The sequence below is a fragment of the Pseudomonas sp. 5.2 genome (assembly GCF_059025405.1).
In genome coordinates, this window is record NZ_JBYBHH010000021.1 from 57,672 (window position 1) to 104,889 (window position 47,218).

At 62.9% G+C, this 47,218-nt stretch carries 44 protein-coding genes and 2 pseudogenes (1 of these 46 running past the window's edge); 22 read left to right on the plus strand and 24 right to left on the minus strand.

The annotated features are described in order from the left end of the window. On the plus strand, positions 1-476 hold the 3' end of the coding sequence (locus AC5PZ0_RS25375) for an NAD-dependent succinate-semialdehyde dehydrogenase (protein ID WP_493855984.1). The gene continues 1,000 nt to the left of window position 1, outside the view; 476 of the gene's 1,476 nt are visible here — the last part of the coding sequence; the start codon falls outside the window, past its left edge; its stop codon occupies positions 474-476. 86 nt (positions 477-562) lie between these two features. After that, positions 563-1,915: an aminotransferase class III-fold pyridoxal phosphate-dependent enzyme gene (locus AC5PZ0_RS25380; RefSeq protein WP_265969090.1), complete on the plus strand. Its 1,353-nt coding sequence runs from the start codon at positions 563-565 to the stop codon at positions 1,913-1,915. Between the two features lie 213 nt (positions 1,916-2,128). Here the strand turns inward: AC5PZ0_RS25380 and AC5PZ0_RS25385 are convergent, their stop codons facing one another. Next, on the minus strand, positions 2,129-3,202 hold the full coding sequence (locus AC5PZ0_RS25385; protein ID WP_493855985.1) for an IS630 family transposase: 1,074 nt from the start codon (positions 3,200-3,202) through the stop codon (positions 2,129-2,131). An 80-nt stretch (positions 3,203-3,282) separates the two neighbouring features. Between AC5PZ0_RS25385 and AC5PZ0_RS25390 the strand changes: the two are divergent. Then, positions 3,283-3,469: pseudogene (locus tag AC5PZ0_RS25390) on the plus strand (LysR family transcriptional regulator); the annotation flags it as partial. A 24-nt stretch (positions 3,470-3,493) separates the two neighbouring features. Here the strand turns inward: AC5PZ0_RS25390 and pncB are convergent. Both pncB and AC5PZ0_RS25400 read right to left on the minus strand, forming a co-directional pair. Beyond that, entirely contained in the window at positions 3,494-4,693 is a 1,200-nt protein-coding gene (gene pncB / locus AC5PZ0_RS25395) for a nicotinate phosphoribosyltransferase (RefSeq protein WP_493855986.1), read from the minus strand. Beyond that, positions 4,690-5,340, minus strand: coding sequence for an isochorismatase family protein (locus AC5PZ0_RS25400; protein WP_085274331.1), 651 nt, complete (start codon positions 5,338-5,340; stop codon positions 4,690-4,692). Before AC5PZ0_RS25400 ends, pncB begins: the two co-directional genes overlap by 4 nt. Before the next feature lie 138 nt (positions 5,341-5,478). Between AC5PZ0_RS25400 and AC5PZ0_RS25405 the strand changes: the two genes are divergently transcribed. Next, a complete protein-coding gene (locus AC5PZ0_RS25405; protein ID WP_493855987.1) occupies positions 5,479-6,189 on the plus strand; it encodes an NUDIX hydrolase in 711 nt (236 codons plus the stop codon). 26 nt (positions 6,190-6,215) lie between these two features. Here the strand turns inward: AC5PZ0_RS25405 and AC5PZ0_RS25410 are convergent, their stop codons facing one another. Both AC5PZ0_RS25410 and AC5PZ0_RS25415 read right to left on the minus strand, forming a co-directional pair. Further along, positions 6,216-7,145 carry a DMT family transporter gene (locus AC5PZ0_RS25410; RefSeq protein WP_493855988.1) on the minus strand — a complete coding sequence of 310 codons (930 nt, stop codon included), beginning with the start codon at positions 7,143-7,145 and terminating at the stop codon, positions 6,216-6,218. Positions 7,146-7,439: 294 nt separating this feature from the next. After that, complete coding sequence (locus AC5PZ0_RS25415; RefSeq protein ID WP_027595361.1) at positions 7,440-8,033, minus strand: helix-turn-helix domain-containing protein; 594 nt, start codon at positions 8,031-8,033, stop codon at positions 7,440-7,442. A gap of 272 nt (positions 8,034-8,305) precedes the next feature. Here AC5PZ0_RS25415 and glnT point away from each other — a divergent pair, with 272 nt between their 5' ends. The 5 genes from glnT to AC5PZ0_RS25440 all read left to right on the plus strand — a co-directional run bounded on the left by glnT (position 8,306) and on the right by AC5PZ0_RS25440 (position 14,018). Then, positions 8,306-9,640, plus strand: coding sequence for a type III glutamate--ammonia ligase (glnT, locus tag AC5PZ0_RS25420; protein ID WP_027595362.1), 1,335 nt, complete (start codon positions 8,306-8,308; stop codon positions 9,638-9,640). Between the two features lie 65 nt (positions 9,641-9,705). Continuing rightward, positions 9,706-10,611: a class II glutamine amidotransferase gene (locus AC5PZ0_RS25425; protein WP_493855989.1), complete on the plus strand. Its 906-nt coding sequence runs from the start codon at positions 9,706-9,708 to the stop codon at positions 10,609-10,611. 27 nt (positions 10,612-10,638) lie between these two features. After that, positions 10,639-11,313 carry a GltB/FmdC/FwdC-like GXGXG domain-containing protein gene (locus AC5PZ0_RS25430; RefSeq protein WP_027595364.1) on the plus strand — a complete coding sequence of 225 codons (675 nt, stop codon included), beginning with the start codon at positions 10,639-10,641 and terminating at the stop codon, positions 11,311-11,313. 15 nt (positions 11,314-11,328) lie between these two features. Continuing rightward, complete coding sequence (locus tag AC5PZ0_RS25435; protein WP_027595365.1) at positions 11,329-12,654, plus strand: FMN-binding glutamate synthase family protein; 1,326 nt, start codon at positions 11,329-11,331, stop codon at positions 12,652-12,654. A 62-nt stretch (positions 12,655-12,716) separates the two neighbouring features. Further along, entirely contained in the window at positions 12,717-14,018 is a 1,302-nt protein-coding gene (locus tag AC5PZ0_RS25440) for an ammonium transporter (protein ID WP_099429053.1), read from the plus strand. Positions 14,019-14,139: 121 nt separating this feature from the next. Here the strand turns inward: AC5PZ0_RS25440 and AC5PZ0_RS25445 are convergent, their stop codons facing one another. Together AC5PZ0_RS25445 and AC5PZ0_RS25450 are read right to left on the minus strand one after the other, a co-directional pair. Continuing rightward, positions 14,140-15,552, minus strand: coding sequence for a purine-cytosine permease family protein (locus AC5PZ0_RS25445; RefSeq protein WP_027595367.1), 1,413 nt, complete (start codon positions 15,550-15,552; stop codon positions 14,140-14,142). Positions 15,553-15,963: 411 nt separating this feature from the next. Next, complete coding sequence (locus AC5PZ0_RS25450; protein WP_099429055.1) at positions 15,964-16,416, minus strand: Lrp/AsnC family transcriptional regulator; 453 nt, start codon at positions 16,414-16,416, stop codon at positions 15,964-15,966. Positions 16,417-16,527: 111 nt separating this feature from the next. Here AC5PZ0_RS25450 and AC5PZ0_RS25455 point away from each other — a divergent pair, with 111 nt between their 5' ends. From AC5PZ0_RS25455 to AC5PZ0_RS25465, 3 genes are all read left to right on the plus strand, one after another. Next, a complete protein-coding gene (locus AC5PZ0_RS25455) occupies positions 16,528-17,142 on the plus strand; it encodes a LysE family translocator (protein WP_265969096.1) in 615 nt (204 codons plus the stop codon). A 66-nt stretch (positions 17,143-17,208) separates the two neighbouring features. Beyond that, positions 17,209-17,841, plus strand: a complete 633-nt coding sequence (locus AC5PZ0_RS25460; protein ID WP_027595370.1) for a LysE family translocator — start codon at positions 17,209-17,211, stop codon at positions 17,839-17,841. Between the two features lie 87 nt (positions 17,842-17,928). Beyond that, entirely contained in the window at positions 17,929-20,064 is a 2,136-nt protein-coding gene (locus tag AC5PZ0_RS25465; protein ID WP_493855990.1) for a response regulator, read from the plus strand. Positions 20,065-20,067: 3 nt separating this feature from the next. Here AC5PZ0_RS25465 and AC5PZ0_RS25470 read toward each other — a convergent pair whose 3' ends face one another. The 10 genes from AC5PZ0_RS25470 to AC5PZ0_RS25515 all read right to left on the minus strand — a co-directional run bounded on the left by AC5PZ0_RS25470 (position 20,068) and on the right by AC5PZ0_RS25515 (position 29,375). Further along, positions 20,068-21,864, minus strand: a complete 1,797-nt coding sequence (locus tag AC5PZ0_RS25470; protein WP_493855991.1) for an ATP-binding protein — start codon at positions 21,862-21,864, stop codon at positions 20,068-20,070. 206 nt (positions 21,865-22,070) lie between these two features. Further along, positions 22,071-22,634, minus strand: coding sequence for an NUDIX hydrolase (locus AC5PZ0_RS25475; protein WP_027595373.1), 564 nt, complete (start codon positions 22,632-22,634; stop codon positions 22,071-22,073). Positions 22,635-22,636: 2 nt separating this feature from the next. After that, entirely contained in the window at positions 22,637-23,401 is a 765-nt protein-coding gene (locus AC5PZ0_RS25480) for a GntR family transcriptional regulator (protein ID WP_033697319.1), read from the minus strand. An 89-nt stretch (positions 23,402-23,490) separates the two neighbouring features. Next, positions 23,491-23,880, minus strand: a complete 390-nt coding sequence (locus AC5PZ0_RS25485; protein ID WP_016499260.1) for a carboxymuconolactone decarboxylase family protein — start codon at positions 23,878-23,880, stop codon at positions 23,491-23,493. 103 nt (positions 23,881-23,983) lie between these two features. Beyond that, the gene (locus AC5PZ0_RS25490) at positions 23,984-24,469 is read right to left on the minus strand and encodes a flavin reductase family protein (RefSeq protein ID WP_027595375.1); all 486 of its coding nucleotides are present in this window, start codon (positions 24,467-24,469) and stop codon (positions 23,984-23,986) included. 13 nt (positions 24,470-24,482) lie between these two features. After that, complete coding sequence (locus AC5PZ0_RS25495; protein ID WP_027595376.1) at positions 24,483-25,964, minus strand: aldehyde dehydrogenase; 1,482 nt, start codon at positions 25,962-25,964, stop codon at positions 24,483-24,485. Next, a complete protein-coding gene (locus AC5PZ0_RS25500) occupies positions 25,961-26,794 on the minus strand; it encodes an alpha/beta fold hydrolase (RefSeq protein ID WP_493855992.1) in 834 nt (277 codons plus the stop codon). Before AC5PZ0_RS25500 ends, AC5PZ0_RS25495 begins: the two co-directional genes overlap by 4 nt. 68 nt (positions 26,795-26,862) lie before the next feature. Then, a complete protein-coding gene (locus AC5PZ0_RS25505; protein WP_003256068.1) occupies positions 26,863-27,459 on the minus strand; it encodes an amino acid synthesis family protein in 597 nt (198 codons plus the stop codon). A 323-nt stretch (positions 27,460-27,782) separates the two neighbouring features. Beyond that, positions 27,783-28,823, minus strand: a complete 1,041-nt coding sequence (locus AC5PZ0_RS25510; RefSeq protein WP_027595378.1) for an LLM class flavin-dependent oxidoreductase — start codon at positions 28,821-28,823, stop codon at positions 27,783-27,785. A 66-nt stretch (positions 28,824-28,889) separates the two neighbouring features. After that, positions 28,890-29,375 carry a flavin reductase family protein gene (locus AC5PZ0_RS25515; RefSeq protein ID WP_493855993.1) on the minus strand — a complete coding sequence of 162 codons (486 nt, stop codon included), beginning with the start codon at positions 29,373-29,375 and terminating at the stop codon, positions 28,890-28,892. Between the two features lie 317 nt (positions 29,376-29,692). On the opposite strand from AC5PZ0_RS25515, the gene AC5PZ0_RS25520 reads away from it, so the two are divergent. Further along, positions 29,693-31,096 carry a purine-cytosine permease family protein gene (locus tag AC5PZ0_RS25520; RefSeq protein WP_099453786.1) on the plus strand — a complete coding sequence of 468 codons (1,404 nt, stop codon included), beginning with the start codon at positions 29,693-29,695 and terminating at the stop codon, positions 31,094-31,096. Between the two features lie 142 nt (positions 31,097-31,238). Here AC5PZ0_RS25520 and AC5PZ0_RS25525 read toward each other — a convergent pair whose 3' ends face one another. The 3 genes and pseudogenes from AC5PZ0_RS25525 to AC5PZ0_RS25535 form a co-directional block, all read right to left on the minus strand. After that, positions 31,239-32,102 carry a methyl-accepting chemotaxis protein gene (locus tag AC5PZ0_RS25525; RefSeq protein WP_371098201.1) on the minus strand — a complete coding sequence of 288 codons (864 nt, stop codon included), beginning with the start codon at positions 32,100-32,102 and terminating at the stop codon, positions 31,239-31,241. Then, positions 32,094-32,864: pseudogene (locus AC5PZ0_RS25530) on the minus strand (MCP four helix bundle domain-containing protein); the annotation flags it as partial. The pseudogene AC5PZ0_RS25530 and the gene AC5PZ0_RS25525, both read right to left, overlap by 9 nt. A 230-nt stretch (positions 32,865-33,094) precedes the next feature. Then, complete coding sequence (locus AC5PZ0_RS25535) at positions 33,095-34,297, minus strand: NAD(P)/FAD-dependent oxidoreductase (RefSeq protein WP_493855994.1); 1,203 nt, start codon at positions 34,295-34,297, stop codon at positions 33,095-33,097. 585 nt (positions 34,298-34,882) lie between these two features. On the opposite strand from AC5PZ0_RS25535, the gene AC5PZ0_RS25540 reads away from it, so the two are divergent. Together AC5PZ0_RS25540 and AC5PZ0_RS25545 are read left to right on the plus strand one after the other, a co-directional pair. Next, positions 34,883-36,262: a trimethylamine monooxygenase gene (locus AC5PZ0_RS25540; RefSeq protein ID WP_493855995.1), complete on the plus strand. Its 1,380-nt coding sequence runs from the start codon at positions 34,883-34,885 to the stop codon at positions 36,260-36,262. 93 nt (positions 36,263-36,355) lie between these two features. Further along, positions 36,356-36,895, plus strand: a complete 540-nt coding sequence (locus tag AC5PZ0_RS25545) for an RrF2 family transcriptional regulator (RefSeq protein ID WP_027595384.1) — start codon at positions 36,356-36,358, stop codon at positions 36,893-36,895. Positions 36,896-37,078: 183 nt separating this feature from the next. On the opposite strand, the gene AC5PZ0_RS25550 is transcribed toward AC5PZ0_RS25545, so the two are convergent. Further along, the gene (locus tag AC5PZ0_RS25550) at positions 37,079-37,987 is read right to left on the minus strand and encodes an AraC family transcriptional regulator (protein WP_238216739.1); all 909 of its coding nucleotides are present in this window, start codon (positions 37,985-37,987) and stop codon (positions 37,079-37,081) included. A 102-nt stretch (positions 37,988-38,089) separates the two neighbouring features. Between AC5PZ0_RS25550 and AC5PZ0_RS25555 the strand changes: the two genes are divergently transcribed. Genes AC5PZ0_RS25555 through AC5PZ0_RS25575 form a run of 5 tightly spaced genes read left to right on the plus strand, consistent with a single transcriptional unit; the run spans position 38,090 to position 42,527 of the window. Continuing rightward, the gene (locus tag AC5PZ0_RS25555) at positions 38,090-38,650 is read left to right on the plus strand and encodes a carboxymuconolactone decarboxylase family protein (protein ID WP_493855996.1); all 561 of its coding nucleotides are present in this window, start codon (positions 38,090-38,092) and stop codon (positions 38,648-38,650) included. A gap of 47 nt (positions 38,651-38,697) precedes the next feature. Further along, the gene (locus AC5PZ0_RS25560; RefSeq protein WP_493855997.1) at positions 38,698-39,762 is read left to right on the plus strand and encodes an acyl-CoA dehydrogenase family protein; all 1,065 of its coding nucleotides are present in this window, start codon (positions 38,698-38,700) and stop codon (positions 39,760-39,762) included. Then, on the plus strand, positions 39,759-40,580 hold the full coding sequence (locus AC5PZ0_RS25565) for an ABC transporter ATP-binding protein (protein ID WP_027595388.1): 822 nt from the start codon (positions 39,759-39,761) through the stop codon (positions 40,578-40,580). The genes AC5PZ0_RS25560 and AC5PZ0_RS25565 overlap by 4 nt, the downstream gene beginning before the upstream one ends. Beyond that, on the plus strand, positions 40,567-41,772 hold the full coding sequence (locus AC5PZ0_RS25570; RefSeq protein WP_493855998.1) for an ABC transporter substrate-binding protein: 1,206 nt from the start codon (positions 40,567-40,569) through the stop codon (positions 41,770-41,772). Before AC5PZ0_RS25565 ends, AC5PZ0_RS25570 begins: the two co-directional genes overlap by 14 nt. Next, complete coding sequence (locus tag AC5PZ0_RS25575; protein WP_493855999.1) at positions 41,772-42,527, plus strand: ABC transporter permease; 756 nt, start codon at positions 41,772-41,774, stop codon at positions 42,525-42,527. Before AC5PZ0_RS25570 ends, AC5PZ0_RS25575 begins: the two co-directional genes overlap by 1 nt. A gap of 33 nt (positions 42,528-42,560) precedes the next feature. Here the strand turns inward: AC5PZ0_RS25575 and AC5PZ0_RS25580 are convergent, their stop codons facing one another. Next, positions 42,561-43,247 carry a GNAT family N-acetyltransferase gene (locus AC5PZ0_RS25580; protein ID WP_027595391.1) on the minus strand — a complete coding sequence of 229 codons (687 nt, stop codon included), beginning with the start codon at positions 43,245-43,247 and terminating at the stop codon, positions 42,561-42,563. Between the two features lie 80 nt (positions 43,248-43,327). Then, a complete protein-coding gene (argC, locus tag AC5PZ0_RS25585) occupies positions 43,328-44,269 on the minus strand; it encodes an N-acetyl-gamma-glutamyl-phosphate reductase (RefSeq protein ID WP_265969109.1) in 942 nt (313 codons plus the stop codon). 103 nt (positions 44,270-44,372) lie between these two features. On the opposite strand from argC, the gene AC5PZ0_RS25590 reads away from it, so the two are divergent. Then, positions 44,373-45,251, plus strand: coding sequence for a LysR family transcriptional regulator (locus AC5PZ0_RS25590; protein ID WP_099429069.1), 879 nt, complete (start codon positions 44,373-44,375; stop codon positions 45,249-45,251). A gap of 167 nt (positions 45,252-45,418) precedes the next feature. Here AC5PZ0_RS25590 and AC5PZ0_RS25595 read toward each other — a convergent pair whose 3' ends face one another. Beyond that, positions 45,419-46,069 carry a TIGR04211 family SH3 domain-containing protein gene (locus AC5PZ0_RS25595; RefSeq protein ID WP_085274352.1) on the minus strand — a complete coding sequence of 217 codons (651 nt, stop codon included), beginning with the start codon at positions 46,067-46,069 and terminating at the stop codon, positions 45,419-45,421. Positions 46,070-46,312: 243 nt separating this feature from the next. Between AC5PZ0_RS25595 and AC5PZ0_RS25600 the strand changes: the two genes are divergently transcribed. Continuing rightward, the gene (locus AC5PZ0_RS25600; RefSeq protein WP_493856000.1) at positions 46,313-46,792 is read left to right on the plus strand and encodes a VOC family protein; all 480 of its coding nucleotides are present in this window, start codon (positions 46,313-46,315) and stop codon (positions 46,790-46,792) included. Positions 46,793-47,218: the final 426 nt, after the last annotated feature.

Here is a 47,218-nt window from a genome sequence, read left to right on the forward strand (position 1 = left end):
TGATCAACGCGAAAGCGATCGCCAAGATTGAAGAGCATGTCAACGATGCAGTAGCTCGGGGTGCTCGCGTCATGGCGGGAGGCAAGCGCCTTTTCACCGAGCAGCGTGCTGAGTCTACCTACTACGCTCCAACCGTTCTGGCCGACGTAGATCCGTCATCCAAATGCTTCCATGAGGAAACTTTCGGCCCGGTAGCCCCGATCACCCGGTTTGAAACCGAGGAAGAGGTCATCAAGATGGCCAACGACTCGCCTTTCGGCCTGGCATCCTATTTCTACACCAACGATATGCGCCGTGTGCATCGTGTAACCGACGCACTTGAGTGCGGCATCGTCGGTGTGAACGAAGGCGCTCTGGCTGCCGAAGCCGCTCCGTTTGGTGGCGTGAAGGATTCGGGATACGGTCGAGAAGGCTCCGTTCACGGCCTCGAAGAGTACATGCACATCAAATACGTCTGCCAAGGCGGACTGGATTAATTTCCAAGTCCAAGACGTGGGTTGGCTCTGGCCGATGTTGTTTTGGACTGAGCCAACTGTTCATGCATGTATTGCTGAGAGGTCGTATGAAAAAGCTTCAGGAAAAAGATCAACACTGGGTTCACCCGGTCACCGCCCTGATGGATCACCAGGCGAAGGGCGTATGCGCTTGGGAAAGCGCCGAGGGTATCCATTTAGTGGATGTGAACGGTCACCGTGTACAAGACGCATTTTCGGGGCTCTGGTGCGTAAACGCTGGTTACGGCCAACAATCGATTGTTGAAGCGGCGAAGAAGCAGCTCGAAGTCCTGCCGTACGCAACCGGATACTTTGGCTTCGGGAGCGAGCCTGCAATCGAACTGGCGTATCGCTTGGCCAAGCTGGCTCCACCAGGCCTGAATCACGTCATCTTTGGCCAAGGTGGATCGGACGCTGTCGATACCGCTATTCGTACTGTTCGCTATTACTTCAATGCCATCGGACAACCCGAGAAGAAACACTTCATCGCGGTGCAACGTGGCTATCATGGCTCGTCGGCTGTAGGGAGCGGCCTGACCGCACTTCCAGTTTTCCATCGATATTTCGATGTGCCTACGTCAACTCAGCATCACATCGAAGCACCTTACCCTTACCGCCACAGCGCCGGGCCAGACGAGACTGCTGTCTTGGCAGCCACCGTTGCCGCACTCAAAAGCAAGGTTCAAGAAATCGGGCAGGGTAACGTAGCGGCATTCATCTGTGAGCCCATCATCGGCTCCGGTGGAGTTATTGTGCCTCCGGCTGGCTATTTGAAAGCGATGCGGGCTACTTGCGATGAGCTTGGAATCCTGCTGATCGTTGACGAAGTTATCACTGGGTTTGGCCGCACCGGCCCGATGTTCGGCTGTGAGCATGAAGGCGTCAGTCCGGACGTTATGACCATGGCTAAGGGCCTGACATCCGGTTACGCGCCAATGGGCGCGACTATTATTTCTGAACGAATGTACGCGGCGATTGCGGAGGCTGGATCTGACGGCACACCCTTTGGTCATGGTCAAACCTATGCCGGCCATCCTGTCAGCGCGGCCATCGCCAATGCTACGCTCGACCTTTACGAGAATGGGCTCCTGAAAAATGGCACTGAAGTAGGTGAGTACTTCCAGAGCAAACTGCGGTCGTTGGAAAAACTGGATGTGGTAGGCCAGGTACGTGGACGCGGGATGCTGGCGGGTGTCGAACTGGTAGCAGACAAACACACCAGAGCGAAGCCTGATGCCAAGTTGAAGGTGGGCCAAAAGATCCTTGCCCATGCGTTCAGCGAGGGCCTTGTATTCCGAGCTTTCAACGACGACATCCTCGGGTTCGCTCCTTCGCTGAACTATACCCACGCTGATGTCGACAAGTTGATTGAGATTCTGACCTTCTCTATCGAGAAGGTGACGGGCACAAGGTGGGGCTGAACGTCAGCTGGTAGGGCAGTGTAGATATCGTTGTGGGAGCGGGCTTGCCCCGCGATCTGCCGCAACGCGGCAGCAAAGCCTGAATTCGCGGCGACTTTGACGCTAGTCGATATCGGGTATAGGAGCGCTTCGCACTCCATCGCGGGGCAAGCCCGCTCCCACAAGACTTTTCGTATAGAGCCTAGTGTGGTGTTTCAGAAATACCACTGAAAATCATCTACCCAGCGCTCGTGCCGCGCGAGCGACTGAGGCAAGGATGTCCTCGGCCTTCTTGTGCCACCGAAATGGCTTCGGATTCTGGTTGTAGGTTTCCAGGTAGTGCTCAATCGACGCCTCCAGATCCTTAACGCTGACATGTGCCTGCCGCTTGATCCACTTCTCGCTCAGCGTTGAGAAAAACCTCTCAACCAAATTCAGCCAGGATGCCGAGGTGGGCGTGAAGTGGATGTTGTAGCGTGGCCTCGCCGCAAGCCACGCCCTGACCTTGTCAGTCTTGTGAGTCGCATAGTTATCCATGATCAGATGAATCGGCATATCGGCAGGTACTGACACATCGATCTCCCTCAGAAAAGCGAGGAACTCAGTACTGCGATGTTGGCGTTTGAGTCGGCCGATCACCTCACCGGTTGCCACATCCAGGGCAGCAAACAGCGAGGTCGTTCCGTGCCGTTTGTAGTCATGTGTGCGAGTTGCAGGGTTACCTGGGGAAAGCGGTAAGCCCGGCTGTGTGCGGTTCAACGCTTGGATCTGACTCTTCTCATCAACGCAAAGCACCAGGGCTCGTTCGGGCGGGTTCAAGTAGAGCCCGACGATGTCGTGCACCTTGTCGACAAACAATGGATCAGTGGAGAGCTTGAAAGTCTTTTCCAAGTGCGGCTTGATCCCGAACGCGTGCCAAATACGCATTACGCTCGCAGGAGATAGGCCCGTCTCACGGCTCATCCGTCGCGTGCTCCAGTGACTGGAATCGTCGGGCTTACCTTGCAGCACTTGGTTTACTACTTGTTGAACTTGCTCATCGGAAATGGTGCGTGGTCGGCCAGAGCGCGGTTCATCGTTCAACCCCAACAGCCCCAACTTAGAGAAACGCTGTCGCCATCGTGACACCACATCCTTACTGGTACCCAAGCGCTGAGCGATGTCATTTCCTGACTCGCCTGCGGCACAGGCGAGGATTATCTCCGCGCGCAATCGAGCGTCCTGAGCGCCTTTACGGAGCTTGATGCGGCGTAGCAGCTCTGACTTTTCAGTTTCGGAAAGGATAATGACGGTTGCTGGTCGACCCATGTCGATGCCCTTGGCTAATGAGCTTCTACAGAGCCTAACTCAGATTTTCAGCGGTACTTCTGAAACACCACACTAGCAGTCATCCGTTGGCCGTTGACCAGGTGCAGACCTTGGAAACCCTGGTGCCTACCCGTTGGTGCTGCGCGAGAGTGGGTCGGGGGTGAGGCAGATTGTCGAGCGGGCCTTGTGATACCCCATGCCGCCACGCCGTCGCGGGCGGCGGCGCGGTTCATGGAGTTGTGTGTGGGCGAGCCCAAAGACGATTAGCAAAGCTGGCCTCTCGCGGCGGCATCAACCCACCTTGAACACGTGCTTGAGATACGCCACGAAGTTCTCGTCCCGGCATTGGGTCTTGCCCGGGCTGTCGGAAATCTTCGCCACCGGCGCCCCATTGCACGCCGTCATCTTGATCACGATGTTCATCGGCTCCACCCCTGGGATATCGCAGGTGAGGTTGGTGCCGATGCCAAAGCTCACGTTAATCCGCTCATGCAGTGCGCGGTACAGGCCAAGCGCGTTGGCGAAATCCAGCCCATCCGAGAAGATCAGCGTTTTGCTTCGCGGGTCGATCCCCAGTTTTTCATAGTGGGCAATGGCCTTTTCTGCCCATGCCAGCGGGTCGCCCGAGTCGTGGCGCAGGCCATCGAACAGCTTGGCGAAGTACAAGTCGAAATCCCCCATGAACGCGTCCATGGTGATGCAATCGGTCAACGCGATGCCCAGTAGCCCGCGGTATTCCCGTACCCAGCATTCCAGCGCAGCGGCCTGGCTGTCGACCAGGCGCGGGCCCAGTTGCTGGTGGGCCATGAACCATTCGTGGGCCATGGTGCCGATGGGCTTGAGTTCCAATTCGCGGGCCAGGTGCACGTTGCTGGTGCCGACCAGGCGGCCAGGGAAGTCGCGCTTGAGAATGTGCACGACCTGCTCCTGGACCCGGTACGAGAAGCGCCGTCGGGTACCGAAATCGGCCAGTTGAAAGCCTGCCAGCTCATCGGCACTCGCTTCGGCTTTGAGCCAGTCAAGCTTCTGGTACAGCCGCTCGCCCACGTGTTCCATCACCACTTCCCGATAGCGGTAGCGGTTGCGCACTTCGCTGATGATTGCCAGCAGCGGGATCTCGTAGAGGATCACGTGCAGCCACGGCCCGCGCACGCGGATTGCCAGCTGCCCGGCGTCGTCCAGGCCGACCTGCACGTAGCGCAGGTTGAAACGGAACAGGCTCAGAAAGCGAATGAAGTCCGGTTTGATGAACGGGATTTTTTCGAGGTAGGCCAATTGGTCGTGGGTGACGGTGACATCGGCCAGTTGCTCGACCTGGTAGCGGATTTCTGCCAAGTAAGGGGAGAGGTCCTCACCGTTACGGCAGCGGAATTCCCATTCCACCTCGGCGTTGGGGTAGTTGTGCAGCACCGCCTGCATCATGGTGATCTTGTAGAAGTCGGTGTCCAGCAGGTTCTGGATGATGCGCGGGCCGAAAACGCTGTCACTCATGGGCGGTCTTCCTTGATCAGCGAGAGTTGGTAGTCAAGCGCGGCTTCGTCGCCGCAGAGGATGACACCCTCGGCGGCCAATGCGCCGCAGGCAGCGATGGCGCCGGCCTGGGTGAGGGCGCGGCAAGCCGGCAGGTACAGCAACACCTGGAACCCGGCCCGGCGCAGTTGGTGGGCGGTGGTCTTGACGCAGTAGTCCAGGGCCAGGCCGCCGACGATCACGGCGCCCACCTGCTGCACCTTGAGGTATTCGATCACCCCGGTGGAGCGGCGTTCGGCCAGGTCGTGGTAGCAGGCGCCATAGGGGTGCAGGTCGGGTTCGACGCCTTTCCACACGAAGTAGTCGTAATCGATGGGGGCGGGCAGGCCAGGCAGCAGTTCGAAGCCGGGTGTACCTGGCACGCAGTGGCTGACCCAGGTCAGGTCGGCATTGGCCAGCGGCAGCGGTTGCAGCATCTGGGCCGGGTCGGCAACCACCCAGGCTGCATTGGCCGGGTGAGCGTCCTTGCTGCCCAGGCGCAAGTCTGCACGCAGGGCCATGGCGTTGAGGTCGGCGGCGATTTCATCGCCCTCGGGCACGGGTAGTTCCTGCGGGGCGTTGGCGGTGAAGCCGTTTTGCGCGTCGACATCGAAACTGGCGATCTTCATGGTGCTCTCCTCGCTGGCATGGCTATATATTCCACCTGGTGCATTAAGTGTGTCAAGCACTAGCTAATGAAACAAAGCCCCTTGTGCTACTTAACTGCTCTGGTGGATTATTGAGTTACTGAAGCGTGGAGCGTTCCCTTGAGTAGCACTGAAGTCTTGGCCAGCGTCGATATCGTCGCCTTGCGCATGGCCCCTGAAGCCCAGCATCTGCAAGTGTTGTTGCACCGCCGTGAGCGCGAACCGCACGCCGGCCAGTGGGCCTTGCCGGGTGTGATCGTCAACGGCCGTATCCCCGACACCAGCCTGGAAGGCGCGGCCGACCGCGCTTTGCGGGAGAAGGCCCGGGTGGTGCCGTGCTACATGGAACAGGTGGGTACCGAAGGCAATGCGTTCCGTGACCCGCGTGGCTGGTCGCTGAGCACCTACTACCTGGCCTTGCTCGCCCCTGGGCAGACCGTTGAAGGTGAGCAGCTGGCGTTTGTCGATATGGACAGCGTGCTGGGGCGCAAGGTGCTCTTGCCCTTCGACCACAACTTGCTGGTGGAGCGCGCCCGCGAACGGCTGGCGGCGAAGACTGTGTATAGCAGCTTGCCGCTGTACCTGCTGGCCGAGAAGTTCACCGTGCTCGATGCCTTGGGGGCAGTGCAGGCGTGCCTGGGGCAGGCGGTGAACAACACCTCGCTGCGCAAACGCCTGGAGCGCTTGCGCGAGCTGGGGTGGGTGAGGGATACCGGGGAGAAGAACCAGCCTAAGCTGGGTAGGCCGCAGCAGTTGTATCAGTACACGCCGCAGGGGGAGCGGCCGTTCATGTTTGACCGCAGTTTGTTGCCGGAAGGCGGGCTGTCTTAACTGCGGGCAGGCTACTGTCGCTGGAGCTAGTGCGCGCAGCGGCTGGTATCACCGTGCTCCGCCGGCGCCTTGCGCGCCGCTGCCAGCAGCGTCGCCAACACGATCAACGCCGCCCCCGCCGCCATGCGCACACTCGGTTGCTCGCCAAACAACCACCACGCCCCAAGAATCGCATACACCGGCTCCAGCGCGATGATCATGCCGGCGGTACGCGCTTCAAGGCCTTCCAGGCTCTTGACGAACAGGAACTGCGACAGCCCGGTGCAGAACACGCCCAGCAGCGCCAGGTTGAGCCAGTCATGGCCGCCTAGGCTGGTGCTGCCCAAGTGAGTGAAGGCGAACGGTGCCACCAGCGCGGCCACGACCACGTTCTGCCAGAACGCCACTTGCATCGCGTTCATGCTCGATGCGCGGCGGCGGTTGGCGACCGTCAGCAAGGCGAAGGCAAGGCCAGACCCCAAACCCCACAGTAGGCCGACAGTGCCTTTGTCGAGCAGGTCGAAGGTGGGCACGACCAGCACCAGGCCTGCCGTCACCATCAGCAATAACAAACCTTGGGTGGCGCCAATGCGTTGGCCGAACACACCGCGCTCGATCATGGCGATAAAGGCGGGGAAGCTGGCAAAGCCCAGGGTCGCCACGGCCACCCCACCGACCTTGACGGCAATGAAGAAGGTCACCCAGTGGGCAGCCAGCAGCGCGCCGGTCAGGCCGAGGATTGGCAGGTTGCGCAAGGTCAGGGCGTCGAGCAAGCGGGTGCCCTTGAGCCCGGCGACGAAGCCCAGGGCAATGAAGGCAAAGGTGGCGCGGCCGAAGGTGATGATGCTGGCGTCGGCTTCGATCAAGTGGCCCAAGATGCCGGTCAGGCCGAACAGGACGGCGGCGATGTGGGCAACGAGCAGCGCGTTGCGGTGGCCGGTGGAGGCACCGGCTACGGGGAGGGAGGTAGCGATCATGGCAGTCAAATTCTTCACAATGTGCGCGCGCAAGCACTCCCGGCCGACGCGTCGCGGGTCTTCAAAACTGGGAGTTTTATCGTTATGAGCCCGGACGAATTGCCCGGTGCAAAAAGGCGCCACAGCGTTGGAATTGTGAAGCGAGGCTGTTTACTCGCAATTACCGCGTCTGCCAGCCCACGGCGCGGGGCTGGCTGATGTGTGTATTATTTTTGTATACAGGGTTGCGAGGCCGGTCGCGGGCGACGTCTGGTTGTCTGATCGCGACATTGATCGTTGTCGCGCCGCGCCGCCTTACTCTTCGCCGTAGTTCATGATCGACAGCAGGCGGATGGGCACCTGCACGAGCTGCTCCGGCCCGTGCGGGGTTTCGCCATCAAAGGTCAGGCTGTCACCCGCGTGCATGTGATAGAGCTGGTTGCCGTGGCGGTACACCAGTTCACCCTCCAGCAAATGCAGGAACTCCGTGCCTGGGTGGGCGAAGGTCGGGAACTCTTCGCTGGCGTCATCCATGCTCACCATGTAGGCCTCGAAGTGCTTCTTCGGGCCCCTGGCGTGATTGAGCAAATGATAGGTGTGGCCCTTTTCCGTGCCCCGGCGCACCACCTCCAGCCCTTCACCGGCCTTCACCAGCAGTGCATTGCCGTCAGGTTGGTCGTATTGGCTGAACAGCTTGGCCATCGGCATACCCAGCACATCGCACAGGCGGCTGAGGGTGTCGAGGCTGGTGGACACCTGGGCGTTCTCGATTTTGCTCAGCATCCCTTGGCTGATACCGGCGATGCGCGCCACATCGGCGAGTTTGAGGGACTGGGCCTGGCGCTGGCGCTTGATCTGCAAGCCCAGGTACTGCTCCAGGCGAAGGCGCGGTTGGGTTTCGGTCGGCATCTAATGTCCTGCACGGTTTCAGTTCAAGAATAAAGATTTCGCACTGAGAAAGTGCGAAATGCTGCTGCGGTGGCAGTCGTTTTCCTCAGGTGAAAACAAGTTTCCCATATCTACAACGGAATTTCCTGGGTAATGGCGGCTGGCCTCTTCACGCCGAACCGCCGCGAAAAGGCCGGTGGAGGTAAACCTGGCAAGCGCTTTGCATTCCTGTGATGAAAGTAAGTTTCCCATGCGGAATTACAAGCAGCCCCTTACCCAGGAGTGTTCATCCCATGTTGCCAGCAGAAACCCAGCGCACCCTCGATCAGCACGGCATCAAGTATGTGCTGGCGCAGTTTGTCGACATCCATGGCTCGGCAAAGACCAAATCGGTGCCGGTCTCGGGCCTCAAGATGGTGGCCGAGGAGGGCGCCGGTTTTGCCGGGTTCGCCATCTGCGGCATGGGCATGGAGCCACACGGCCCGGACTTCATGGCCCGGGGCGACCTGGCCACGTTGATCCCGGTCCCCTGGCAGCCCGGCTATGGCCGGGTGGTGTGCGTCGGCCATGTCAACGGCCAGCCCTGGCCTTATGACAGCCGCTACGTTCTGCAGCAGCAGGTGCAGCGCCTGGCCGACAAGGGCTGGACGCTGAACACCGGGCTTGAGCCCGAGTTCAGCCTGTTCCGCCGTGACGAAGGCGGCAAGCTGCAATTGGTGGATGCCTCCGACAACCTCGACAAGCCGTGCTACGACTACAAGGGCCTGTCGCGTTCGCGGCTGTTTCTGGAGCGCCTGACCGAAGCCCTGCAACCCGTGGGCTTCGACATCTACCAGATCGACCACGAAGACGCCAACGGCCAGTTCGAGATCAACTACACCTACAGCGACGCCATGGAGTCGGCCGACCGCTTCACGTTCTTCCGCATGGCGGCCGGCGAAATCGCCAACGACCTGGGGATGATCTGCTCGTTCATGCCCAAGCCCGACCCCAAGCGCGCGGGTAATGGCATGCACTTTCACCTGTCGCTGGCCAGCAGCACCAACAAGAATCTGTTCCATGACGCCAGCGACAGCAGCGGCATGGGCCTGTCGAAGCTGGCGTACCACTTCGCCGCGGGCCTGATGGCCCACGGCCCGGCGCTGTGTGCCTTCGCGGCGCCAACCGTCAACTCCTACAAACGCCTGGTGGTTGGCCGCTCGTTGTCCGGCTCGACCTGGGCCCCAGCCTTCGTTGCCTGGGGCGCCAACAACCGCTCGGCGATGGTCCGCATCCCCTACGGGCGCCTTGAGTTCCGCCTGCCGGACGCGGGCTGCAACCCGTACCTGGTCACTGCCGCGATCATCGCGGCTGGCCTGGATGGTATCGACCGCCAGCTCGACCCAGGCGAGATGTGCAACGAGAACCTCTACACCCTGAGCCTCGAAGAAATCGCCGCACGCGGTATCAAGACCCTGCCGCAATCGCTCAAGGAAGCCGCCGACGCGCTCGAGGCCGACCCCCTGTTCCGCGAGGTGCTCGGCGCCGAGATCGTCGACGAGTTCATCAAGCTCAAGCGCATGGAGTGGGTGGAGTACTGCCGACACGTCTCCGACTGGGAAATCCAGCGTTACACCGAGTTTTTCTGACCGCCCCCATCCCTTGGGCGGCCCTCAAAACAGCGGTCGCCCACTGCCTAGTAAGGAGCATCACCATGTGTGGAATCGTAGGTCTGTACCTGAAGAAGCCTGAGCTGGAAGCCCAGCTCGGCAAGCTCTTCGAACCCATGCTGCACGCCATGACCGACCGTGGCCCTGACAGCGCCGGCTTTGCCATTTACGGCGATGAAGTGGCCGACGGCTGGGTAAAGCTGACGTTGCAGGCCCTTGATGGGGGCTATTCGTGGGCCAGCTTGATGGGGCAACTGGAAGGGCGCTTGGGCTGCTCGCTGGACTGGTTTCAGAACGCCAGCGCCGCCGTGCTCAAGGTGCACACCACGGAAGCCGCCGCCCGTGCAGCATTGGCCGAGCTGGCCCCTGAAGTGCGCATCATGAGCGCCGGGCAGAGCATCGAAATCCTCAAGGGCATGGGCCTGCCGGCCGAGATTTCCAGCCGCTTCGGCCTGGCCGGCATGAAGGGCAGCCACATCATCGGCCACACCCGCATGGCCACCGAAAGCGCGGTGACCCTGGAGGGCAGCCACCCGTTCTCCACCGGCGCCGACCTGTGCCTGGTGCACAACGGCTCGCTGTCCAACCACTTCCGCCTGCGCCAGGAACTCAAGCGTGAAGGCATCACCTTCGAGACCGACAACGACACCGAAGTGGCTGCCGGCTACCTGACCTGGCGCCTGCAGCAGGGCGATACCTTGGCCAAGGCTTTGGGCGGGGCTCTGCAAGACCTGGACGGGTTCTTCACCTTTGCCATCGGCACCCGCAACGGCTTCGCGGTGATTCGCGACCCGATCGCCTGCAAGCCAGCGGTGCTGGCCGAAACCGACGACTACGTGGCCATGGCCTCCGAATACCAGGCCCTGGCCAGCCTGCCCGGTATTGAAAACGCCAAGGTCTGGGAGCCGGCGCCGGCCACCCTGTACGTCTGGGAGCGCGAAAGCGCCTGACCTGCCACCGAACCTCTGGAGAACCTTATGAAGACGATCGACCTTTCCAGCACTTCGGTGCGTGTCCTTAACCAGTCCCTGCACGGTGAGGTGCAAGACCGTGAGTGGCGCGTGACGCGCCCCGACGGCAAACACAACCTGGCTGTCGGTATCAACGAAGACGTTTCGGTAGAGATCGACGGCCATGCCGGCTACTACTGCGCCGGCATGAACCAGAAAGCCAACATTACGGTGCACGGCAATGTGGGCGTGGGCGTGGCGGAAAACATGATGTCCGGCTCGGTGCGGGTCAAGGGCAGTGCCTCCCAGGCCGCCGGTGCAACCGCCCACGGCGGGTTGCTGGTGATCGAGGGCGACGCTGGTGCCCGTTGCGGTATTTCCATGAAGGGCGTCGACATCGTGGTCGGCGGCAGCATTGGCCACATGAGCTGCTTCATGGGCCAGGCCGGGCGTTTGGTGGTGTGCGGCGATGCCGGCGATGCGCTGGGCGACTCGCTGTACGAGGTGCGCATCTACGTCAAGGGCACGGTCCAGTCGCTGGGTTCGGACTGTATCGAGAAAGAGATGCGCGCCGAGCACCTGCAAGAGCTTCAAGCGCTGCTGAACGACGCGGGCCTCGACCATAAAGCCGCCGATTTCAAACGGTATGGCTCGGCCCGTCAGCTGTACAACTTCAAAGTCGACAACGCCTCCGCGTACTGATCCAGGAGCAACCCCATGAGCGAGCAATTCCCCCCGGTACTGCGTGAGTCGGCCACCTTCGATCGCCTGACCATCCAGGAAATCCAGCGTGCCGCCGAAACCGGCATCTATGACATCCGCGGCGGTGGCACAAAGCGCCGCGTGCCGCATTTCGATGACCTGCTGCTGCTCGGCGCCAGCGTGTCGCGCTACCCGCTGGAAGGCTACCGCGAGAAATGCGGCACCGACGTGGTGCTGGGCACCCGCTTTGCCAAGAAACCGATCCACCTGAAGATCCCGGTGACCATCGCCGGCATGAGCTTCGGCGCGCTGTCGGCCAATGCCAAGGAAGCGCTGGGCCGTGGTGCGACCATCGCCGGCACCAGCACTACCACCGGTGACGGCGGCATGACCCCGGAAGAGCGGGGCCAGTCGCAGCACCTGGTGTACCAGTACCTGCCGTCGCGCTATGGCATGAACCCGGACGACCTGCGCAAGGCCGACGCCATCGAGATCGTCCTTGGCCAGGGCGCCAAGCCGGGCGGTGGCGGCATGCTGCTGGGCATGAAAGTGACTGAGCGCGTGGCCGGCATGCGCACCTTGCCGATCGGCGTCGACCAGCGCAGTGCCTGCCGCCACCCGGACTGGACCGGCCCAGATGACCTGGCAATCAAGATCGCCGAGCTGCGCGAGATCACCGATTGGGAAAAACCCATCTACGTGAAAATCGGTGCCAGCCGCCCGTACTACGACGTCAAGCTGGCGGTGAAAGCCGGCGCTGACGTGATCGTGCTCGACGGCATGCAAGGCGGTACTGCCGCGACCCAGGAAGTGTTCATCGAGCACGTCGGCATCCCGATCCTGCCGGCCATCCCGCAGGCCGTGCAGGCGTTGCAGGAGATGGGCATGCACCGCAAGGTGCAGTTGATTGTCTCGGGTGGCATCCGCAACGGCGCCGATGTGGCCAAGGCCATGGCCCTGGGCGCTGACGCGGTAGCCATCGGCACCGCCGCGCTGATCGCCCTGGGCGACAACCACCCGCGCCTGGATGCGCAGTTGAAGGCACTTGGCTCGGCCGCCGGTTTCTACGATGACTGGCAGAACGGCCGCGACCCAGCCGGTATCACCACCCAGGATCCGGAACTGGCCAAGCGCCTGAACCCGGAAGAGGCCGGCCGGCGCCTGGCCAACTACCTGCGCGTGCTGGTGCTGGAGGCGCAGACCATGGCCCGTGCCTGCGGCAAGTCGCACCTGCACAACCTTGACCCTGAGGACCTGGTGGCGCTGACCGTCGAGGCGGCTGCCATGGCCCGGGTGCCGCTGGCCGGTACTGCTTGGGTACCAGGCCAGGCTCAGTACTGATCCAACCTTCTGGGGCCGCAAAGCGGCCCCCGATGCATCCCCATTCGCACAGGAGTGACTCCATGAAGCTTGCCCTTGCTGTTGTGCTGTTGGCATTGACGCCGTTGGCCCACGCCGCCGAGCCCACCCTGGACACCGGCAACACCGCCTGGATGATCTGCGCGGCGATGTTCGTGCTGATGATGTGCATCCCGGGCCTCGCGCTGTTCTACGGTGGCATGGTGCGGGCCAAGAACTTTCTCTCGGTGTTCACCCAGCTGTTCGCCGTGGCCGGGCTCATCGGCATCCTCTGGGTGCTGTTCGGCTACAGCCTGGTGGTGGATACCCGCGGTATGGTTGAAGGCCAACTGACCTTCAACAGTTTTATTGGCGGCCTGGACAAGGCGCTGATGCTGAACATCGGCCATGACAGCCTGGTAGGGACCATCCCGGAAGGTGTCTTCGCGGTATTTCAGCTGACCTTCGCGATCATCACGCCTGCGCTGATTGCCGGCGGCTTTGCCGAACGCATGAAATTCAGTGCCTCGTTGTTGTTCATGGGCGCCTGGTTCGTCCTGGTGTACGCACCGATTGCCCATATGGTCTGGGGCGGGCCAGGGGCATTGATGGTCAACTGGGGCGTGCTGGACTTTGCCGGCGGCACCGCAGTGCACATCAACTCCGGTGTGGCGGCGCTGGCTGCAGCGTTGATGCTAGGCAAGCGCAAGGGCTACCCACAGCTGGCCATGCCGCCGCACAACCTCGGCTTCACCCTGGTAGGTGCCGGTTTGCTGTGGGTGGGCTGGTTTGGGTTCAACGTGGGCTCGGGGCTTGCGGCCAACGAAGGGGCAGGGGTGGTGATGCTGGCGACCATGGTGGCTGCCTGCGCAGGGATTGTCGGTTGGCTGATTACCGAAAAGCTCATGCATGGGCGGCCCACTGCACTGGGGGCGGCCTCAGGTGCGTTGGCCGGGTTGGTTGGCATCACGCCGGCGTGCGCCTTTGTCGGGCCGTTGGGGGCGCTGGTGATCGGCTTGCTGACGGGGGCTATCTGCTTCTTCGCGGTGACCCGGCTGAAGCAGGCATTGGGGTATGACGACAGCCTCGACGTGTTCGGCCTGCATGGCGTGGGCGGGATGGTTGGCGCGCTATTGACCGGGGTGTTTGCCGCGCCGTCGTTGGGCGGCTATGTGGAAGGCATTACGCCCCTTGGGCAAGCACTGGTGCAACTGAAAGGCGTGGCCTTTACTTTTGTTTATTGCTTTGTGGTGAGCTGGGCGATTCTGGGCGCCATCAAGCTGACTGTCGGGCTGCGGGCCAGCCGGGAGGAGGAAGAGCAGGGGCTGGACCTGGCGGAGCACAATGAGCGGGCTTATAACCTCTGACTACAAGGTGTCTGTACCGGCCTCTTCGCGGGCAAGCCCGCACACAGCAGTACCACATTGCCCGAATCTGTGGTCCCCTGTGGGAGCGGGCTTGCCCGCGAAGAGGCCAGTACAGGATGAATCAGTGCCCCATGGCCAGCTTGGCACTCACTTGCCGGCGACGATAGGCACTGTCACGGCTAGCCAGCCACCAGTACAACGGCGAGGTAATCGCCAGCCCCACCAGCCACGACAGGTCTGCCCCGTTGATGTGCTCGGAAACCGGCCCGACATACAGCGGCGTGTTCATGAACGGGATCTGCACCACGATGCCCACGGCGTAAGCCACCAGCGCCTGCGGGTTGTAACGCCCGTAGATACCGCCATCGACCTTGAAGATCGACTGGATGTCGTAGTCACCCTTGTGGATGGCATAGAAGTCGATCAGGTTGATCGCCGTCCACGGCACCAGCACCACCAGCAGCACCAGCACCATGTCGACGAAGTGGCCGATGAAGTCCTTCGATGCGCACACGGCCACCACACTGCAAGCCGCCAGCACGATCAGCGACAGCACCGCACGGCTTTTGGCGGTGGGGATCCAGCGGTAGGCGAAGGTCTGGATCAGGGTAATGATCGACAGCACCGCGCCATACAGGTTGAGGGCGTTGTGGCTGATCACGCTGAGCAGGAACAGCACCAGCATGATCGGGCCCAGGGTGCCGGTGGCGAGTTTCACCGCGTCCATGGTGTCCATGCCGGCCGGAATTGCCAGCACCGCGACCGCGCCGAAGATGAACGACAGGCTCGAGCCCAGCACAGAGCCCAGGTAAGTGGTCCAGAAGGTCGAACTGACCTTGACGTCGGCCGGCAGGTAGCGCGAATAGTCCGACACATACGGGGCAAAGGCGATCTGCCACAACGCTGCCAGCGACACCGTGGCCAGCCAGCCGGCCAGGTTGAAACCACCGCGGGTGAGGAAGTCGTCACTTTGCACGTGGGTGAAGATATAGCCGAAGCCGACCACGATACCGATGCCCAGCACCCAGGTGCCGATGCGGTTGAGCACATGGATGAAGCGGTAACCGATGATGCCGATGATGCCCGACCCCAGTGCGCCAATGACGATACCCACCGGTACCGGCACGGCTTCGACCACGCCATGCAGCGATTTGCCCGCGAGGACGATGTTGGAGGCGAAGAACCCGATGTACATGACCCCGGCGATCACCACCACCAGCAGCGCGCCAAGCGTGCCGAACTGGGCGCGGCTCTGGATCATCTGCGGGATCCCCATCTGGGGGCCTTGGGCCGAGTGCAGCGCCATCAGCACTCCGCCGACCAGGTGGCCGACCAGGATGGCGACGATGCCCCACACCAGGTTCAGGTGAAACAGCTGCACGCCCAGCGCGCCGGTGACGATGGGCAGGGGCGCGATATTGCCCCCGAACCACAGTGTGAACAGATCCCTTACCTTTCCATGGCGGTCTTGCGGGGGCACATAGCCGATCGTGTGTTTTTCTATGAGGGGTGCCGAGTTGGCTGCACTGGTCATGACTGACTCCAAGGCAAGGTAGGGCATGGGGTACTGCCCGGGTGCGTGCCGGCGAAGGGCGACGCGTTCTTGTTGGAGGGATGATGGGGGGTGCGGGGATAACGAGAAATTAGTAAATATGTGCCCATAAACCTTAAAAAACCTAAGGCTGACAAAAGGTTAAGGGACGAGTGGTAGCAAGGAGCGGGCCATACGGCTGGAAGGCCTGGGCCTGGGGGGTTGGCGCCCTCCGGGTGAATGGGCCGGGAACCGGGCTGGTGCGGGGTGCGCGTTTTCAGTGCAGATAATAGTCCGCCTGTGCCGGCCCTTTCGCGGGCAAGCCCGCTCCCACAGGAGGACCACGTGCTCAAGATCGGTGGGTTCCTGTGGGAGCGGGCTTGCCCGCGAAGAGGCCAGAGCAGGCCTGCACAGCTACATGGGCAACAGCCGGTCCTGGATCACTTCCTTCATCACCAACGTCGAACTCAACCGCTTCACGTTGGGAATGCTGGTCAGGTGTTCGTCATACAGCTTCTGAAACGCCGGCAGGTCCTTGGCCACCACGTGCAGCAGGTAGTCCGGGTCGCCGAACAGCCGCTGCGCCTCGACGATCTGGGGGATTTCGGCCAACGCTGCCTCGAAGTCAGCCACCGGCTGGCGCGTCACCTCGCGCAGGGTGACGAACACCAGCGCGGCGAAGTTCAGCCCCAGTGCGGTCGGCGCCAGGCGCGCGTGGTAGCCGAGGATGGCGCCCGATTCCTCCAGCGCCTTCAGCCGGCGATGGCAGGGCGACAGGCTCAGGCCCACGCGATCCGCCAACTCGGTCACCGACAAGCGACCATCTTTTTGCAGCTCGGCAAGGATTTTTCGATCAGTTCTGTCCATGGAGAAGAATCTTCCAGCATATGTGCGATGACGGGGAATATACGAAAGAAAATGCCCCGAAGGAATCCGTAATCTTTCTGCATACCAAGCCAAGACATAAGGAAGATTCAAGTGGCAATCAGTGTGCTGACGGCGTTCTGGGCCGTGTCGTTGCTGTTCGTGATTACCCCTGGAGCCGACTGGGCCTACGCCATCTCGGCGGGTATGCGTGGCCGCTGGGTGATGCCTGCGGTGGCGGGCATGTTGTCGGGGCACTTCCTTGCGACGCTGGTGGTGGCAGCCGGCGTGGGCAGCCTGTTGGCGGGGCACCCGTTGGCGTTGATGTTGCTGACCTTGGCGGGTTGTACCTACCTGCTGTGGCTGGGCGGCAACCTGCTGCTCAGCCCGGCGGTGCCGGAAGCCGGGCAGGGCGGTGTTGGCGATAGCGGTTCACGCTGGGCCTTCAAAGGCTTTTGCGTGAGTGGGCTCAACCCCAAGGTGTTTCTGCTGTTCCTGGCCTTGCTGCCGCAATTCACCGACCCGCAGTCAAGCTGGCCGGTGCCGGTGCAGATCCTGCTGCTGGGGCTGGTGCACCTGTGCAGCTCGCTGGTGATCTATTCGCTGGTGGGGTACGGCGCCAAGGCCGTCTTGAGCACTCGGCCAGGGGCGGCGAAGATGGTCGGGCGGGTGTCGGGCGTGGCGATGATCGCCGTGGCCTTGGGGCTGATTGCCGGGCAGTTGGGCTGACGCTACCGGCGCTGACGCCGCTCGGATACACTCGCCGCTACTTTTCGCACAACCAGGATGTGCCCCATGCCCGACACCGCCCAACTGCTGACTTTCGCATTGATCTGCCTGGGCATGGTGCTGACGCCCGGCCCGAACATGATCTACCTGATTTCCCGGTCGATCTGCCAGGGCCGAAATGCGGGGTTGATTTCCCTCGGTGGTGTGGCCTTGGGCTTCGTCATCTATATGCTCTGCGCTGCACTGGGCATCAGCGCGCTGGTCATGGCGGTGCCTTTTGCCTACGACGTGCTGCGCATCGGTGGCGCACTGTACCTGTTGTACCTGGCCTGGCAGGCGCTTCGGCCTGGCGGCAACTCGCCATTCCAGGTCCGCGACCTGCCAGCGGACAGCCCGCGGCGGCTGTTCACCATGGGCTTTGCCACCAGCCTGCTGAACCCCAAGATCGCCGTCATGTACCTGTCGTTGATGCCGCAGTTCATCGAGCCCGGTCACGGCAGCGTGTTGGTGCAGTCGCTGGTGCTCGGGTCTACGCAAATCGCCATCAGCGTTTCGGTCAATGCCTTGATCGCGGTGATGGCCGGCTCCATCGCCGTGTTCTTAGGCGGGCGGCCCCTGTGGCAGCGCGTTCAGCGCTGGTTGATGGGCACTGTGCTGGCCGGGTTGGCCTTGCGCATGCTGGCTGAAGGGCGCCGTTGAAAAACGTCTGAAAGCAAGGGAACGAACGGGTACTTGCAGGCCTCCTATCCATCAGATGGATGGCAATGTGCCCGGGACTTCCCTGACATGAGATCGCTTCAACAACCCCCCACCGACGCGGGCAACCCACCGTTGGGCTTTCTGCTCAACGGCGGTAGCGTCGGCAGCCTGCTCCAGTCGATGGACTGGCGCGGCTCGCCGGTGGGCCCACCCCACACCTGGTCGCCGCACCTGCAGACGGTCATGGGCACGCTGCTGCCGGCGCAAGCGCAGTGCGTGCTGTTCTGGGGGCCGGCCTACGTGGCGCTGTACAACGATGCCTATGCACCGAGCATTGGCACCAAGCACCCCCAGGCATTGGGGCGGCCGGCCCAGGAAAACTGGAGCGAGCTGTGGGACGACCTGGAGCCGTTGCTGCGCGGTGTGCGCGAGAGCGGCCAGACCTTCTCGGCCAAGGATCGCCCTTTCTACATCGAGCGCCACGGCGTGGGTGAAACGGCCTATTTCGATGTGTCCTATTCCGCCGTGCGCGAGGCTGACGGCAGCGTTGGCGGCGTGCTGTGCCTGGTGACCGAGACTACCGAGCGCGTACGCTTCCAGCAGCGCCAGGCCTTTTTGCTGGAGCTGGGCCGTGCTTTACCCGCGCTGGGTGATGCAGAGCGGATCGAAGCGTTCGCGGTAAGTCGGCTGGCACGGCGACTCGGCGCGGCACGGGTCTATTTTGGTGAAGACCAAGGCGACGGCAGCAACTTCCAGGTAGCACATGATTGGTCCGAGGGCTTGCCCTCGTTCGTCGGCCAGCATGCCTACGCGAGCTTCGGTGCTTCGTTGCGCGAGCAACTGGCAGCGGGGCAGGTGGTGCAGCAGCCTCACAGCCTGCATGTGCCGGTCCTGCGCGCTGGCCGGCTGGAGACCACCCTGAGTGTGCATTTCCATATCCCGCACCCGTGCCCTGAAGACGAATGCCAGCTGGTGGAAGAGAGCGCCAAGCAAGCGTGGGCGGCGATTACCCATGCCAGGGCCGAGCGCGCGCTGCACCTGCTCAACGAAAGCCTGGAGGAGCGCGTGGCGTCGGCCCTGGCTCAGCGCGAATCCGCGATGCTGCAGCTGCACGAAGCCCACAAGCTGGAAATGATCGGGCAATTGACCGGCGGCATTGCCCATGACCTCAACAACATGCTCACGCCGATCATTGCCTCGTTCGAATTGATGCGCCGCAACCCACAGTCCGAGCGTGCCCCCAGGCTGATCGACGGCGGCCTGCAGGCTGCCGAGCGGGCGCGCAACCTGGTCGGTCGGCTGCTCAGTTTCGCCCGCCGGCAAACCCTCAAACCCCAAGCCGTATCTCTGGCGGCGCTGGTGGAAGACATGCGTGAGCTGATCGCCCGTTCGCTGGGGCCGACCATTACCGTGCACGTGCAGGTCGACCCGGCGCTACCGGCCGTGGTGGCCGACCCTCATCAACTGGAGCTGGCCTTGCTCAACCTGGTGGTCAATGGCCGTGACGCGATGGCTGACGGCGGCGAGTTGAGTATCGTCGCCGGTATCGATGCAAACGGCCCGCCGAGGCCGGATGGTGTGGCCGCTGCGCGGCTGGCCTGGCTACAGGTGCGCGACAGTGGCTGTGGGATGGACGCTGAACAACTGCGCCGCTGCTTCGAGCCCTTCTACTCGACCAAGGCGGTGGGCAAAGGCACCGGCCTAGGCCTGCCGATGGTGCAGGGCTTGGCCGTGCAGTCGGGCGGCGGTTTTACCCTTCGTTCGTGGCCAGGTGAGGGCACCGAGGCGACTTTGTGGCTGCCGACCAGCGATGTGGCGGCAAGCTGCCGCGACAGCGATACAGCCGAAGCGCCATTGGCTGGCCGGAAGAACCATGTGCTGTTGGTCGATGACGAAGCGATCGTACGCCATGCCACAGCGCTGCAACTGCGCGACCTCGGCTACGAAGTGATCGAGGCCGACAGTGCGGCGGCGGCCTTGCAGCTGGTAGAGCGGGGGCTAGTGCCGGATGTGCTGGTGACCGACCATGTGATGGCCGAGATGACCGGCGTGCGCTTCGCCCAGCAGATGCGCCAGCGCCAGGCCGAACTGCCGGTGTTGATCATTACCGGCTATGCCAACCTGACACCGCGCGAACTCAAAGGCTTCGAAGTGCTGCGCAAGCCGTACCGGCGTGCCGAGCTGGCACAGAGTGTGGCGCGGTTACTGGCCGCGCAACGGTAGCCGCTATTCAGAAGCCTCAGGGCCGGCAGAGGGCGCTTGTTGCGGCAGGTACAGGGTAAACGTCGTGCCCTGGCCTTCGACGCTGATTACCTCCACGTCGCCTTCGGACTGCTTGGCAAAGCCGAACACCTGGGAAAGGCCAAGCCCGGTGCCTTCACCGGGCGCTTTGGTGGTGAAGAAGGGGTCGAAGATGCGATCGAGCAGCTCGGTGGCGATGCCGACACCGCTGTCCACTACCGAGATGGCTGCAAAGGGCCCGGCTTGCGCGGCCTGCCCACGCAGGCCGGGCAGGCGTTGGTTGGCCTGAAGGCGCAGGCGCAAGGTGCCTTCCCCGGCCATGGCGTCGCGGCCGTTGAGCATCAAGTTGATGATCGCGGTTTCGAGTTGGCTGAGGTCGGCGCGGATAAGGCAGGGCGCCTCTGGCAGTTCGATTTCCACCTGAACCCGTGCACCGGTAGCGGTATCGAGCATATCGGCCATGGCCTGCAGCCGCGGCCCGGCCTCGATCACTTGTGGGCTCAAGGCCTGCCGACGGGCGAAAGCGAGCAGTTGGCCGGTCAACTTGGCGCCGCGTTCGACGGTGTCGGCAATGGTTTTGAGGTAGCGCTCGCGGCGTGCTTCGTCCAGGTTGGGACGCTGCAAGAAGTGCAATGACGAGCGGATGATGGTCAGCAGGTTGTTGAAGTCGTGTGCCACACCGCCAGTCAACTGGCCGATGGCCTCGAGCTTCTGTGCCTGGCGCAGCACGGCTTCGGTGTGCAGCAGCTGGGTGGTGCGCTCTTCGACGCGGTGCTCCAGGGAGGCGTTGAGCGCCTCCAGCGCGGCCAGGGCTTCACGCACTTCGGCGTGGGCCTGCACCCGTTGGATATGCGACCAGCAGCGTTCGGTGACTTCGCGGATCAGGCGCAGTTCATAGCCCGTCCATACCCGGGGCGCCTTGTCGTGAATAGCCATCAGGGCGGTCAGGCGACCGTCCTTGATCAGCGGCATGCAGATGGTCGCGGTGATGCCGATGGCCTGGAACGTCGCGGCTTCATCGGCGGCCAGTTCGCTGAGGTTGTCATTGATCACCAGCGGTTCGCCTGCGCGCAGTCGGCTGACTGCCAGGCGACCGAAGTCGGCCAGGCGGTATTGGCCGATCAGCCGCGGTGAGCCGGGGGCGACGCTGTCGCCGCAGATGTTGAAGCCGTCCTGGTCGGGATCCATCACCGCATAGGCGCAACTCGACAGTTGCAGGTGTTCCACCAGCATGCGGGTGGTGATCGCCATGATCCGCTCGGGGTCGGTGGCATTGGCCACTTCGCGGCCCAGGCCGTCGAGAAAGCTCAGGCGCTGGCTGTTGACCACGCTGGTGGTGGTTTCGGTCACAGTGTCTAGCATGCCCAGTACCGTGCCGTCTTCGCCGCGGATCGGGCTGTAGCAGAAGGTGAAGTAGGCGCGTTCGGGGGCACAGTTGCGGTCGATGACCAAGGGAAAGTCTTCGATGTAGACCGCCTCACCGGCCATGGCGCGTTCGGCCATGGCGCTGATTTCGCCCCAGGCCTCCTGCCACACTTCACTGAACGGCCGGCCCAGGGCGAGGGGCTTGCTGCCGAGGATTTGTGTGAAGGCGTCGTTGTACAGGGTGATCAGCTCGCTGCCCCATAACACGGCCTGTGGGAAGCGCGAGGCCAGGCACAAGGCCGCCGAGGTCTTGAGCGCGCTCGGCCAGGCCTCGAGCGGGCCCAGTGGGCTGTGGGTCCAATCGTGCTGGCGGATGCGCTCGGCCATCAGCCCGCCGCCGTCTAGCCATTTCGCCATATGCGCTCTGCCGGTCCTTTTTGCCTGGGAGGATAAGGGTGCACCGAGAATAGCGAATTGGCGAGGGCTTTATGTCGTCTGTGCGGGCCTCTTCGCGTGTAGGAGCAGCCTTGTGCTGCGAAGAGGCCAGTGACAGCAGCGAAGATCTCCGCTGTTATCCCCGGCCTCTTCGCAGCACAAGGCTGCTCCTACCGAATCGCGCTGGCTCAGCGAATGAAATGCACCTTGCCGGTATCGTCATTGCCCATGTAGATGCCGTACACCCCGGCCTGGCGCTCCAGGATATAACGCTCGAGAATCTGCCGGATGGCCGGGTAGTAGATCTCGTCCCAGGGGATTTCGTCCGGCTCGAAGAACTTGTAGGCCAGTGTCTCTGGGCCGAACTGGCCGGTCTCCTGCGTGGCGATGGCGCGGAAGATGATGTACACCTCGCTGATCTTGGCCACGCTGAAAATCGAGTAGGGCGAGACGATTTCGGCGTGCACGCCGCTTTCTTCCCACACCTCGCGCAACGCCGCCTGCTCGGTGGTCTCGCCCGCTTCCATGAACCCGGCGGGCAAGGTCCAGGTGCCAGGGCGGGGTGGAATGGCCCGCTGGCACAGCAAATACTTGCCATCGCGCTCGATGATGCAGCCGGCAATGATTTTCGGGTTGATGTAGTGGATGTAGCCGCAGCCGGTGCAATGCAGGCGTTCGTGGGTGTCGCCTGTGGGAACGCCCCGGGCCAGTTCCGTGGTGCAGTGCGGGCAGTAGCGCGGGGCGTTGGGCATGGTCAGCGGCCTATGCGGGGTTCTATACGTGGCTCTTTGAGGGCCAGGGGCTCGACCATGTCGCGCACCTTGGTGTTGTCATCCTGCTTCTGGCGCAGGTAGTCCAGGGCCACCTTGGCGGCGGCGCGGACGTGATCGACCGAGGCTTGGTGGGCGACCAGTGGGTCACCGCCCTTGATCGCCTCGACGATCTTTTCCATCTCCCGGTTGCTGGCACCGCGGCGGTTTTCTTGCGATACCGAGGTGGCGCGCAGGTAGCTGATGCGGGCCTGCAATTGGCGCAGCTGTTGGGCGGCAACCTGGTTGCCGGAGCCTTCCAGCAGCACATCGTAGAAGCCTTGCACGGAGTCGAGCACCTGTTGCAGCTCGCCTTCTTCCAGGGCTTCGCGGTTGACCTCCAGCGCGCGCTCCAGGGCGCGAATGTCCTTGGCCTTGGCATTGAGGGTGAACAGCTGGACGATCAAGCCTTCGAGCACGCAGCGCAGCTCGTAGATATCGCGGGCATCTTCCAGGGTAATGATGGCCACGCGCGGGCCTTTGGCGTCGGCGAACTCGACCAGGCCTTCGGATTCGAGGTGGCGCAGGGCTTCACGTACAGAGGTGCGGCTGACCCCGAGGCGGTCGCAAAGGTCGCGCTCCACCAGGCGGTCACCTGGCAGCAAGTGGAAGTTCATGATCGCGGCGCGCAGCTTGTCGAGCACGATTTCGCGCAGGGTAACGGGGTTGCGGTTGACCTTGAAGCTGTCGTCGAGTGGCTGGCGTTTCATCAGGTGCGCTCTTTATGAGGCTGTTGCGCCAACCCGCGGAGCACGCCGAACCGGGCGCTGCTCCTTACGGTGGTTCGAACAGCCCGTTGTTAACGGGTTGACTCCGCATCGGCTTCGGCGAACGCTTCGCGGGCCAGGCGGAAACTGTCCACCGCCGCGGGTACGCCGCAATAAATGCCGACTTGGAGCAGGATCTCGCGAATCTGTTCTCGGCTCAGGCCATTACGCAATGCGCCGCGGATGTGCAGCTTGAGTTCGTGGGGCCGGTTGAGCGCGGAAATCATGGCCAAGTTTATCATGCTGCGCTCTTTGAGCGACAAGCCTTCGCGGCCCCAGACATGGCCCCAGCAATACTCGGTGACCAGCTCTTGCAAGGGCTTGGTGAATTCGTCGGCGTTCTGGATCGAGCGGTTGACGTAGTCCTCGCCCAGCACTTGGGTGCGGATCTGCAGGCCTTTCTCGTACTTTTCGTTGCTCATGTGTCTGGCTCCGAATCAAAACAGGGGCCGCAACCAAGGGTGAGAGGGTCGCGCGGCCCCTAAAAAATGGGTGGAACAGGGCTGCCCTGCAGCCCCAAGGGTATCAGCCCAGCGGGGGCAGGGCGCCCAGCTTGCCTTTGTGGTAGACCATCGGGGTGACCGGATCTGCCGGCAACACCAGGTTTTTCACCGCGCCGACGATGATCGCGTGGTCACCGCCGTCATACTCGCGCCACAGTTCGCACTCGATGATCGCCGTGGCCTTGGCCAGCAACGGGTTGCCCAGCTCGCTCAGGTGCCAATCGATACCCTTGGCCTTTTCCTTGCCCTTGCCGGCAAAGGCATACGCCTCGGCGGTTTGCTCGGCAGACAGCAGGTGAATGGCGAACTGCTTGCTGTCACGCAGGATCGGGTACGTGTCGGAGGCGTAGTTGGGGCAGAACAGCACCAGTGCCGGCTCGATCGACAGCGCGCTGAACGCGCTGGCGGTGATACCGACGATGCCGCCGTCGGCGTCCAGGGTGGTGACCACCGTAACGCCGGACGGGAAGGAGCCCATCACGTCTTTGTAGATGCCTGGTTCGATCATCTCGTGCTACCTCTTAACGCATCACAAACGGGTCGGGCATCGGCGCGGTGGACAGGTTGATCCACACGGTCTTCAGCTCGGTATAGGCCAGCACCGAATCGATGCCGCTCTCACGGCCGTAGCCGCTGTTCTTGAAGCCACCGATCGGCGCCATGGCCGACACCGCGCGGTAGGTGTTGACCCAGATGATGCCCGAGCGTACGTCACGGGCCAGGCGGTGGGCGCGGCCCAGGTCGCGGGTCCAGATGCCGGCCGCCAGGCCGAACTGCGAGTCGTTGGCAATGGCCAGGGCCTCTTCTTCGGTCTTGAAGCGAATGACCGCGGCAACGGGGCCGAACACCTCTTCCTGCATGATGGTCATCGAGTTGCTGTCGCACTCGAACAGGGTGGGTTCGTAGAACCAGCCGTCACCCTCGACCTCGGCTCGCTTGCCCCCCAGGTGCAGCTTGGCGCCTTCGGCCTTGGCCGCAGCGACCAGGCCTTCGACCACGGCCAGTTGCTGGGCGGTGGCCATCGGGCCCATTTCGCTGGCGTCGTCCTGTGGGTTGCCGATGCGGATGCGCTTGGCGCGCTCGACCAGGCGGCTGACGAATTCGTCGAAGATCTCGTCCTGTACCAGCAGGCGTGAACCGGCCACGCAACTTTGCCCGGAGGCGGCATAAATGCCGGCCACGGCGCCGTTGATAGCGCTGTCCAGGTCGGCGTCGGCGAAGATGATGTTCGGCGACTTGCCGCCCAGCTCCAGCGACAGCTTGGCGAAGTTCTCGGCGCTGCTGCGCACCACATGGCGGGCCGTGGCGGCGCCGCCGGTGAAGGCGATCTTGCGTACCAGCGGGTGGCGAGTCAGGGCCGCGCCGGTGCTAGGGCCATAGCCGGTGACCACGTTGACCACACCCGGCGGGAAGCCGGCTTCAAGGGCCAGGCGAGCCAGCTCGAGGATGGTCGCCGAGGCGTGTTCGGACGGTTTGAGCACGATGGTGTTGCCAGCGGCGAGGGCCGGGGCCAGCTTGATGGCCGTCAGGTACAGCGGGCTGTTCCACGGGATGATCCCGGCGACCACGCCAATCGGCTCGTGCACGGTGTAGGCGAACAGGTCTGGCTTGTCCAGCGGCAGGGTGCCGCCTTCGAGCTTGTCGGCCAGGCCTGCGGTGTAGTGGAAGAACTCGGGCAGGTAACCGACCTGGCCGCGGGTTTCGCGGATCAGCTTGCCGTTATCACGGCTTTCCAGCTGGGCCAGGTGCTCTTTGTTCTCGGTGATCAGGTCGCCCAGCCGGCGCAGCAGTTTGCCGCGCGCCGTGGCGGTGATGCTGCGCCAGGCAGGGCTTTCGAAGGCACGCTGGGCGGCCTGCACGGCCAGCTCCACATCGGCTTCGTCGGCGTCGGGCAGTTGCGCCCAGGCTTGGGCGGTGGCCGGGTTGAGGCTGTCGAAAGTCTTGCCGCTCTGGGCATCGAGCCATTGGCCGTCGATGCACATCTGGAAACGTACGAGGGTCATGCAACAATCCCCTTGGCGGATTCGGTGAGGGTGCGGGCTTGCTTGAGGAAGTCCAACAGCATCTTGTTGACTTCACGCGGTGCTTCCACCGGCATCATATGCCGTTGCTCGGCGAGGACCACACTGTGCGCCCCAGGGATGCTGGCGGCGAGCTGGCGGGTCATGGCCGGGGTGGAGCCCGAATCGAGTTCGCCGGTGGCGATCAGCGTCGGCACCTGAATGCTGCCCAGGTCGCTGGCGCGGTACATGTCCTGGGTGGCGAACAGTGAATAAGTAGTGTGGTAGCCCTGCGGGTCGTTGCTCGCCAGCACCTGGCGAATGGCGGCGACCTGCGCCGGGTTGGCAGCCTTGTATTCACGGCTGAACCAGCGGTCGAGGGCGGCGTCGACGTTGGCGTCGGGGCCGAGCTCCGCCGCCTGGGCGGCGCGGGCGATAACGCCGGCACTCTGCTCGGGGGTGCGGTTGAACACGCTGTTGAGCACCACCAGCGCAGAGAGCCTGTGCGGGTAGTTGAGGGCGAAGGCACGTGCCACCAGGCCGCCCATGGAGAAGCCAATCACGGTGGCCTGGGGAATCTGCAGGTGGTCGAACAGTTCGACGAGCTGGGCGGCGTAGCCTTCCAGGCCGGTGTCGGCGGCTGGCAACGCGCTCTGGCCGTGGCCGAGCATGTCGTAAGCGATGACGCGGTAGTCGTTGGCCAGGCCAACGAACTGACCGCCCCACATTTCCTTGTTCAGGCCCACACCGTGGATCAGCACCACGGGTTGGCCCTGGCCTTGGTCCAGGTAACTGGTCCCGGCCGGTGTACGTTCAGCGACAGGCTGAATCATGGAGGGCGCTCCTTGAAGGTCGGGCGCGGCGGGTAAGCACGCCACGCCCCGGCCCGTCTTGGTTGTTGTTATTGAGCGTTGGCTTTTTCGGCAGCCAGTTCTTCCAGGTCGATGTAGCGGTTGCCAATGCGCGGGTGCAGACGACCGCCGTCGGCAGCGCCCAGGACCACGACGATTTCGTCGGCACGCGGGGCGTCTTCGATCTGCATTTCAAGGGTGATGTAGTGCGAACGCAGGCCTTCGTCGTCCTTCTGCATCATCGGGATCTGGATCGAGGTGCCTGGGCCGCCGCGCTTGTTGGTGAAGCTCAGGTAGCTCTTGGCCTGTACCGCTTCGCGGTAGTGGTTGCCGAAACGCAGGGTGTGGATCACGGCAGAGGCGTGTTCGATTTCGCCGTCGGCGCCGACCACAGCGGCTTTACCGTAGGCTTCGATCTTGTCGGCACCGCCGATGGCGGCGGTCAGGCGCTCGACCATCAGTGCGCCCAGCTCGGAGCAGTTGGCACGGATTTCCGGCTTCAGATCTTCTACAAACCCACGACCCGCCCACGGGTTCTTGATCACCACGGCCAGGCCGACCATGGTCACCGGTTTGTCGGTGGCCTTGCCGCCTTCGATGCGGGTCTCTTCGGAGTAGGTGACGATCTTGCGGATTTCGAAACTCATGGGTGGCTCCTGGTGAGGGTTATCAGCTCTTGTTGTCTGATGGTATACCATAATATTTGTTGTGCAAGAGGGGGCTGGAAAAATCTCTCCCTGGGGGACGAAAGGTTGCTTGATCCCTTGATTTGCGCGGCGTCTGTACCGGCCCCTTCGCGGGCAAGCCCGCTCCCACAGGTACTGCACAGTTATTGAGGGCTATGGGGTAACTGTGGGAGCGGGCTTGCCCGCGAAGAGGCCGCCTGAAACTCAAAAAAATGCCCGCTCGCAAGAGCCACTAGGGCCCCCGGGAGCGGGCTGATCCCGCAACTACTTCAGGCAAAGGGAATTCAGGCGAACGCCGGCACCACTTCCTTGATGAACAGCTCGAGCGACTTTTTCTTCTCGGCGTGGGGCAGGCTGTTGTCGCACCAGAAGCTGAACTCGTCGACGCCGAGCTCTTGGTAGTACTTGATGCGCGCGATGATTTCTTCGGGGGTGCCGATCATGGTGTTCTTGCGGATGTTTTCCAGCTGGAACGCCGGCACTTCGGCAAACTTCGATTCCGGGCTCGGCTCCAGGAAGCCGTTGACCGGCACAGTCTTGTTGCCGAACCAGGCGTCGAAAGTGCGGTAGAAGCGCGAGATGGCCTGGGCGCCAACCTTCCAGCCTTCAGGCTCGGATGGGCTGTGCACGTGGGTGTGGCGCAGCACCATCAATTGTGGACGTGGCACATCCGGGTTGTTGTCCAGGGCCGCCTGGAACTTGTTTTTCAGGTCCAGCACTTCTTCGTCACCCTTCATCAGTGGGGTGACCATGACGTTGCAGCCGTTGGCCACGGCGAAGTTGTGCGAGTCTGGGTCGCGGGCGGCGATCCACATCGGCGGTGTAGCGTTGAACGGTTTCGGCACGCTGGTGGAGGTGGGGAACTTGTACACCTCGCCGTCGTGGGCGTAGTCGCCTTCCCACAGTTTGCGCACCACCGGGACCATTTCACGCAGGGCCTTGCCGCCGTCGGTGGCAGGCATGCCATTGGCCATGCGGTCGAATTCGAACTGATAGGCGCCGCGCGCCAGGCCCACTTCCATGCGGCCGTTGCTGATCACGTCGAGCAGGGCGCATTCGCCTGCCACGCGGATCGGGTTCCAGAACGGCGCGATGATGGTGCCGGCGCCCAGGCGGATCTTCTCGGTGCGCGCGGCGAGGTAGGCCAGCAGCGGCATCGGGCTTGGCGAAATGGTGTACTCCATAGCGTGGTGTTCGCCGATCCACACGGTGCTGAAACCGCCGTTCTCGGCCATCAGGGTCAGTTCGGTCAGGTCTTCGAACAGCTGGCGGTGGCTGACCTGTTCATCCCAACGTTCCATGTGTACGAACAACGAAAATTTCATGGGGCTTTCCTCGGAGCTTGAAAGTCTCGCCTGGCGCACCAGGCGTCAGTAATAAGGCTAGGTGCTTCAGGCGAAGGCGGGCAGGCGGGCCATCTTGCCGCGGCAGTAGATCATCGGCTGCGGGGCTTGCTCGGGGACGATCAGGTTGTGCACCTTGCCGACCATGATGGCATGGTCGCCACCTTCATATTCACGCCACAGTTCGCATTCGATGATGGCGGTGGCATTGGCCAGCAGTGGGTTACCTAGCGCACTCAGGGACCACTCGATGCCGGTGGCTTTGTCTTTGCCTTTTTTGGCGAACGCATAGGCTTCGGCTTGCTGTTCACCAGAAAGCAGGTGAATGGCGAAGCGCTTCTGCTTGATCAGCACAGGGTAGGAGTCGGAGCTGTAGTTGGGGCAGAACAGCACCAGCGGCGGGTCCATCGACAGGGAGGAGAAGGCGCTGGCGGTAAGGCCGACGATCGAGCCGTCGTCGTCCAGGGTGGTGATGACGGTAACGCCGGACGGGAAGGAGCCCAGGACGTTCTTGTAGACGGTTGCGTCGATCATCTCATGTACCTCAGAAGGGCTGCGGTGGTCCGCGGTTTTTATCGTTGATGTGTCTGATGGTATACCGTAATACTCGATTTGCAAGCGGAATTTTCCCTCGTAGCAAAATCACGATGAATGGCGCAAAGCCGCATGGATAGGGGGCTTGGCGGAACTTCAATGCCCAAGCGTCAGCTGCTGAACCGGATCAGTTAGGGTTTTTTAAGCCGAATCAGTGTTGTCAAAAGTTTGGAATACCATAATATGGTCCGCAGCTGAGAGGCCGCCTAGACGCGGTTTCCTTACAAAGATAAAAACGACCTTTCGAGCTGAAAACCATGTCCCAACCGTCATCGCAACACCAGTTTGTCGAGAATCACACGGTCGATTACGTTCCACCTGCCGAGCGCCATGGGAAGGCGCGCGACCTGTTCACCCTCTGGTTCAGCACTAACATTGCGCCCCTGCCCATCGTCACCGGTGCGATGGTGGTGCAGGTGTTCCACCTGAACCTGGTGTGGGGGCTTGTCGCTATCGTGCTGGGCCACCTGCTCGGGGGCGTGGTCATCGCCCTGGCCTCTGCGCAGGGACCGCAGCTGGGCATTCCGCAGATGGTCCAGAGCCGCGGCCAGTTCGGCCGTTATGGCGCCCTGCTGATCGTGTTCTTCACGGCGCTGATCTATGTGGGCTTCTTCATTTCCAACATCGTGCTGGCGGGCAAGACCATCCACGGTATCGCCCCGAGCGTGCCAATGCCTGGTGCCATCGTCATCGGCGCCCTCAGCGCGACGGCCATTGGCGTGATCGGCTATCGCTTCATCCATATCCTCAACCGTATCGGTACCTGGGTGATGGGGTCGGCGCTGCTGGCCGGTTTCATCATGATGTTCATCCAGGAGCTGCCGGCCGACTTCTTCAGCCGCGGTGCGTTCAACTTGTCGGGCTTCATCGCCACGGTGTCGCTGGGCACCATCTGGCAGATCAGCTTCTCGCCGTACACCTCCGACTACTCACGCTACCTGCCTAAAGAAGTCGGCATTGCCAAGCCGTTCTGGGCCACCTATTTCGGTGCCACGCTGGGCACCATCCTGTGCTTCAGCTTTGGTGCGGTGGCGGTGTTGTGCGTACCGGAAGGCACGGACGCGATGGACGCCGTCAAGCAAGCCACCGGCTGGCTCGGCCCGATCCTGATGGTGTTGTTCCTGCTCAACATCATCAGCCACAACGCGCTCAACCTGTATGGCGCGGTGTTGTCGATCGTCACGGCCATCCAGACCTTCTTTGCCAAGTGGACGCCGAGTATCAAGGTGCGGGTGATCCTGGCCTCGGTGATTCTGGTGGGCTGCGGCCTGGTGGCGCTGAATGCGTCGGCGGACTTCATTGGCCAGTTCATCGGCTTGATCCTGGCGCTGTTGCTGGTGTTGGTGCCGTGGGCGTCGATCAACCTGATCGACTTCTACCTGATCAAGAAGGGCCAGTACGACATCGCGTCGATCTTCAGTGCCGACGGCGGCATTTATGGACGCTTCAACCACCACGCGATCATTGCCTATGCGTGCGGGATCGTGGTGCAGCTGCCGTTTGCCAATACGGCGCTGTATGTGGGGCCGTATTCGAACATCGTCGAAGGGGCTGATTTGTCCTGGCTGATCGGGTTGCTGGTGACGGTGCCGCTGTATTACTGCCTGGCGACGCGCGGGCAGAGTGTTAACAGTGCGCGGGCTGTCAGCGTGAACGACTGATGATCAAAACTGGGGCCGCTGTGCGGCCCATCGCGGGCAAGCCCGCTCCCACAGAGCTGTGAGCTGACCTCAAGGCTGGCGTCCTACCTGTAGGAGCGGGCTTGCCCGCGATGGGCTGCAAAGCAGCCCTAGCTATCTTGAGTCAAACCTTGAACTGGGCAACCATCCCATTCAGGTCCACCGCCAACCGCGACAGGTCCTGCGCCGCCGCACTGGTCTGATTCGCACCCGCCGACGTCTGCATCGCCAGGTCGCGTATATTCACCAGGTTACGGTCTACCTCCCGCGCCACCTGCGCCTGTTCCTCCGACGCACTGGCGATCACTAGGTTGCGTTGGTTGATCGAGGCAATCGCTTCGGCAATCACCTCAAGTGCCTGGCCTGCAGACTGGGCCACTTCCAGTGTGCCCGTGGCACGCCCTTGGCTGCTGTGCATGGCGCTTACCGCGCGCTCGGTGCCGGTCTGGATACCCACGATCATCTGCTCGATTTCTGCCGTGGACTGCTGAGTGCGGTGGGCCAGTGCGCGCACCTCGTCGGCGACTACCGCAAAGCCACGGCCTGCCTCACCGGCCCGTGCTGCCTCGATGGCGGCATTGAGCGCCAACAGGTTGGTCTGCCCGGCGATCGCGCCGATCACATCGAGCACGCGGCTGATTTCGTTGGCGTTGTTGGCCAGCAGTTCGATCTCGGCCGAGGTACCGGTGACGTCGTCGACCAGGTGCTGGATCGACGCCAAGGCCTGGTTGACCTGGTCGCGACCGTCGCGGGTGGTGCGGTCGGCACCTTTGGACGCGTCTGCGGTACTCACCGCGTTGTTCGCCACTTCTTCCACGGCGGCGGTCATCTGGTTGACAGCGGTAGCGGCCTGGTCGATCTCCGCACTTTGCTGGTGCAGGCCGCGGCTGGTGTCCTCGGTGACGGTGTGCAGCTCTTCCGAAGCCGAGGCCAGTTGGTCGGACGATGCGGCAATCTTGCGCAGGGTGTCGCGCAGGCTGTCTTGCATGCGGCTCAAGGCGCGCAGCAGTTGCGCCGGTTCGTCGCGGCCGATCACGCGAATTTCGCGGGTCAGGTCGCCGGTGGCCACGCGTTCGGCCACGGCCACCGCGTCGGCCAGGGGCACGACGATGCTGCGGGTCAGCACCGTGGCGATGGCTGCCAGCGCGAGCATGATCACCAGCAGTGAGCCGATGATGGCGGTCAACGCTTGGTCCGCGACATCGCTGCTACGCTGCGAAGCCACTTCAGCGCCTTTGCTGTTGTAGGCGATCAGTGCCGCCATGGCTTTCATCATGCTGTCGGCATGCAGGGTGAGCGGGCCGTTGATTTTCTGCCTGGCCTGGTCAATGTGCCCGGCGGCGATGTCGTCGAGCACCTGCGCCTGCAGGTCGACGTACTGTTGGTGGGCAGTGCTGAAGGCATTGAACAAGGCGCGGTCGTCGGCGGCGATGATGGTGCTGTCGTAGTCCTGGAGGCCGTCCTTGAGCTGCACGTTGATGCCTTTGAGCATCTCGAGGTTGCGTGCGCGCTCGCTGTCATTGTCATCCAGCGCCGCGCGCAGCGTCACGGCGCGGGCCCGGCCGAGGTTGCTGCTGATTTCACTGAGTGCGACCACGGCGGGCAACCAGGTGACACGGATCTCGTCCGTGGCCGTGTCCATTTGCCGGGTCTCGTAGAGGGCGATCAGGCCCATGCCCAGCACCAGTGCGCCCAACAGGGCGAATACGCTGGCTGCGCGAATGCCGATCTTCATATTCCGTAACTGCATGGAATGCTCCTTGACGGTGGCGTGCAGGCGTCAAGAGCATGGACGGAAGGCCGGGTCACCGGGGGTGGTGCCAGCTCTCGATGCGCTGCGGATTTAGTGTGTGTGCCTCACCCTCGGAAATGTTTTATTTAAATGATGGCATATCGACATCATTATTGACCAGTCATTCAATGTAACGACATGTGCGGACAAATCCGTCGTTTTTTGACGGATTTGTTCGCTTTCAGGTGTTAGACGATCGGGATCAGCGGGTCGGCAGCGGCCAGCGCCAGTGCCCGGTCTGCGGCGGGTGGGTAGATCCACACCGAGTTGATCTGGCGCTTGAGTGCCTTGCCTTCCTGGCCGTGCAACTTCAGCTCTCGCGCCCAGCCCTCGCTGTAGGCCGCACCCCAGTCGCCGAGGTCCAGGCAGGTGACGTATTTGGGCTGGCGATAGATGATCGGGTCGATGCCCAGCAGGTCGGCAGCGGCATTGTTGCCGCAGTGACGGCCCATGGGGATGGCGTGCTGGCAGGTCATCAGGGCGTGGTTGCCCAGCTCATCGACCGCGGCCCAGGCGGTGTCGCCGGTGGCATAGATGTGCGCCTGGCCAACCACTTTCAGGTGGTCGTCGACCCGCAGGCGGCCTGTGGCGTCACGCTCGCCGGCGACCTGTGCAGTCAAGGGGCTGGCCTTGACGCCTGCGGTCCAGATCACCGTGCTGCTGGCGATGTACTCGCCGTTGTCCAGGGTGACGCCGCCGGCATCGACAGCCACCACCGAGGTACCGGTCAGCCATTCGACACCCGCCTGTGCAGAGGCGGCCTCGATCGATGGGGTGATGCCCGCGCCCAACGCCGCGCCGACACTGGCGCCACGGTCGACCACCAGCACACGCACCGCACTGCCGTCACCGAGCAGGGCGCGCAAGCGTGCAGGCATTTCGGTTGCCGTTTCGATGCCGGTGAATCCGCCACCACAAACCACGACCGTGTTACGCGCCGGGGAGTCGGGCAGAGCGGCCAGCCCCAGTAGGTGCTGTTCCAGGCGCACGGCCGACTCCATCTGGTCGACATCGAAGCTGTGTTCGGCAAGGCCTGGTACAGCCGGGCGCGCCACCTGGCTGCCGGCGGCGAGGATCAGGCGGTCGTAGTGGATTTGCTGGGGCTGCCCCTGGGCATCGGTGTAGCTCACGCTGCGCCAGTCGGCGTCGATGCTGTCGGCGTTGCCAGGGATGAAGTGCACGCCCACGGCCTCGAACAGCTCGCCCAACGGCGCCTTCATGCCATGCACATCCGCTTCGTAGAAGCGTGGGCGAATGCGCAGCTCGGGTTGAGGGGCGAGCACGCTGATACGTAGGTCTTCACGTTGTGCCTGGTCCAGCAGGCGAGCAGCGCTCAGGGCGCTCCAGACACCGGCAAAGCCGGCACCGATGATCAGGATGTTGGATTTCATGCAGGTGCTCCGCAACGGTCATGTAGGGAAAAAGGGCTTCGATGGCACAGCAAGTGCCCCTCGAATAACTACGACTGTATTGGTCGTAGTTTTCGTCTGCAAGTTTTTTTTCGTCCCCGGTAGGGGCGCAACCCGCCGGTCAACACCTGGGAAGGCCGTGTTTTGATGGGTTTTTGGCGGTGAAACGAAGATTTTGCTGGCGACGAGCGGTCGTTCGGGTGCAGGGGGGAGGGCCGCCATCCTTGATATCCCCACCCCCATCCGTTATAGATAAAAAAGAAACCATAAAGAAAAGAGGCCATTTCAGCCCCCATGTACGAGATCACACGTATCTTGCGCCCCTCAGGCCCCCATTACGCACCCTGCGCTAATGGATACGGGCCCACCCCCATGACACGCTCCCCGCTTTCGAGCCTGTACCACGTGTTGTCGATCCCGCCCGTCAACATCCTGCTTAGCCAGATGCGCAAACGCCCCATCCCTCCACCTGCACCGTAACGCCTGAATTTCACCACCCCGGCCATTTGCCGTTTGGGGTTGGGGAGCCTTTGCATTTTTTCAGCGTTCAACTGTTCAGGAATCACTATGACTCTTCGTGTCGCTATCATCGGCGCCGGCCCGTCCGGCCTTGCACAATTGCGTGCGTTCCAATCCGCCCATGCCCAGGGCGCCCCCATGCCTGAAATCGTGTGCTTCGAGAAGCAAGCCGACTGGGGCGGTATGTGGAACTACACCTGGCGTACCGGCCTCGACCAGCATGGCGAACCCGTGCACGGCAGCATGTACCGTTACCTGTGGTCAAACGGCCCCAAGGAATGCCTGGAGTTTGCCGACTACAGCTTCGATGAGCACTTTGGCCGGCCGATCTCCTCGTACCCGCCGCGCGAAGTGCTGTGGGACTATATTCAGGGCCGCGTGAAGAAGGCCGGGGTGCGCGATTACATCCGCTTCAATACCGTGGTCAAGCACGTCAGCTTCAATGAAACCACCCGCGAGTTCACCGTTAGCGCCCACGACTACAGCGCAGGGCTTGGTATCGAGCAGGTGTTCGATTACGTGGTAGTGGCCAGTGGGCACTTCTCCACCCCACACGTGCCGGAGTTCGAAGGTTTCGAGCGTTTCACCGGGCGCATCCTGCACGCCCACGATTTTCGCGAAGCGATGGAGTTCAACGGCCAGGACCTGCTCATTGTCGGCAGCAGCTATTCGGCCGAGGACATCGGCTCGCAGTGCTACAAGTACGGTGCACGCTCGATCACCACGGCCTACCGCACGCAACCGATGGGCTACAAGTGGCCCAAGGGCTGGGAAGAACGCCCGCAACTGGTCCGGGTCGAGAACGACCTGGCGTACTTCGCCGACGGGTCGAACAAGCGCGTCGATGCGATCATCCTGTGCACCGGTTACCAGCATCACTTCCCGTTCCTGCCGGACGAACTCACCCTCAAGACCAACAATCGCCTGTGGCCTGCGGGGCTGTACCAAGGCGTGGTATGGGAGCAAAACCCGCAGCTGATTTACCTGGGCATGCAGGACCTCTGGTACAGCTTCAACCTGTTCGACGCACAGGCATGGTTTGCACGCGACTACATGCTGGGGCGCATCACGTTGCCGGCCAAGGCCGCCATGCATGCCGACAGCGAGCGCTGGCGCGAGGATGAGCTGGGCCTGGAAACCACGGCCTCGATGTACGAATTCCAAGGCCGATACATCAGGCACCTGATCGAGCAGACGGATTACCCAAGCTTCGATATCGAGGCGGTGAACCGCATCTTCCTGCAATGGAAGACCGACAAGAAGCACGACATCATGGGCTACCGGGACAAGTCGTACCGCTCGGTGATCACCGGCACCAAAGCGGTGCCCCACCATACCCGCTGGATGCAGGCGATGGACGACTCGCTGCAGGAGTACTTGCGCGAAACGGACGGCAAACAAGGTGAGGTGAAGGTGCTGCGCGGGTAGGCGCCACCGGTTTTCTATCGCTTCAAACAAGGGAATGCTTTCGGCGCTGGCGCTATCGGCGTATTATTGCGACAAAGTTGGTCGGAGATTGATATGTCGCTGTACAGTGCTGGCGTCGAATATGGCATCCATTGCCTGCTGTACTTGGTGGATGAGCGCGGTGACACGCGCGAGTCCAGCGTGCGCGACCTCGCGGCGCTGCAAGGCGTGCCGCAGGAATACCTGGCCAAGGTGTTCACCAAGCTGGCTCGCGCCGGCTTGGTGGTTGCCACTGAAGGGGTGCGCGGCGGTTTCCGCCTGGCGCGGCCGTCGGATGAGATCACCGTGCTGGATATCGTCACGGCTATCGACGGGCCGAAGAAGATCTTCGATTGCCGTGAGATTCGCGAGCGTTGCACGCTGTTTGATGGCTCACCACCGGGTTGGGCGACCGAAGGCACCTGTGCAATTCATGCGGTGATGCTGGGCGCGCAGAAGCGCATGGAAGAGGCGCTGGCGCAGCAGACCATCCTAGACCTGGCGCGGCGCGTGGGGCGCAAGGCGCCTGCCGCGTTCGGGCAGCAGGTCAATGAATGGATGGGGGAGCGGCGGGATGGCAAGGGTGGCGGTGATATCCCGGTGAGTCAGGTCTAAGTCAACCTGCCCAGGCCTCTTCGCGGGCAAGCCCGCTCCCACAGGAATTGCACAGAGCCTGAGGACAGCCCAGGAACTGCACAGAATCTGAGGACAGCCCAGGAACTGCACAAAACCTGAGGGCAGTGCCGTCCCTGTGGGAGCGGGCTTGCCCGCGAAGAGGCCCGACCAGGCAAACACAAATCAACGCCCCTCATGCTGCCTGCGATACGCCCCCGGCTGCACCCCAACGGCCTTGGCAAACGCCCGGGTAAACGCCGCCACCGACTGATACCCCACCTGCGCACCCACCTGCTCCACGGTGTTGCCTGCTTGCAACAGCTGGGACGCATGGCGCATGCGCAACGCCAGCAGCACCTGCCCCGGTGACTGCCCGGCCAGTTCGTTGAAACGCTTGAAAAACGCTGACCGCGACAGCCCCGTGCACGCGGCCATGCTCTCCAGCGTCCAGGCTTGCCCAGGCTGTTCGATCAGTTGCACCAGCAACGCGGCAAACGCCGGCTGCCGGGCCAGCGCCACCAGCCCGCCGAGGGGCTGCCCGGCATGCACTTGCTGGCGCAGTACGTACAGGAACAACAAATGCGTCAGCCGCTCCAGCAAGGTCTGCGACGGCGGTAGGCGTTCGCATTCTTCCAGGATCAGCCCGAACAGTGCCCGCGCCGCATGCCCGGCGGGCTCGTTGGCGCGCAGCAGAATCCAATCGGCCAGGCCTTCCACGATCAATGACGACAGCCCCGGGCGAAAGTGAAAGAACCCGCACACCAGCCCCACGCCATCGCCGGCAGTGGCATCCAGAGCCTGCATCGCCTGGCGCGGCTGGGCGCAGGCGCTGACGGGGTTCTGGTCACTGGACAGCCGATACGCCAGGTCACGCAGCAAAAAAACCGCATCCCCAGCTTCCAGCCGCACTGCCTCGGCCTGGCCATCGAGGTGCAGCCAGCAATGGCCCTGCACGACCAGGTGGAAACTGGCGCGGCCCATGCCCTGCGTGCTGGCATGCCAGCCGCCGCAATAGCGGCCGACATGAAACAGGCTGGCGTCGAGCTCCAGGCCTTCTAATAACCAATCGACAAGGTGGCTGGACGAAATCATCTAATGCAAAGACTCAGGAGCAAGGAAAGGCGACTGATGAATATGGAGGCTAGTTCTTATAACCAACAGACTGTAAGGACACCCACCACAGGAGACCCCTCCATGTCCTCGCGCATTACTTTACACACTCTGCAGAGCGCCCCGGAAGCGGCCCGTCCATTCCTTGAAAATGCCCAGAAAAATTCCGGCTTCATCCCCAACCTGCTCGGCGTGCTGGCCAACGCCCCGGCAGCGCTGGAAACCTACGTGACCGTGTCGGCGCTCAACGGCAAGTCCGAGCTGACCCTGGCCGAGCGTGAGGTGGTGCAGTTGATTGCTGCCACCCAGCATGGCTGCGACTTTTGTGTCGCCGGCCACACTGCAGTCGCGCTGAACAAGGCCAAGCTGCCGCAGGCAGTGGTCGATGCGCTGCGTGCGCGGGGTGAACTGCCCGATGCCCGTTACGAGACCCTGGCCGCGTTCGCTCGCGAAGTCATCGCCACCCGTGGCAACGTCAGCGAGGCCACCTACCAGGTATTTCGTGAGGCCGGCTTCAGCGAAGGCAACGCCTTGGAAGTGATTCTGGGCGTGAGCCTCGCAACCCTGTGCAACTTTGCTAATGTTTTCGCCCAGACGCCGCTCAACGACGAGCTGAGCAAGTACCGCTGGCAGCCTTCTGCGTAATCCGCGTGTGGTGCCGGCCCCGCCGGCGTTTTCAAAGGAGTACAGACATGCAAGATTGTGCATTTCGGCAATGGCTGGATGCCAACGCCGAGGCCATTGACCAGGGCACGTGCGAGCCGCACCTGGTGCTGGCGCAGATCGCTGAAGCGCAGATGTTGCGCATCGGCGTCGATCCGGCCCAGGGCGGCACGGGCGGGCAGGTGACCGATGCGGTCGAAGCCATCGCCGCCATTGCCAGCCGTTCGTTGGCGGCGGCGTTCGTCTGCTGGGGCCAGCGCGCCTTCATTGAATACCTGCTGCAAAGCCCTAATCAGTCACTGCGCGAACGCCTGCTGCCGAGGTTGCTGACAGGCGAGCTGGCAGGCGCCACCGGGTTGTCCAACGCCATGAAGTTTCTCTCGGGCATCGAGAGCCTGCAGGTGCGTGGGCGCCCCAGCAGCGAGGGGTGGAACCTGGAGGGCCGCTTGCATTGGGTGACCAATCTGCGCAAGAGCGGTTTTGTGGTGGCCGCGGCCATCGAGTGCGATGCCGAGCGCGCGCCCTTCGTGTTGGCCATTCCGTCAGAGGTGCAAGGGCTGGAGCGCTCGGACGACTTGCAACTGATGGGGCTGCAATCGAGCAATACTGCCGCGCTGGCGTTCCATCAGGTCGAACTGGGCCGCGAGTGGCTGCTGCATGAAAACGCCCGTGAGTTCCTGCCCAAGGTACGCCCGGCCTTCCTCGCGCTGCAATGCGGCATGGCCATCGGCCTGGCGCGGCGCGCGTTGGATGAAGTGGCGGCGCACTTGCAAGGCCGTGGTTCGTTCCTCGAAGAGGCCCGCCAGGTGCTCAAGGAACGCCTGGAAAACACCGTGAGTGAACTCAAGCAGGGCCTGCTCGACGGGCGCTTCCTGCAGCAGCCAGCGGCGTTGTTCAAACTGCGCATCATCCTTGCCGAAAGTGCTGCCGACGCGGTGCAGCTCGAGCTGCAGGCCAGTGGTGGCAAAGCGTACCTCAGCGAGTACGGCCAAGGTTTCGCGCGCCGTTGGCGCGAATCGGCGTTCGTGCCCATCGTCACGCCAAGCCTGGTGCAGCTGCGCGCCGAACTGCAACGCCAGGCGGGCACGGCATGAGCGAAGTCGTGCTGCAAGCCCGAGCTATCAGCCTCGGCTACCCCCGCGAGGGTAGCTGGCACGAGGTGCTGGCGCGGTTCGATCTGCAGTTGGCACCGGGCGAAGTGGTGTCCATCCTGGGCCCCAGCGGGGTTGGCAAGTCCAGCCTGTTGCGGGTGCTGGCGGGCTTGCAGGCACCGCGTGGCGGCAGCGTGATGTTGCACGGCGAGCCGTTGCAAGGGCCGCACCCGCGCCTGGCGGTGGCCTTCCAGGACCCCAGCCTGTTGCCTTGGCTGAGCCTGGAAAAGAACGTCGCCTTCGGCCTGGATTTCGCTCGCCAACCCAAGTTGGCCGCCACCGAACGGCGTGCGCGTATCGACCATGCCATTGCCGCCGTGGGCTTGGACCATGCCCGTAACCAGTACCCGGCGCAGCTGTCCGGTGGCATGGCCCAACGCACGGCGTTGGCGCGCTGCCTGGCGCGTCAGCCTGAAGTGCTGTTGCTCGACGAGCCGTTTGGTGCGCTCGACGAAGTGACCCGCGCCGACATGCAGCAACTGCTGCTGCAACTGATCGCCACCCACAATACCGCTGCGGTGCTGATCACCCACGATATCGACGAAGCCCTGCTGCTGTCCGATCGGGTCCTGCTACTGGGCAACCACCCAGCGCAGGTGCTCGGCCAGTGGCGCATCGACCTGCCGCAACCGCGTACGCAGCGGGTCGAGGAACTGGGCGCGCTGCGTATCGAGATTGTCAAAACCCTTCGGCGGGCAAGCCGCACAGACCCACCTTCCTCAACCCCCTTGCCCTCGGAGGCTGTCCATGTGCATGGATGACTGCTGTTCCGCTTCTTCGCGTCGCGACTTCCTCAAGCTTGGCGCCATGCTTACTGCCGCCGGTGCGTTGCCGCTGCTGTCGAGCCTGCAGGCCCGTGCGGCTGCCGAGCCGGACGCGCCGGTGCGCATCGGCTACCTGCCGATCACCGACGCCACCCCCTTGCTGGTAGCGCACAACAATGGCCTGTTCGAGGCCGAAGGCATCAAAGCCGAGCGCCCAGTGCTGCTGCGCAGTTGGGCGCAGGTGATCGAGGCGTTCATTTCGGGCCAGGTCAACGTCATCCATTTGCTATCGCCGATGACCGTCTGGGCACGTTACGCCAGCAAGGTACCGGCCAAGGTCGTGGCCTGGAACCATGTGGGTGGCTCGGGGCTGACCGTGGCGCCCGACATTACCGACATGAAGCAGTTGGGCGGCAAGACCGTGGCCATCCCATTCTGGTATTCGATCCATAACGTGGTGCTGCAGCAGATGCTCAACGACAGCGGCCTGACCCCGGTGTCGAAACCCGCCAATGCGCAGTTGGCGGCCAACGAGGTCAACCTGCTGGTGCTGCCACCGTCCGACATGCCGCCGGCGCTGGCCAGCAAGCGTATCGCTGGCTACATCGTCGCCGAACCGTTCAACGCCCTGGCCGAGAACCTCAAGGTGGGCCGCGTACAGCGCTTTACCGGCGATGTGTGGCGCAACCACGCCTGCTGCGTGGTGTTCATGCACGAGCACGACCTCAACAACCGCCCGGAGTGGTCGCAGAAGGTGGTCAACGCCATCGTAAAGGCCCAGCAGTGGACGCGCGAGCACCGCGCCGAAGCCGCCGCGCTGCTGTCCAAGGCCGGCCCCAACAAGTACACCCCGCACGAAGTGGCGGTGTTGAGCAAAGTCCTGGCGCCAGCCGCCGAAGACCGCGCAGGCTATATCGCCAGTGGCGCGATCCAGCATCAGCAGTGGGACGAAAAACGTATCGACTTCCAGCCATACCCGTTCCCCAGCTACACCGAAGCACTGATCAAGCGCCTGCAGCACACCCTGATCGAAGGCGACAGTGGTTTTCTGGCTGGCCTGGACCCAGCGCACACTGCCCGCGACCTGGTCGACGACCGTTTCGTGCGCAACGCCATCGCCGCCGTTGGCGGGCCGTCGGTGTTCGGCATTGCCGACAACTTCGAGCGTAGCGAGGAGTTCGCGGTCTGATGCGCAAGCATGTCATTCATACCGGCCTGGGCTTGGCCGGGCTGCTGGGGTTGCTGTTGGCGTGGTGGGCCGGCGTGGCGTGGTTTGGCGAGGCCGATGGCCTGTCGGCGCGTTTCTCGCCGGCGGCGACCCTGGCCAGCCTGGCCGAGCTGCTGGGGCAGGGCGAGGTCTACGGCCACGTGTGGGTCAGCCTCAAACGTATCCTGATCGGGCTGTTGCTGGCCTTGTTGATCGGTGTCCCCCTCGGCTTGCTGGTGGGCAGCTATCGGCACCTGGAGGCGGCGACCACGCCGGCCTTCCAGTTCTTGCGGATGATCTCGCCGCTGTCGTGGATGCCGGTGGTGGTGATGCTGATGGGGGTGGGTGACCAGCCGATCTATTTCCTGCTGGCATTTGCCGCGCTGTGGCCGATTTTGCTCAACACTGCGGCAGGTGTGCGTCAGCTCGACCCGCGTTGGTTGCAACTGAGCCGCAGTTTGAGTGCTACGCGCTGGGAGACCTTGTGCAAGGTCATCGTGCCAGGGGTGATCGGCCATGTGCTGACGGGCGTGCGCCTGGCCATCGGCATCCTTTGGATCGTGCTGGTGCCCTGCGAGATGCTGGGGGTAAGTGCGGGGTTGGGGTATTTCATCCTCGACACCCGTGACCGGCTGGCGTATTCGGAGCTGATGGCGATGGTGCTGCTGATCGGGGTGCTGGGGTTCATGCTCGATGCACTGGCGCGTGGGTTGCATCGGCGTTGGGTGCATGGCTGAAAAGAGCTGGGGCCGCCGTGCGGCCCCACAGCATCAGTGCACGGTCTTGCGCTGGCGAACACATTCCTGCGCTTGAATGGCCAACTGGTCCAAGCGCTCGTCGCGCAGCTGTTCGGCCTCGATCATCGCATCCTCGCCTTGCTGGTTGAGCAGGTAGGTGTGGATTTGATGCACCTCGGTGGTCTGGTAGATCGGCCCGATATCCAGCCGACCGATCAGCGCCTCGCTGGCGTGCCCGGTGCTGCTCATCAGCACCTGTGGCCCGTTGGCTGCCACCACCTGCATGCCCATCGCTTCGAACCACGGCACCTGGCCGGCAAAGGTGTTCAGCTCGACATAGGCATGTTGCGCCTGCAGATCACCTAACAGTGCGCGGGCGATGCCTTGGCGGCGATGGCTGGCGCGCACGGCAAGAAATGCCAGTGCGCAGGTTTGCGCATCATCATCGGCCGGCAACGCCAGGGCGAAACCGAGCAGTTGGTCCGGGGCATCGGCGTCCAGCGCCAGGGTCAGCGTCACCGACAGGCCGCGTTTACCGTCCATGGCCTGCAAGTACTGGTGCACTTCCATGCCGACGCCGTACTGGTACAGCGGATACAGCGGGTTGTCGGCAAGAATGGCGACGCTGCTCAATTCGCCGACGTGATGGATCACCAGCTCACGGATCTGGTTCTGGAAAGACTCGGGCGGCACGCTGTCAAGGCGGCTCAGGATGAACATCGGGGGGAAGGCTCCGGCGGCTAGGAATACAACCCGCGCCATGCTGACGCGGGACGTACAGTTTAACCGGTTTTGCCTAATCAGCCTTGCGCCTGTAGCGCGGCGAGCATCAGGTCGAGGTTTTGTACCGCCGCCCCGGACGCGCCTTTGCCCAGGTTATCGAATACAGCGGTCAGCAGCACCTGGCCATGCGCCGGGTTGGCGTACAGCGCCAGGCGCAGGTCGTTGCTGTCGTTCAATGCTTCGGGGTCGAGTGCTGCGGCGGGGCCTTGCTGGTGCAGGGGCATCAGCTGAACGTGGCGAGCCCCTTGGTAGTGCTGTTCCAAGCAGGCCTGCAGGTGTTCGGCGCTGACCTGGCCGGGCAGCAGGCGCAACTGCAGCGGGATACTGAGCACGATGCCCTGGCGATAGGCGCCGTAACCAGGCATGAACACCGGCCGTGCCGACAGCCCGGCGTGTTGCTGGATTTCCGGTACATGCTTGTGTGCCAGTTCCAGGCCATACAGCTGCAGGGTTGGGGTGTTCTCGGCACTCGGCTGCTCATGGCGTTCGACCGCGGCGCGGCCGCCGCCGGAGTACCCCGAGATGGCGTGAATGCTCAGCGGGTAATCTGCTGGCAGCAACCCGGCGGTGATCAGTGGGCGCAGCAGGGCAATCGCGCCGGTGGGGTAGCAGCCGGGGTTGCTGACGCGTGTGCTGTGGGCGATGCGCTCGGCTTGCTGCGCGTCCAGTTCCGGCAGGCCATAGACCCAGCCGGGGCTGGTGCGGTGGGCGGAGCTGGCGTCGATGACCCGAACGTGCGGGTTGTGGATTGCCGCGACGGCCTCGCGGGCGGCGTCATCGGGCAGGCAGAGCACGGCGATGTCGGCGCTGTTGATGGCCTCGGCGCGGCGCTGCGGGTCTTTACGCTCGGCCTCGGGCAGGGTCAGCAGGCGCACATCATTGCGCCCGTGCAGGCGGGCGTGAATCTGCAGGCCAGTGGTGCCTTGGTCACCGTCGATAAAGACAACAGGGGTATGCATGGTCGAGGTCCGGTCAGGGGAGGGTGGCCTATGCTCGCCTGCGGCTGGACTAAAGGAAATTTGAATATCATGATGCTGATATTCATTATTTCTGAAGCTATTCATGCGCGAAATCAGCCTCGACCGCCTCCGCACGCTGGTCGAAATCACCGACCTCGGCTCGTTTGCCGAGGCCGCTCGCCGGCTCAACCTGGCCCCTCCTACCATCAGCCTGCATGTGGCCGAGCTGGAGGCACGGGTCGGCGCGCCGTTGCTCACCCGCAACCGTGGGCAGGTACGGCCTACGGCCATCGGCGAGACGCTGCTGGCCCGAGCCCGTCGCTTGCTGGCCGATGCCGACCTGGCGCTGGACGAGGTGCGCCGTCAGGTCGAGGGGCTGACTGGCAGGGTCCGCCTGGGGGCTTCGACTGGCGCCATTGCCCACCTGTTGCCCAAAGCGCTCGAGTACCTGCGCGAAGTGCACCCGGGGATCGATGTGCAGGTGCAGGTGCTGACCTCGCAGGCGTCGCTGGCGCGGTTGCGCGAGGGGGCCTTGGACATTGGCCTGGTGGCCTTGCCGCAAGTGGCAGGCAAAGGGCTCAAGATCACCCCGTGGCGACGCGATCCGATCTTGGCCTATGTGCCGGCCGACTGGCAGCCGCCGGCCAAGGTTACCCCGGCATGGTTGGCGCAGCGGGCGTTGATTCTCAATGACAGCAGCACGCAGTTGTCGCGGGTGACGGGGGAATGGTTCGCTGCGGCGGGGTTGTTCCCCGAGCCGCGCATCGAGCTGAACTACAACGATGCGATCAAAAGCCTGGTGGGGGCCGGCTACGGCGCGACATTGCTGCCGCAGGAGGGCGAGGCGCCCGAGCTGGACCGGCGGATTGCCCGGCGACCGTTGCGTCCGGGGTTGTGGCGGCAACTGGGCATCGCCTGCCGTGAAGGGCAGGCTGAACGTGCTACGGCGCATGTGCTGGAGGCTTTGGAGCGGCTGTTGTAGGGGGCGGGTGCATGCCTTGAAGCGTTCTTTGTCTGGGGGATCGAGCGCCGCCCGCGCGGCGCTTCGCAGCACAAGGCTGCTCCATCTGTTTCGGGCCAATTATTCCTGGGGCGTGGGCGCGCGACCCTTTTGAGCACGCCCGCCTCAAGCCCTTGAAGCACCCCAAATCAGAACCAGCGGTCATTCTTCTTCCGCCCACGCGTCAGCGCCGGCAAGATCAACCCCATCAGCAGGCCCGCGCCTGCAATACTGCCGCCGTACACCATATAGCGCATCATCACCTGCTTGTTCTCATCCCCCAGGCGGGCCTGGGTATCGCGCAAGGTCGACTGGCTTTGGTCGAGCTGTTCGTTCAGCGCTTTGTTGCGCGCTTCCAGCTCGTCGATCAGGTGCTTGCGCGAGTCCAGTGTCTCTTGCATGCCCTGCACGCGGTTTTTCCAGCTGTCATCGATGCTCTTGAGCTGCCCGGACAGGTCGGCGACCTGGGCATCGAGCTGCGGCAGGCGTTCGCCCTGGCCTGGCACCGCCTGCAGGTCGCTGCTGAGGATCCACACCAGGTCGCCATTCTGCCCACGCACCTGGCTGTAGTTGCCTTGGGTGGTGACCAGCGTCAGTTTCTGGCCGGACTTGAGGGTGCCGACAATCCGGTGGCCATCGGTCGGGCCGCTGCGCACGTAGGTGCTCAGGCTGTCGCTGACCCAGCGCGCATCGCTGGCAGGCTCCTCGGCATGCACCGGGGCGGCGAGGGCCACCAGGGCTGCGATCAGGCCGCCGCGCAGGGCTGGGAGGGCGGAGAATGTGGGGCGGGATTCGGGCATGTTGGTCTTCGCTGAAACAGGACAAAAGTAGGCCCGCTGACTGGGCCGGTGAACCGGTCGGTGAGTTGACCGTCAGCGAAAGACCTTTTTTATGTAAGCAGGTTCACTACCTAACGTCGGAAATGTCTGCAGAATGTTGCAAAGACCGGCCGTCCTGAAGGCGAATACCGGGCCATGCAGCGGCGCCGACGGCAAGGCCGTGAACTAGACTCAAAGGCCCACTCTCATTCATGGAGCCCTGCCATGACTGCCAAAAACACGATCTGCCTGTGGTACGACCATGACGCCGAAGAGGCGGCCAACTTCTACGCTCGCACCTTCCCCGACAGCCGGGTAGTGGCGGTGCACCAAGCCCCTAGCGACTACCCGTCGGGCAAGCAAGGCGATGTGATTACTGTCGAGTTCATCGTCATGGGTATCCCTTGCGTTGGGCTCAATGGGGGCAAGGCCTTTAGCCATAGCGAGGCGTTCTCGTTTCAGGTCAGCACCGAGGACCAGGCCGAGACCGACCGGTTGTGGGATGCCATCGTCAGCCATGGCGGCGAGGCCAGCGTCTGTGGCTGGTGCAAGGACAAGTGGGGGGTGTCGTGGCAAATCTGCCCACGCATCCTGATCGATGCCATTGCCAATCCCGACCGGGCTGCTGCCAAGCGGGCGTTCGAGGCCATGATGGAAATGGGCAAGATCGATGTTGCCAAGATCGAGGCAGCATCGAAGGGGTGACCCACTTACCCGGTAGGAGCAGCCTTGTGCTGCGAAGAGGCCGGTGATAACACTAAAGATTCACTGTGTTATCACCGGCCTCTTCGCAGCACAAGGCTGCTCCTACAGTCCCTATGCCGTGGCAAGCCCTGGGCCCCGGCATACCATAAATTGACGCTTCCGTTCTATTCCATGCCGATCGCCAGGGCTACAGTTCAGCCAGTCCTTCACAAAAGCCCGCTACCCCGAGGCTTTACCAGCGTGCCACGCACCGCTGGCTCAACCATAAGATCATCACCGTTCTGATTCGCTCACTGCTTTTTTGAGCACCCTGCCAATCGCACGTCTGCAGCTGTTTCCGCCCATGGAAAGGATGCCGATCATTTATTGGTCATAACAAAAAGAAAGAGGGTCGTATGAGCCATGCCGATGAGATTCTTTCGGTAG

Excerpts from the sequence above, each read along its gene's own strand:
- AC5PZ0_RS25435 (WP_027595365.1), top strand. The coding sequence starts at position 11,329 with ATGAGCGAGCAATTCCCCCCGGTACTGCGTGAGTCGGCCACCTTCGAT.
- AC5PZ0_RS25555 (WP_493855996.1), top strand. The coding sequence starts at position 38,090 with ATGTCCTCGCGCATTACTTTACACACTCTGCAGAGCGCCCCGGAAGCG.
- AC5PZ0_RS25500 (WP_493855992.1), bottom strand. The coding sequence starts at position 26,794 with ATGATTCAGCCTGTCGCTGAACGTACACCGGCCGGGACCAGTTACCTG.
- AC5PZ0_RS25560 (WP_493855997.1), top strand. The coding sequence starts at position 38,698 with ATGCAAGATTGTGCATTTCGGCAATGGCTGGATGCCAACGCCGAGGCC.
- AC5PZ0_RS25465 (WP_493855990.1), top strand. The coding sequence starts at position 17,929 with ATGAGATCGCTTCAACAACCCCCCACCGACGCGGGCAACCCACCGTTG.
- AC5PZ0_RS25575 (WP_493855999.1), top strand. The coding sequence starts at position 41,772 with ATGCGCAAGCATGTCATTCATACCGGCCTGGGCTTGGCCGGGCTGCTG.
- AC5PZ0_RS25475 (WP_027595373.1), bottom strand. The coding sequence starts at position 22,634 with ATGCCCAACGCCCCGCGCTACTGCCCGCACTGCACCACGGAACTGGCC.
- AC5PZ0_RS25485 (WP_016499260.1), bottom strand. The coding sequence starts at position 23,880 with ATGAGCAACGAAAAGTACGAGAAAGGCCTGCAGATCCGCACCCAAGTG.
- AC5PZ0_RS25445 (WP_027595367.1), bottom strand. The coding sequence starts at position 15,552 with ATGACCAGTGCAGCCAACTCGGCACCCCTCATAGAAAAACACACGATC.
- pncB (WP_493855986.1), bottom strand. The coding sequence starts at position 4,693 with ATGAGTGACAGCGTTTTCGGCCCGCGCATCATCCAGAACCTGCTGGAC.
- AC5PZ0_RS25545 (WP_027595384.1), top strand. The coding sequence starts at position 36,356 with ATGTCGCTGTACAGTGCTGGCGTCGAATATGGCATCCATTGCCTGCTG.
- AC5PZ0_RS25460 (WP_027595370.1), top strand. The coding sequence starts at position 17,209 with ATGCCCGACACCGCCCAACTGCTGACTTTCGCATTGATCTGCCTGGGC.
- AC5PZ0_RS25510 (WP_027595378.1), bottom strand. The coding sequence starts at position 28,823 with ATGAAATTTTCGTTGTTCGTACACATGGAACGTTGGGATGAACAGGTC.
- AC5PZ0_RS25490 (WP_027595375.1), bottom strand. The coding sequence starts at position 24,469 with ATGATCGAACCAGGCATCTACAAAGACGTGATGGGCTCCTTCCCGTCC.
- AC5PZ0_RS25590 (WP_099429069.1), top strand. The coding sequence starts at position 44,373 with ATGCGCGAAATCAGCCTCGACCGCCTCCGCACGCTGGTCGAAATCACC.
- AC5PZ0_RS25410 (WP_493855988.1), bottom strand. The coding sequence starts at position 7,145 with ATGATCGCTACCTCCCTCCCCGTAGCCGGTGCCTCCACCGGCCACCGC.
- AC5PZ0_RS25600 (WP_493856000.1), top strand. The coding sequence starts at position 46,313 with ATGACTGCCAAAAACACGATCTGCCTGTGGTACGACCATGACGCCGAA.
- AC5PZ0_RS25415 (WP_027595361.1), bottom strand. The coding sequence starts at position 8,033 with ATGCCGACCGAAACCCAACCGCGCCTTCGCCTGGAGCAGTACCTGGGC.
- AC5PZ0_RS25450 (WP_099429055.1), bottom strand. The coding sequence starts at position 16,416 with ATGGACAGAACTGATCGAAAAATCCTTGCCGAGCTGCAAAAAGATGGT.
- AC5PZ0_RS25495 (WP_027595376.1), bottom strand. The coding sequence starts at position 25,964 with ATGACCCTCGTACGTTTCCAGATGTGCATCGACGGCCAATGGCTCGAT.
- AC5PZ0_RS25580 (WP_027595391.1), bottom strand. The coding sequence starts at position 43,247 with ATGTTCATCCTGAGCCGCCTTGACAGCGTGCCGCCCGAGTCTTTCCAG.
- AC5PZ0_RS25520 (WP_099453786.1), top strand. The coding sequence starts at position 29,693 with ATGTCCCAACCGTCATCGCAACACCAGTTTGTCGAGAATCACACGGTC.
- AC5PZ0_RS25595 (WP_085274352.1), bottom strand. The coding sequence starts at position 46,069 with ATGCCCGAATCCCGCCCCACATTCTCCGCCCTCCCAGCCCTGCGCGGC.
- AC5PZ0_RS25440 (WP_099429053.1), top strand. The coding sequence starts at position 12,717 with ATGAAGCTTGCCCTTGCTGTTGTGCTGTTGGCATTGACGCCGTTGGCC.
- AC5PZ0_RS25535 (WP_493855994.1), bottom strand. The coding sequence starts at position 34,297 with ATGAAATCCAACATCCTGATCATCGGTGCCGGCTTTGCCGGTGTCTGG.
- AC5PZ0_RS25380 (WP_265969090.1), top strand. The coding sequence starts at position 563 with ATGAAAAAGCTTCAGGAAAAAGATCAACACTGGGTTCACCCGGTCACC.
- AC5PZ0_RS25430 (WP_027595364.1), top strand. The coding sequence starts at position 10,639 with ATGAAGACGATCGACCTTTCCAGCACTTCGGTGCGTGTCCTTAACCAG.
- glnT (WP_027595362.1), top strand. The coding sequence starts at position 8,306 with ATGTTGCCAGCAGAAACCCAGCGCACCCTCGATCAGCACGGCATCAAG.
- AC5PZ0_RS25515 (WP_493855993.1), bottom strand. The coding sequence starts at position 29,375 with ATGATCGACGCAACCGTCTACAAGAACGTCCTGGGCTCCTTCCCGTCC.
- AC5PZ0_RS25480 (WP_033697319.1), bottom strand. The coding sequence starts at position 23,401 with ATGAAACGCCAGCCACTCGACGACAGCTTCAAGGTCAACCGCAACCCC.
- AC5PZ0_RS25550 (WP_238216739.1), bottom strand. The coding sequence starts at position 37,987 with ATGATTTCGTCCAGCCACCTTGTCGATTGGTTATTAGAAGGCCTGGAG.
- AC5PZ0_RS25470 (WP_493855991.1), bottom strand. The coding sequence starts at position 21,864 with ATGGCGAAATGGCTAGACGGCGGCGGGCTGATGGCCGAGCGCATCCGC.
- AC5PZ0_RS25540 (WP_493855995.1), top strand. The coding sequence starts at position 34,883 with ATGACTCTTCGTGTCGCTATCATCGGCGCCGGCCCGTCCGGCCTTGCA.
- AC5PZ0_RS25400 (WP_085274331.1), bottom strand. The coding sequence starts at position 5,340 with ATGAAGATCGCCAGTTTCGATGTCGACGCGCAAAACGGCTTCACCGCC.
- AC5PZ0_RS25505 (WP_003256068.1), bottom strand. The coding sequence starts at position 27,459 with ATGAGTTTCGAAATCCGCAAGATCGTCACCTACTCCGAAGAGACCCGC.
- AC5PZ0_RS25425 (WP_493855989.1), top strand. The coding sequence starts at position 9,706 with ATGTGTGGAATCGTAGGTCTGTACCTGAAGAAGCCTGAGCTGGAAGCC.
- AC5PZ0_RS25565 (WP_027595388.1), top strand. The coding sequence starts at position 39,759 with ATGAGCGAAGTCGTGCTGCAAGCCCGAGCTATCAGCCTCGGCTACCCC.
- argC (WP_265969109.1), bottom strand. The coding sequence starts at position 44,269 with ATGCATACCCCTGTTGTCTTTATCGACGGTGACCAAGGCACCACTGGC.
- AC5PZ0_RS25525 (WP_371098201.1), bottom strand. The coding sequence starts at position 32,102 with ATGCAAGACAGCCTGCGCGACACCCTGCGCAAGATTGCCGCATCGTCC.
- AC5PZ0_RS25385 (WP_493855985.1), bottom strand. The coding sequence starts at position 3,202 with ATGGGTCGACCAGCAACCGTCATTATCCTTTCCGAAACTGAAAAGTCA.
- AC5PZ0_RS25570 (WP_493855998.1), top strand. The coding sequence starts at position 40,567 with ATGTGCATGGATGACTGCTGTTCCGCTTCTTCGCGTCGCGACTTCCTC.